Below are 57,140 nucleotides of genomic sequence, written 5' to 3'. Positions count from 1 at the left end.
TCTGAATAGGCGACAGCCGATGGGGGCACTCATTGATAAAGGCCCGGATACCGGCTTCGGTTCTCTGAACCAGGATCGGCACACCCGCCACCTTGCGAGTGAAGAACTGATTTCGCTCGCGCACCATCGACGTGAACCCGACGAAGGTCCACAACGCGCCAAACAAGTGGGCACGCTCGCGAGAAAGAGTTTCCTGGGAGGTGTAATGGCTTGCATCCAACGCATGACGCGACATAAAACGTATCCACAAAAAAGACCGAGCAGCGAGATGAATACCCAGCCTTCAATCCTGCTTGGTGAAAATGACTCGAGCAGGGTTGCCCACCACCGTCGCACCGGCAGGAACATCCTTGAAGACCACGGCTCCCATGCCGATCACCGCTCCATCACCCACAGTGACCCCGCGGGACAGCATGGCCCCGGAGTTGATCACCACACCGTTGCCCACCTTGACGTAGCCAGCCAACAAACAACGGGGAGCGATATGTACATAGTCGCCAATCACTACGTCGTGACCGATCATGCTGTCTTGATCGATAAAGCAGTAATTACCGATCTGACTATCAACGCCGCAACTTACGTCATAGCCGAAAAACGTTGGCCCCCAAGCGGTTCTAACACCAAGGAAACCAGGTCTTCCATAGTCAATGAACTTCGCGCCTTTGCCGAGCAGCAGTTTCACCTGTTTTTCTCTACTCGCAGGATCTCCGATCGCAACGATAAACAAGTCGTCGGACTGTGGTTGAAAATGCTCCGGATACCCTAACCAGGGACAATTAAGAATCTCCGCTACAACCTCAGGCCCGCGCTCATCCAGAAAACCGGCGATGATCCAATCAATTCCACAGGCTACATCAGCTTCCACTCGAGCCAGGACCTGACGCCCAAGTCCGCCAGCCCCCAATATGATCATTCGCCGCATATCGCCCCCATGGCTCGTTAAAGGGTTAACCCACCGTCCATGATAAGCGTCGAGCCAGTTATCCATCGGCTTGCATCGGAGAGCATGAAAATGCATGCATTGGCTACATCATCCGGCATACCAAAGCCCAGAAGTTGCCCTTGGCCCAGTGTATCCATGGAGATCATCTTTTCAGCATCGTCCACCAAAGGCGTATGTACCAATGCCGGCGAGAGACAATTAACCCGGATCCTATGTTTAGCCACTTCCGTTGCAAGACATCGCGCCATGGCAATCAATGCCGCCTTGGTACCGGAATAGCCGCCAACCCCTGCCACTCCAATATGCGCAGCAATGGATGCAATAAATAAAATAGCCCCATCAGCCGCAACAAGATTGCGCCTCAAAATACCTTGAGTCAGCAGAAAAGGGGCTTCGACATTGGTTCGGTGAAGCACTTGAAGATGGGACTCAGTCATCATCCGAGTTGGAGACAACCTGGAGATCCCCGCTGCATGCACCAAACCGTTTATCTTCGAATCGAGTGCTGCGATTACAGCATCTCGCTCAGCCGCAACGGTAAGATCCGCTACAACCATTTTATGATCCAGACTCGAAATGCTCTGCAACTCTTCAAACGTCTTGGTCAAGCGTTCCCGATCACGCCCAGTGGCAATAATCTCGGCGCCCATGCGAGCACAATTCAAAGCCGTTGTGAGTCCAATCCCCGAACTGGCCCCGGTCACCAAGACCCGCTTGCCCTTGAGACTGAATGGATTAAAGCTGTTATCAGCACTCACTATGCTGCCCTCCGAAGAAATTTGCGGCCAGTGGGAGGAGTGACCTCCCGGCCCTATCAGGACTCAATCAAATCAGGAAACTTCGCCCCTTGGATATCCACCAAGCAGGTTCCCCATGACAGGCCAATACCAAACCCTGACAGCACTAAACGCTTAGTTCCTTCTTCAAGCTGTTTATTAATTCGCGCAGTCATGGTGACTGGCAGCGAAGCACCGCTGGTGTTGCCAAAATCCCGCAAGGTCGAAGGAACTTTCTCGACTGGAAGTTCCAACTTTCTACGAATGGTTTCGTTGATCATGCGGTTGGCCTGGTGAAAGATGAAGTAATCGACTCCGTCTTTCGAGGCATTGGCATATTCAAGCAACTTTTCTACCGCCGGCGGAACCCGCTGAGTGGAAAAGCTCAGCACAGCAGTACCATCGAGTTGCAAGTCGATCGCTCGATGCCAGTGATCATTTTCATTCTCACGGAAAGGCACCAGATGCTGTATGCCTACCGGCTCACGATGCCCACCAACCGGGAGGATGATCGCTTTGTGGCCGCTACCATCGCTATTCAGGTCGAAGTACATGGGCGGGGCATCCGCACAGAACTCCATCGCCGTAGCGGTGCCGGCATCCGAAAAGATCGGGTCATTGAGCTGGGCACCGCTATCCCCAACCAGCACCAAGCCTTTCTTGATACCTCCGGCGCTGATCAGCGATCCAAGCAGATGCAGGCCGAACGGATAGCCGGAACACCCGAGGTTGACGTCGAACGCCAGGGTGGTATGGGGCAACCCCAGACGATCCTGAAGAATGATCGCAGTGGCAGGCGCCAGGTAGTCCGGGGACTGGGTAACCACGATCAGCGCGTCGATTTCCTCGAGCTTCCACTCCAGGCTTTCAATCAGCTTGGAGGCTGCATCGAAGGCCAGGTCGGAAAAACACTGCCACTCTTGCGTCAGCCTTCGCAGCTCGATACCGATATTGCGCACCAGCCTTTCGCGCTCTGGACGAATCTGCGGCTTGCAATCAGTCAGATTGGAAACAACTCGTTTAGGAACGCAAGTTGCCATACCGGCAAAGCGCACGGAATTCAACGTAACGAGTGGCATGAGGCTTATCCTACCAAGTTGTAAAGATCACCAACGGTAACAGACTTTTCAAGGTCGTCGCCCGTGATCACTTTCTTGTACTCAATATCAAACATGACAATCACACCCAATGCGGCGAGCGAATCCCACTCTGGCAAATTGCGCAACTCCGTCTCCATGGTGACTTCAACTGGCTCCTGAAAATCGGTGGCAGACAGAAAGTTTTCGATAAATGCTTCTTTGCTCATAACAGCCTCTTAATAATCAGAATCTGCGGTTTAAAATTCCGCAAAACACTCGCCTTCTTGGCGAAAGTCCCTCTCCAGTACGTTATATATTCGCCGAGTTTCCTGAGCGAATGACAGCAACGATCCGTTGCAGGTCCTCTGGCTCCAACCCTGGATAAATGGGCAGACAGATAACCTTTTCAGCCAATGCTTCGGCCACTGGCAAAGCATGGCGATGAAGTCCCTCCATACCTTCATACACCGACATCTGGGTAATCAGGGGATAGAAATAACGGCGCGCGAATATATTGTGCTCCTGCAACAACCCATAGAGTTGATCGCGGCTCAGCGCATATTCGGGCTCAATGGCAATCGGAAAGTAGGCATAGTTCGAGACAAGAGCGGCCGGTACCGGGTCCAGGTTAATACCTTTGATGGTTCGCAACTCAGAGCGATAGAAACAATCGATAGCTCTACGCTGTTCCAGGGCCGCGTCGATATGCTGCAGCTGCAAGAGCCCGAACGCAGCATTTACTTCACTCATCTTGCCGTTGATGCCACAGGTCACCACCGTGACCTCATCCACAAAACCAAAATTCCTCAATTGATCGATATGCAACTTTGTCTGTGCATCCGGGCTGATGATCGCACCGCCCTCGAAGGTATTGAAGACCTTGGTTGCATGCAGACTCAGGACACTGAGGTCGCCATGGCGCAGTACACTGCCACCGGCATCTTCCACGCCAAACGCGTGGGCGCCGTCAAAAATTACTTTCAATCCATGTTTATCGGCGATGGCCTGAATCGCCTCTACATCACAGGGATTGCCATAGCAGTGCACCGGCATGATGGCGGTCGTCTGTGGCGTAATGGCCTGTTCTATCTTTTTAGGGTCGATGTTGAAGGTCTGTGGATCGATATCGACAAACACCGGGGTCAAGCGATTCCACACCAAGGCATGGGCCGTAGCGACAAAAGAATAAGGCGTGGTAATCACTTCACCCTTCACATGCAGTGCTTGTAAAGCGGTAATCAGGGCCAATGTTCCATTGGCAAACAACGACAAATGCCCGACCCCCAAGTAACGAGCCAGTGCTTGCTCAAGTTCTTGATGGAAGGGACCGCAATTGGTCAGGCGCTTGTTTTTCCAGATCTGCTCCAGATAAGGAACAAATTCCTCTAACGGCGGCAGTAGCGGACTGGTAACTGTAATTATTTTTTCCATGACTTATCAGTTCTGAGCAGTTCGAACATCCCAAAGAACAAAGTCAATCCACCCGCTTTTTTCAGATTGATTCTGCCTAGTCAAAAAAGTAACCATTTCCATACACTGGCTACCCACAAGCAATAATCCAGCCAACAATCTGGCGGCGCTCGCCTCAGGAGTCGCGCTGCAGATCCGGCGGAATCGGCAGATCCTTGAGCGGATCCGGGCGCTTGCCCTTGCCCGCGCGGTGCTGGCGGATCTGATAGACGTAGGCCAGTACCTGGGCCACCGCCAGGTAAAGCCCGGCAGGAATCTCTTCCTCAAGCTCGGTGGAATAGAAGATCGAACGCGCCAGGGCCGGCGACTCCAGCAGCATGACCTCGTGAGCCACGGCGATCTCGCGAATCTGCAAGGCCAGGAAGTCGCTGCCCTTGGCCAGCAGCACCGGCGCCCCGCCCTTCTCGGCATCGTATTTGAGCGCCACGGCGTAGTGGGTCGGGTTGGTGATGACCACATCGGCCTCCGGGATCGCCGCCATCATCCGCCGCTGGGACATCTCGCGCTGCAACTGGCGAATCCGCTGCTTGACCTCAGGCCGCCCCTCCTGGTCCTTGTGCTCGTCGCGCACCTCCTGCTTGGTCATCAGCAACTTCTTGTGGGCCTGGTACAGCTGCACCGGCACATCCACTGCAGCAATCAGGATCAGCCCGCAGGCCATCCACAAGGTGCTCCAGCCCACCACCTGGATGCTGTGGATGATCGCCTTCTCCAGGGGCTCATGGGCGATACGCAAGAGGTCGTCGATATCTGCCGAGAGCACCGAGAGCGCCACGAACAGCACCAGGGCAAACTTGGCCAGGGCCTTGAGCAGTTCGATCAACGCCGTGGGGGAAAACATCCGCTTGAGGCCGTTGGCCGGGTTCATCCGGCTGAACTTGGGCGCCAGGCTCTTTCCGGCGAACAACCAGCCGCCCAGGGAAATGGGGCCGATGACCGCCGCCAGCAGCAGGGTCAGCAGTACCGGCTGCACCGCCAGGATGGCGATCTTGCCCGAATGCAGCAGGTACAGGCCCATGGCCCCTGGGCTGAGCAGCACTTCACGGGGCAGGGAGAAATTCAGGCGCATGATTTCCAGCAGGTCCAGGGCCAGGCCACCACCATAGACCAGCAGACCGCCCGCCCCCGCCAGCATGATGGCCAGGGTATTGAGCTCTTTGGAACGGGCAATCTCGCCCTTTTCCCGGGAGTCCTTTTTGCGTTTCTCCGTGGGCTCTTCTGTCTTGTCCTGACCGCTCTCGCTTTCTGCCATGGCTCAGCGCGCCTTTGCCTGTTCGCGTAAGAACTGCAAGGCCTCGGAGGCCAGCGGTTGATACTGGTTGAGAATGTCGGCCAGGCTGATCCAGACAATGCCCATGCCCAGCACCAGGGTCAGGGGAAAGCCGATGGAGAAGATGTTCAATTGCGGCGCCGCGCGAGTCATGACGCCAAAGGCGATGTTCACCACCAGCAGCGCGGTGATCGCCGGCAATACCAGCAGCAGCGCCGCTCCCAGCACCCAACCGAGCTTGCCCGCCAGCTCCCAGTAATGGTTGACCATCAGGCCGCCACCCACCGGCAGGGTGGTAAAGCTCTCGGTAAGCACCTCGAACACCACCAGATGGCCGTTCATGGCCAGGAACAACAGGGTCACCAGCATAGTAAAGAACTGCCCGATCACCGCCACCGACACACCGTTGGTGGGGTCGACCATGGAAGCGAACCCCATGCCCATCTGGATCGCCACGATCTGTCCGGCAACCACGAAAGCCTGGAAGAACAGTTGCAGGGAAAACCCCAGTACCGCGCCGATCAGGATCTGTTCGGCGACCAGCAACAGGCCACTGAGATCCAGGGCATGCACTTCGGGCATGGGCGGCAGCCCCGGCGCTATCACCACGGTGATCGCCAGGGCAAAGTACAAGCGTACCCGCCGCGGCACCAGGGTGGTCCCGAAGACCGGCATCACCATCAGCAGCGAGGTGACCCGGAACAGCGGCAACATGAAGCTCGCCACCCAGGTACTGATCTGGGTGTCGGTCAACGCCAGCAGGGACATGGGCTCAGCCGATCAACTGCGGAATACTGCCGTACAACTGACGGATGTATTCCATGAAGGTTTGCACCAGCCAGGGCCCGGCGACAATCAGGGTCACCAGCATCACCAGCAGGCGCGGCAGGAAGCTCAGGGTCTGTTCGTTGATCTGGGTGGCAGCCTGGAACATGGCCACCATCAGGCCCACCAACAAGCTGGGCACCACCAGCACCGCCACCATCATGGTGGTCAGCCAGAGCGCTTCGCGAAACAGGTCTACCGCGACTTCCGGAGTCATTGTCGATCACCCGCAAACAAGGTTTTAAACACCACCGAAACTGCCCGCCAGGGTACCGATGATCAACGCCCAACCGTCCACGAGGACGAACAGCATGATCTTGAACGGCAGGGAAATGATCAGGGGCGAGAGCATCATCATGCCCATGGCCATCAGCACACTGGCCACCACCAGGTCGATGATCAGGAACGGAATGAAGATCATGAAGCCGATCTGGAACGCAGTCTTGAGCTCGGAGGTGACGAAGGCCGGGACCAGGATGGTCAGCGGCGCCTGGTCAGGGCTGGCGATGTCGGTGCGCTTGGACAGGCGCATGAACAGCTCCAGGTCGCTGCTGCGGGTCTGCGCCAGCATGAAGTCCTTGATCGGCACCTGAGCCTTGGCCACGGCGTCCTGGGCGGTGAGTTTTTCCGCCAGGTAAGGCTGCAAGGCGTCCTGGTTCACCCGGTCGAACACCGGCGCCATGATGAACATGGTAAGAAACAGCGCCATGCCGGTGAGGATCTGGTTCGACGGGGTCTGCTGCAGGCCCAGGGCCTGACGCAGGATCGAGAAGACGATGATGATCCGGGTGAAGCTGGTCATCAGCATGACGAACGCTGGAATGAAGCTCAGCGCCGTCATGATCAGCAGGATCTGCAGACTGACCGAATACTCCTGCTGGCCGCTGGCATTGGTGCCAAGGGTGATCGCCGGGATCGACAACGGGTCCGCCGCCAACGCCAGCGGCGCCGCCAGCATCAGTGCCAACGTCAAGATGATGCGCAACGGCATTACTTCTTATCCTTCTGATCCTTGCCCAACAGCTCCATCAGGCGCTGGGCGAACTCGGGCGTCGCCTGCTCGGCACTGGGCACCTGCACCGGCTCCTTGAGTACATGCAACGGGGTGATGGTGCCCGGGGTCAGGCCCAGCAGGATCTGCTCGTTGCCAACCTGCACCAGCACCAGGCGATCGCGCGGGCCCAGAGCCCGGGAGCCGATCAGTTCGATCACCTGCCCCTTGCCGGCAGGACCGGCCTGCTGCACCCGGCGCAACAGCCAGGCCAGGAAGAAGATCACGCCGATCACCAGCAGCAGGCCCAGTACCAGCTGGGTCAACTGGCCGCTGACACTGCCGGTCACGGGCGCAGCCGCAGCCACCGCGGCGGTGGCCGCCGGCTCCGCGGCCAGGGCGCTCAGGGGCAGCGCAAATGCAATGCCAAGCAGCTTGTTCACTTAGCGCAGCTTCTTGATGCGTTCGCTGGGGCTGATCACGTCAGTCAGGCGAATGCCGAACTTTTCGTTGACCACAACCACCTCGCCATGGGCGATCAGGGTGCCGTTGACCAGCACGTCCAGCGGCTCGCCGGCCAGGCGATCGAGCTCGATCACCGAGCCCTGGTTGAGCTGCAGCAGGTTGCGAATGTTGATATCGGTGCTGCCCACTTCCATGGAGATCGATACCGGGATATCCAGAATCACGTCCAGGTTAGGGCCGTCCAGGGTGACCGGCTCATGGTTCTTCGGCACGCTGCCGAACTCTTCCATCTGCAAGCGCCCGGAACTTGACGCGGCGCCGGCATCCGCCGCCAGCAGGGCATCGATATCCGCCTGACCGGCATCACCGGTTTCTTCCAGCGCAGCAGCCCACTCGTCGGCCAGCGCCTGGTCGTCCTGGGAGTTAATTTCGTCAGCCATCTTGGGTCCTCGACGGGCAAAAATTCATTGAACAGCAAACAGGTTGGAGCGCCGCTCAACGGCGCTCGATCGGCTCGATCACTTGCAGCGCCAGGTTGCCCTTGTGGGAACCCAGCTTGACCTTGAACGACGGCACGCCATTGGCGCGCATGATCATGTCTTCGGGCAGTTCCACCGGGATTACATCGCCAGGCTGCATGTGCAGGATGTCCCGCAGGCGCAACTGACGACGGGCGACAGTGGCGCTCAGCGGCACGGCCACATCCAGCACGTCCTCGCGCAGAGCCTTGCTCCAGCGTTCGTCCTGGTCGTCCAGGTCGGACTGGAAGCCGGCGTCGAGCATTTCGCGGATCGGCTCGATCATCGAATACGGCATGGTCACGTGCAGGTCGCCGCCACCGCCATCGAGCTCGATGTGGAAGGTCGACACCACAATGGCTTCGCTGGGACCGACGATGTTGGCCATGGCCGGGTTCACTTCCGAGTTTATGTACTCGAAGTTGACCGGCATGATCGCCTGCCATGCTTCCTTGAGATCGACGAAGGCCTGTTCCAGCACCATGCGCACCACCCGCAGTTCGGTCGGGGTGAATTCGCGCCCTTCGATCTTCGCGTGGCGGCCATCGCCGCCGAAGAAGTTGTCCACCAGCTTGAATACCAGCTTGGCGTCAAGAATGAACAGCGCGGTGCCGCGCAGCGGCTTGATCTTCACCAGGTTCAGACTGGTGGGTACGTACAGCGAGTGCACATACTCGCCGAACTTCATTACCTGCACGCCACCCACTGCCACGTCAGCCGAACGGCGCAGCATGTTGAACATGCTGATACGGGTATAGCGAGCGAAACGCTCGTTGATCATTTCCAGGGTCGGCATGCGTCCACGGACGATGCGATCCTGGCTGGTCAGGTCGTAGCTTTTGACACTGCCGGGCTCGGCAGCGTGTTCGGTCTGTACCAGACCGTCGTCGACGCCATGCAACAGCGCATCGATCTCATCCTGGGACAGCAGGTCCTGCACGGCCATGTCGTGTTCCTACTGCAGTACGAAGTTAGTAAAGAGCAACTGCTCGACCACCACTTTGCCCACCTCTTTCTGCGCCACTTCCTGAACGCTGGCGGTGGCCTTCTGGCGGAGCATTTCCTGGCCGACCGGAGTGGCCAGGGTGTCGAAACTCTGCCCGGAGAAGAGCATGACCAGGTTGTTGCGGATCACCGGCATGTGCACTTTCAGCGCATCCAGGTCGGCCTGATTGCGCGCCAGCAGGGTAATGCTCACCTGCATGTAGCGCTGCCGGCCGTTCTGCGTGAAGTTGGCAACAAAGGCTGGGGCCATGGGCTCGTAGATCGCCGCAGGCTTGACGTTGCTGGCGGTCTCTGCAGCCGGGGCCGGCTTGCTCTGAGCACTGTGCATGAAGTACCAGGTGGCGCCGACCGACAGGCCGATGGCCAGCAACAACGCCAGGACAATCAAGAGGATAAGCTTGAGTTTGCTTTTCCCTGCGGTGGGTTTTTCTGCTGCTTCGCTCTTCGCCATGCCAATAATCCGTCACTAATCGGGGGTTCACAGTCGCACGGCAAGGCAAGAGCAAGTGTTATGCCAGATTTGTCAGAAAGGCAGGGATCAACAGCGAAGGGCAATGCTGCGAAGGGAAACCTGGGGTGCAAGCTGTTGCAGTTACACCGCGAGGATCAGTGCAGGGGCCGGTAGCGACCCCCGCCACAGGTCAGGCGTAGTAGTCGACGGCGCTGCTGCCGATCACGGTCTGTACCGGAGCCTGCACTTCTGCCACGGCCGGGGACGACTCATCATCGCCATTGTCCAGGCGCCCGCCGCTGGTGCTGGAACCGCTGCGGCGATTCTGCTCCTGCTGCGCCTGCTCCTGGCCCTGCCAGCCACGGGACTGATCGGAGACGTTGACGTCCACCTGCCCCAGGCCCTGCTGGTTGAACATGTCGCGCATGCGGTGCATCTGCCCTTCCAGGGCTTCGCGAACCCCAGCATGGGCACTCATGAAGGTGACCTGGGTCTGCTGGTCCGGAATCATGTGCACGCGAATGTCCAGGCGCCCCAGCTCGGCCGGCTGCAACTGGATGTCTGCCGACTTGAGGTTGGTGCTGGACAGGTACATCACCCGATTGACCACCTCTTCGGTCCAGCCATTCTGGTGCATGGCCAGCGGCTGGTTGACCGGCACCGCGTTGGCCGTCTTGGGCGTCGCGGCCTGGGTCAAGGCCGCCAGGCGATTGGCGAAATCATCCACCCGGGTATCACTGGAAGCCCCCTTGAGGTCCTTCAAGCCATCGGCGATCAACCCGCTAAAGGCCTTTTCGCCGCCCTGCTCGGTGCCGCTCTTGCCCGCCTGCTGCTCGAGCATGCCGGCCATGCCATTGGCGAAGTTCTGCACCGAGGCCAGCTGCCCTTCATTGCCGGCATTGCCTGGCGCGGCCTTCGGCTGGCTCTGGCTGGACGCCGACACATGGCCGCCCTGCTCCATGGCCAGGCGCACCGCAGGTAAGGCATCCAGAGGATCAGCCTCGGGGTCGAATTCAGGCTTGGCCGGCTCGACGGGTGGCGCCACCACTGCGGCAACGAGGGCCGGCGCAGGGGCGACGGGAGCCGCCTCGACCTGAGGCGGCGCAGGTGTCGCCGGGGCCGGTTCAGCCGGCACCACAGGCTGTGGCGGCGCGACCTGTACCAGGCTTGGATCCAGCATCGGATCGCTGGGGGGCGGGGTGTCGGTTTGTGCGGTATCAGCCGGCTTCGCAGCATCAGTGGGCGCTGTTTTGCTGTCGCTGCCGGCCGGCTTGTCGGCAGGCAAGGATTTGCCGCTATCGGCAACGGCTGGCTGCGGCGCGGCAGAAGAGTCCTTGCTGACATCCTTCTTCGGGCTACTGTCAGCCCCCTTGTCGCGCACCGGCTTGGGCGAGTTGTCGGCAAAGCTTGGAGGCTTGGCCTGCGGCTGGTTCTGGGATTCCTTGGCGTAGAGCTGCGCGAAGCTGGAAGCCTTGTCCCCAGGCTCGGCAATGCTCGCCAGGGGGCTGACAGGTGCCGCTTGAGTCTTGGACTTAGCGCTGGCCTGGGCAGTGGCCTGAAGAAGCGAATTAGGGGTAACAGCCATGGGACAGTCTCCGCTGCACGGGGATCATAGGTACAGTTGGAAGACTTGACTGCAAAGGCCGGGCCAGCTTTAACAATCCGCAGATAAAAAGCTGTTTCTCAACAATGAAAGCGCTGCAGCTCCTGCTCGCACAAGCGTCGAACGATAGCGAACTCGCCGTCGATCTCCCCCACCAATTGTCGAATGCCATCTGCGGCCGACTGCCCGGCCCGCAGTTCCAGCTGATGACAGAGTTCGGCCAGGCGGGTGGCGCCCATGTTGCTGCTGCTGCCCTTGAGGCTGTGGGCGGTGGCTACCAGCAAAATCGTATCCTCGGACTTATGCAGCAGCCGCACACGCTCCTCGGAATCGCAGACGAAGGTATCCAGCAGGACGGGATATTCATCCTCCATGACCTCTTGCAAAGCATTGAGCACCGTGTGGTCCAGATGAATCTCAGCCACTTGTTCACTCCTTGATCAAGAACCCGGGAATTATGCCAGAGCCTCCCAAGAAAACTCCACGCAGACACTGCGCCCATCATCCGCCCACACGGCCTGCCGGCTCATCTGCCGGATCAGACTGACGCCACGCCCCGACAGACGCTCCATATCATTGGGCCGCGCCAGGACCGCAGCCACATCGAAGCCCTCGCCACTGTCCTCGACGCGCACCACCAGGCGCCCTCCCGCTTCCAGGGGCTGCACTTGCAGATGCACCCGGACAAAACCCTCCTGCAACTGCGCAAGCCGGGTCGAGCGTTCGCGGTAATAGCGGGTGAACCCCTCGGCATCGCGCTTGAGCCGCGAATCGAGCTTGAGCACGCCATGTTCCAGGGCATTGGAGTAGAGCTCTGCCAAAACGCTGTACAGCGCCCCGCTCTGGGAGCGCAGGCCATGCACCTCAAGCAACAGTTGCAGCAGATAGGGCAAGGGATTGAAACGCTTGAGGGTGGCAGCCCGAAACTCGAAACTCACCGACCAGTCCAGCGGGCAGGACTGGCCACTGTCGGAGTACACCAGAGCCGGCGGCGCCAACCGGGGAAACTCCGGCAACCCCACCTCGACCATGCTCACATCATCCCGGGCACTGCCGCCAAAGCGCTCCAGGGCCTGCCGGATCTCTTCGAACAGCTGATCTTCCTGGCGATTGGCGGCAAACACCTGATGCAATCGCTCGACGCCAAACAGTTGCTCCTCGGTATTACAGGTATCGATCACCCCATCCGACAACAGGAAGACGCGGTCTCCCGGCGCCATGGAAAACACTTCGGTGCTGTCCTCGAAGGCCTCGGCGCTCAACACACCCAAGGGCAAGTGGCGAGCCACCAGCGGCGTGCGTACGCCGCTGGCGTGCCGATACAGATACCCTTCGGGCATGCCGCCGTTCCACACCTCCACCGCCCGCCGCTGGGAACTCAGGCACAGCAGGGTGGCACAGCAGAACATGTCCACGGGCAGGATGCGCTTGAGCTTGGCATTCATCTCCCGCAGGGTTTCCGGCAGGCCGTAGCCCTTGGCGGTCATGCCGTAGAACACCTCCGCCAGCGGCATGGCGCCTACCGCCGCAGGCAGCCCATGGCCGGTGAAATCCCCCAGCAGTACGTGCATGTCTCCGGCCGGGGTGTAGGCCGCCAACAACAGGTCGCCGTTGAACAGGGCATAGGGCGATTGCAGGTAACGGATATTCGGCGCATCCAGGCAGCCGGCATGGGCGACCTTGTCGAACACCGCCTTGGCCACCCGCTGCTCGTTGAGCAGGTAGTCGTGGTGGCGAGTGATCTGGTCACGCTGGTGCAGCACGGTCTCTTGCAGACGGCGCAGGCGGTCCATGGCGTTGATCTTGGCCCCCAGCACCACCGGGTTGTAAGGCTTGGCTAGAAAGTCGTCGCCACCCGCTTCCAGGCAGCGGGCCAGGGCCTCGCCGCCGCTCAAGGAGGTGAGAAAGATGATCGGCACCAGGGTCTCGCCAGCCAGGGCCTTGATCCGCCGGGCAGCCTCGAAACCGTCCATCACCGGCATCAATGCATCCATCAGCACAATGTGCGGGCGCTGTTGCTGAAACAGCTGCACCGCCTCGGCGCCGTTGCTTGCCGCCAGCACCTGATGCCCCTGGCGCCGGATGATGCTGGACAGCAGCATGCGGTCCGCTGCGCCATCTTCGGCGATCAGCACACACAGGGGCTCGAGCATCGACCGCATACCGGTCAACTGATGTCGAAAAGCTTGTCGAAGTTGGAGATGGCGAGGATCTTGCGCACATCCGAGTTGCTGTTGATTACCCGGACATCGGCGTTGTCGCCGCCGGCGTGGTCACGCAGCAACAGCAGCATGCCCAGGGCCGAACTGTCGAGATAGGTGGCTTCCTTGAGGTCCACCACGATGGACTCCGGTGTCCGGTTGAGTCGCTCGTAGGATTCGCGAAACTCCTGGTGGCGTCCGAAATCGAAACGGCCTCTGATGGAGATCGTGAGTTTTTGCCCGTCCGGGGATATTTCTGTAACGACCGACATGTGACTGCTTCCTTGTCATTGACGACGTCTAAAAGGTTTAGCACCCACTCGCCGGGGGGACAACCCGCACGGGGCAAATGAGCACCATCAGTATGGGCTCTGACGAGGCAAGCGTTGGGAAAGTTCATCCAGCAACTTCTGCTCACGCTTGTCCTCAAGCGCCCGCGCCTCGTCGATATAGCGCTGCACCAGCTTGCGCAGCCCCTCGACCCGGGCATAGGCCTGCTGCCAGGCTTCCCGGGCGCGATCGAGGTTGTTCTGGTGCCAGGCCAGGCTCTGTCGCTGCTGACCGACGGCGGTATCCAGCTGGCTGAGAAAGTACTGATAGTTCATCAGCCAGTGGCCACTGACCCCCAACTTGCCGCGCTCGACCCACTGTTCCTGGTAGTCGCCACGAAAACGCTCCAGGTCCCCCAGCTTGCTCTCGGCCACACGCACCTGGCCGTGAAAGTACTCCAGGCGCTGGGCGGCCGTGCGCTCGGCACTCTCTGCCATGTCCACCACCGGCGCCAGGCGCGCCGCACGGCTATCGGCCATGGCCGGTTACCCGCCCGCTGCCGGAGCGAAAAGCATTTCCAGGTGGGTCTGGCTATGGCCCAGGCTGATGTTGTCATTGAGCCCCTGGCGCAGGTACGCAACCATGGCCGGATGCAGGGAAATGGCCGTATCGGTATCCCGGTCGCCGCCGGCCACATAGGCACCGACGCTGATCAGGTCCCGGGCCTGCTGGTAACGCGACCACAGCTGTTTGAAGTACTGCGCCCGCGCCATGTTGTCAGGGCTGATCACCGCCGGCATGACCCGACTGATGGAAGCCTCGATGTCGATGGCCGGGTAGTGCCCCTCTTCCGCCAGGCGCCTGGACAGCACGATATGCCCGTCGAGCACGCCCCGCGCCGAGTCGGCGATCGGGTCCTGCTGGTCGTCGCCTTCGGACAAGACCGTGTAGAAGGCGGTGATCGAACCGCCGCCGGCCTCGGCATTGCCGGCACGCTCCACCAGTTTGGGCAGCTTGGCGAACACCGAAGGCGGATAACCCTTGGTGGCCGGCGGCTCGCCGATGGCCAGGGCGATTTCCCGCTGGGCCTGGGCGAAACGTGTCAGGGAATCCATCAGCAACAGGACGTTCTTGCCCTTGTCGCGAAAATATTCGGCGATCCGCGTGCAGTACATCGCCGCCCGCAGACGCATCAGCGGAGCATCATCCGCTGGCGAGGCCACCACCACCGAACGCTTGAGGCCTTCCTCACCCAGGATGTGCTCGATGAACTCCTTGACCTCACGTCCCCGCTCGCCGATCAGCCCGACCACAATGATGTCGGCCTCGGTGAAGCGGGTCATCATGCCCAGCAGCACACTCTTGCCCACGCCGGTACCGGCGAACAGGCCGAGACGCTGACCGCGACCTACCGTCAATAAACCGTTGATGCTGCGAATACCCACATCCAGCGGCTGGCTGATGGGGTCGCGCTTGAGCGGGTTGATGGTGGGGCCGTCCATCGGCACCCAGTCTTCGGCACGCATCGCACCCTTGCCATCCAGCGCCCTACCGGCGCCGTCCAGCACACGCCCGAGCATACTCATGCCCATGGGCAAACGGCCGGTGTCGGCCAGGGGCACCACGCGCGCGCCCGGAGCAATCCCGGCCACGCTGCCCACTGGCATCAGGAATACCTTGCTCCCGGAGAACCCCATGACCTCGGCTTCGACCTTGACCGGGTGGTAGCTGTCATCGTTGATCACCATGCACCGGGTGCCCATGGCCGCGCGCAAGCCTTCGGCTTCCAGTGTCAGGCCGACCATGCGCAGCAGGCGGCCCTCAAGGATCGGCTGGCCCGGCAGGCTGATAGCCTGGGCATAGCCCCCCAGGCGCTTGCCGAAGCTGGTGCGTTCAAGGCGCATTGCTAGGGTCCGCTGGCTCGTGCGCGGCGGCGTCAAGGTCAATAGCGGGGTCGGCGATGTCGCTCTGCGGCGCCGACGGCGTCAACGGCCCCAGGTCCAGGCCAAGGTCCGCCGCTGCCGGATGCAGCGATTGTTCGTGCAACTGGTCGGACAGCTGGTCCATGGCCTGGGCGATCCGGGTTTCCATGCTGGCGTCGATACGGCTGTACTCGGTCTCGACCCGGCAACCGCCGGGCAGCAGCGCTTCGTCCTCGACGATGCGCCAGCTTTCCTCATGGCGCTCGCGCAGGCTTTTGACCTGCTCGAAATCCTGCGGATTGACGTACAGGCGCACATTACCGACGCCCAGGGGCAGCAGCTTGAGCGCTTCGCGCATGACATGTTCGATCTGCGTGGAGTCCATCGCCAGCTCGCGCTGGATCACCTGGCGGGTGATATGCCGCACCAGCTCCACCAGGGTCTTTTCAATCTGGGTGTCCTGCTCGGCAATGGGCTCGAACAGGTTGGCCATCAGTTGCTCGAGCGCCTGCAACTTGGCGCTCAGTGCCACTTCGGCTTCCTGGCGCACTTTGAGGGTGGTGCTGTGAAAGCCCTCTTTCTCGCCAGTGGCGAACCCTTCGTTATAGGCTTCCTGGCGGATGCTCTCGAGCTCTTCAAGGGTCAGCGGCTGGACTTCCTCCAGCGGCACCTCCTCGATCTCCTCCTGCACCTCTTCCGGCTCGGGTTCAGGCTCGGGCGGCTCGGGATCGAAACTGGGCAGCGCCCAGACGTCAAAACCCTCGACGTCCCGGGCGCGAATCAGCTCGCTTTGGGACTCATCACTGCTGGACGACATAAAGCGACCTTAGATCATTTCTTCGCCGCCCTTCCCGCCGAGAACGATTTCTCCGGCTTCGGCCATACGGCGGGCAATGGTGAGGATTTCCTTCTGCGCGGTTTCCACATCGCTGACGCGAACCGGGCCCTTGGCTTCCAGGTCGTCGCGCAGCAGTTCCGCCGCACGCTTGGACATGTTCTTGAAGATCTTTTCCTTGACCCCTTCGTCCGAGCCCTTGAGAGCCAGCACCAGCACGTCGGAAGAGACTTCGCGCAGCAGCGCCTGGATGCCGCGATCGTCGACATCGGCGAGGTTGTTGAAGACGAACATCAGGTCTTCGATCTGGCCCGACAGGTCTTCGTCCACTTCGCGGATCGAATCCATCAGCTGGCCTTCGATCGAGCTGTCGAGGAAGTTCATGATGTCGGCTGCACGCTTGATACCACCCAGGGTGGTCCGCGATGCGTTGGAGTTGCCGGAGAACTGCTTCTCGAGAATCTGGTTGAGTTCCTTGAGCGCCGCGGGTTGCACGGTGTTGAGCGAGGAAACCCGCAGGATGATGTCCAGGCGCGCCTTGTGGTCGAAGTTGCCGAGCACTTCGCCGGCCTGGTCAGGATCGAGGTAGGCCACCACGATGGCCTGGATCTGCGGGTGCTCGTAGCGGATCACGTCGGCAACGGCCCGCGGCTCCATCCACTTCAGGCTGTCCAGGCCGCTGGTGTTGCCACCCAGCAGAATGCGGTCGATCAGGCCGTTGGCCTTGTCTTCGCCCAGGGCCTGGGTGAGCATCTTGCGCACGTAGTCATCGGAACCGACGCCCAGGCTGGTCTGGTCGCCGACAATATCGACGAACTCGCTCATCACCTGTTCGACCTGCTCGCGGTGCACGTTACCCATCTGCGCCATGGCCACGCCCACCCGCTGGACCTCTTTGGGGCCCATGTGGCGCAACACTTGCGCAGCATCGGTAGAACCCAGGGACAGCAGCAGGATCGCGGCTTTGTCGACCCGGGTCAGTTTGGCGGTAGCGGCTCGGTTATCACTCATCTGCGTTAATCCACTCTTTCACGACCTGAGCCACTCGACCCGGGTCTTCAGCCACCAGACTCTTGATTGCGTTCAACTGAGCGTCATAACCCTCGCTCGGGCTCGGCAGCAGAATGCTCTGCGGGCCGCCGAGGCTCACGCGGTCGTTGCCCAACTCACCGTCCAGGCCGCCCATGCCGCCCAGCTCGACGTCACTGCCCAGGCCTGCCAGTTCTTTGTTCTTGCCGCCGCCAGTGATGTTGTTGAGCACCGGACGCAACACGCCGAACACCAGCACCAGGATGAACAGCACGCCGAGCACTTGCTTGACGATGTCCCAGAACCAGGGCTGCGAGTAGAACGGAATATCGGCGATCACTTCCCCGCGTTCGGCGGAGAACGGCACATTGATCACGCTGACGCTGTCGCCACGGCTGGCATCGAAGCCCACGGCGTCCTGCACCAGACGGGTGAAGCGCGCCAATTCGTCGGCGCTCCACGGCGCTCGGCTGGTTTCGCCATTGGCCGGGTTGACCTTGACCTGGTCGTCCACCACTACCGCTACCGACAGACGATTCAGGCGACCCTGCTGCTGCTTGGTATGGCTGATGGAGCGATCGAGCTCGAAGTTCTTGGTGGATTGTTGACGCTTGTCCGACGGGTACGGCGCCAGCATCGGCTGGCCGGTGGCCGGGTCCATGATCTGTTGGCCGTTGGCGTCCAGCAGTGGCTGGCCCGGTTGCACCATGCCGGCGGCGGCAGTGGCGCCACCGGTGGTTTGTGGCGCAGAGGCCGGCGCTGGCGGCTGGTTGCTCAGAGCACCCGGCACGCCTTGCGGGCCGTTGCTGCTGGAGCGCTGCTCATTCACCGACTGCTCGCTGCGCAGGGCCGGCTGGTCGGGGTTGAACTGTTCGGAGGTGGATTCCACGGCACTGAAATCGACGTCCGCCGAGACTTCAGCCTTGTAGCGATCGTTGCCCAGCACCGGTTGCAGGATGTTGTGCACCCGCTGGGTCAGCATGCCTTCCAGGCGGCGGCTGTAGTCGAACTGCTTGCCAGCCATGGTCAGTGCGGAGTTTTCCGCCTGGTCGGACAACAGGTTGCCCTTCTGATCGACCACGGTGACCTGGGACTTGTTCAGCTCGGGAACACTGGTCGCCACCAGGTTGACGATGGCCATGACCTGGCCGGGCTCCAGGGAACGGCCGGAGTAGAGTTCTACCAGGACCGAGGCGCTGGGCTTGCGTTCATCACGCACGAACACCGAGCTTTTGGGAATCGCCAGGTGCACCCGGGCGCCCTTGACGTTGTTCAGGCTGGAGATGGTGCGAGCCAGCTCGCCCTCCAGGCCGCGACGGTAACGGGTCGCTTCCATGAACTGACTGGTACCCAGGCCCTGCTCTTTATCGAGGATCTCGAAACCGACGTTGCCGTCACCCGGCGCTACGCCAGCCGCGGCCAGCTTCAGGCGGGCTCGGGACAGGTCATCGGCCTTGACCAGCAAGGCGCCGGAATTGGGCTCTACGGTGTAAGGAATGTCGGCAGAGGCCAGGGTATCCATGACCTGCTTGGCGTCCATACCCGCCAGGCTGCCGTACAGCGGCCGGTAATCGGGTTGCTGGGACCACAGCACCACGGCAAAACCAATCGCCACGCTGGCGGCCAGGCCCACCAACAGGCCGACCTGACGCAGCATGGTCATCTGGGACAGGTTTTCCAGGAAGGACAAACCGAACAGCGGCGGTTTACCGTCGATCGGGGCGGCCTTGGCCGGTACGTTATCGGCGACTGCTTCTGCCATGACTCAATCTCGTCCTTAAACCGGCATCTGCATGATGTCTTGATACGCTTGAACCAGCTTGTTGCGAACCTGGGTCAAGGCTTGAAAAGACACGCTGGCCTTTTGCGAGGAAATCATCACGTCCGTCAGGTCGACACCGCTCTTGCCAATTTCAAAGGCACTGGACAGCTGATTGGACGCCTGCTGAGTGTCATTGACCTTGTTCACGGCCTGGCCAAGCATATCAGCAAAGCTGCTGCCGCTGACTTCTGCCACCGCGGCGGATTTAGGCTGCGACATTGCGTCCATCTGCATGGCACGCATATCCAGCATCAACCGATTAAATTCAACACCTTGGCTCATGGTCTACTCTCTCTGACGACCCGCAATTTTTTGACGCTCACTCAGCGGTTAGTGAGGTGTTAGCAACAAGGGTGCCAGCTCCATGGCCCTTATCGACAAAAGCCCATCCCGGGCTTGCCTCTCACAGATCAGGTCGCGAACAGATAGGCCTCGACGTCCATTCCAGCATCGCGCATCTGCGCCAACTTGTAGCGCAAGGTCCGCGGGCTGATACCCAGGCGTTCCGCGGCCTCCTTGCGTCGCCCGCGCTCGGAGCGCAGGGTATCGATGATCATCTGAAACTCCCGGCGCCGCAGGTCATCGCCCAGGCCGCCGGATTCTTGAGCCGGCATCTCCACCTCGGCAGCCGTGCCACGCGAAGCCACCTGCACCACGGACGCCAGCGCAGGCAGCGGAGCACAAGCCACAGGACCGGCAAGACAGAAATCTTCCGGCTGGATCAAGCCCCCCTGCTGCAGGATCAATGCGCGCTGCAATGCGTTGTCCAATTCTCTAACGTTGCCTGGCCATGGATAGGCCAGCAGGCACTCCTGGGCCTTGGCCGATAGCCTGGCCGCCGCGTGCTTCATTTTATTGACGTGCTTGGCCAGCAGGCGCTCGGCCAGCGGCAGGATATCGGCGGTACGCTCGCGCAACGGCTTCCAGGCCAGAGGAAATACCGACAAACGGTAATACAAGTCCTCGCGGAAACGACCGGCCGCTACCTCCCCCGCCAGATCGCGGTTGGTGGTGGCGACCACGCGGATATCCAGGGTGATCGGCTTGCGCGCACCCACCCGCTCCACTTCGCGCTCCTGCAAGACCCGCAGCAGCTTGGCCTGCAAGCCCAGAGGCATTTCGGAAATCTCGTCCAGCAGGATGGTGCCACCATCGGCCTGCTCGAACTTGCCGGGCTGGGCAGCGATGGCCCCTGTGAAAGAGCCCTTTTCGTGCCCGAACAAAGTGGCTTCGAGCATGTTGTCCGGGATGGCCGCGCAGTTGATGGCGATAAACGGCTGATTGACTCGATGGGAATGCTGATGGATATAGCGCGCCAGCACCTCCTTGCCAGTGCCGGATTCACCGGAAATCAGCACCGTGGAGTCACTGCGGGCCACCCGCGCCGCCAGCTCCAGCAACTGAGCGCTGGCTGGCTCGAAGGCCACAGGCCCCTCATCCTCGCCAACACCCAGGCTGCCCAAGGCATGGCGCGCCACCAGGTCCAGCAGGGCCCGCGGCTCGAAAGGCTTGACCAGATAATCGGCCGCCCCCTGGCGCATGGCGTCCACGGCACGCTCGACGGCGCCATGGGCAGTCATCAGCAACACCGGCAGTTGTGGCTGGCGGGCTCGCAGCAGGCCAAGCAATTGATGACCGTCCATGCCCGGCATGTTGACGTCGCTGACCACCAGGCTGAAGGGCTCGAAGGCCACCGCTTCCAATGCTTCCTCAGCACTGCCGACAGCCTTGTAGTCATGACCGGCCAGCAGCAGGGTATCCGCCAGGGCCTCGCGCAATGCGCGGTCGTCTTCAACCAGTAGAACCTTGATTGCCATTACCTTCACTCCACTCCATGCACGCTGGAGAACAGAGGCAGTGTCACCAGCGCACAAGTACCGCGCCCAGGACGCGAGCGCAGCGACAATTCTCCCTGATGAGCACGGGCTACCGCCTTGACCACCGTCAGGCCCAGCCCGGTTCCATTGGCCTTGGTGGTGAAGAACGGCTCTCCCAGGCGCTCCAGGACCGCGGCGTCGATACCACTGCCACTGTCACTGATGCACAGCCGCAAGGTGTCGCCGCGGCTGTACAGGTGCACCTTGAGTCGCGCCGCGCCGGCACTGGCCTGCACCGCGTTCTCGATCAGATTGAGCAAGGCGCCCACCAGAGTGTCGCGATTGCACAGCAACTCACCGTTGTGGCTATCGCACTGCCAGCGCACGGCAACGTCCTGCACATGGGTCAGGGCCGCGGCCTGCAACGACTGCAACAGCGACTTGGGCGTCAGGCGATCGGTCAGGGGCAATTCGCCACGGGCGAACACCAGCATGTCGCGCACTTGATGTTCCAGCTCGTGCAAACGCTCCTTGAGCCGCCCGGCAAAGCGCTGATGGGTAGCGACCGGCAGTTCCTGCTCAGTGAGATGGCTGGCGTACAGCAGGGCCGCCGACAGCGGCGTGCGGATCTGGTGAGCCAGGGAGGCAACCATCTTGCCCAGGGAGGACAGACGCTCATGACGGGCCAACTGGTCTTGCAGATGACGGGTTTCAGTCAAGTCATTGAGCAGCACCAACTGCCCGGGCTCGGCATCCAGCGAGCGCGTGGCAATCGACAGGCGGCGACCGTCGCGCAGGGAAATTTCATGGCCATCGTCTTCGCGAGGGGCAAAGCTGCGGGCGATGATGTTGCGCCACAACTGCCCTTCCAGCGGCAGCCCCAGCAGCTCGCAGGCTGCCGGGTTGGCCTCGGTGACGATGCCATGACCATCAATCACGATGACCCCGCCCGGCAACAGGTCCAGCAGGTTCTGCAGACGATTGGCCAGACGCTCCTTTTCCGCCAGCTCCTGCATGCGCTGGGCGCTGACCACCGCCAACTCGCCCTTGAGCTCGGTCACCCGGGCCTCAAGCATGCTGTAGGAGTCAGTAAGTTGGCTCGACATCTGGTTGAACAAGGCGAAGGCCTGCTCAAGACCTAGCCGGCTTGCCTGCTCTACGGACGACGATTGCCCCTGTGCATCAGGGGCAGGAGACATCTGGGCGGCTTGGGGCATCGTGCACTCTCGCGTGGCTGACCGTCAGTTAAACGGAACGTTGCAAGAGACTTAGCAATACCCGTGCCTAAAAAAAACCACCCAGTTTTCAAAGACTTGAAAAACCGGCGTCAATCATCCGCCTGTTCATCACCCTCACGACGGCTCATACCGTACTTGCGCATCTTCTCCACCAGGGTGGTGCGACGGATGCGCAAACGCTCTGCAGCCCGCGCCACGATGCCATTGGCGTCGTCCAGCGCCTGCTGGATCAGCCCTTGCTCCAGGCTGCCGAGGTAGTCCTTCAGGTCCAGGCCTTCCGGCGGCAGCATGGCCGTGGCGGCGAAGTCTGGCGCGTGACCGTTGATCGCTACGCGCTCTTCCAGATCGCTGCGCAGGCTGTCCACCAACTGCTCGTCTTCGTCATCCACATAGCGGAACTTCTTCGGCAACTCGACGACGCCAATCACACCATAGGGATGCATGATCGCCATGCGTTCCACCAGGTTGGCCAGCTCACGAACGTTACCCGGCCAGCCATGCCGGCACAGCGACATGATGGCGGCAGAGTTGAAGCGGATAGAACCGCGCTTCTCGTGCTCCATTCGCGAAATCAGCTCATTCATCAGCAGCGGAATGTCTTCCACTCGCTCACGCAGCGGCGCCATTTCAATGGGGAACACGTTGAGGCGGTAGTACAGATCCTCACGGAAGCTGCCTACCTCGATCATGCTTTCCAGATTCTTATGGGTGGCAGCGATGATTCGCACATCAACACCCTGGGTCTTGTTGCTGCCCACGCGCTCGAACGTGCGCTCCTGCAGCACCCGCAACAACTTGACCTGCATCGGCAGTGGCATATCGCCGATTTCGTCGAGGAACAGAGTGCCGCCATTAGCCAGCTCGAAACGTCCGGCACGACTGGTGATAGCACCGGTGAACGCGCCCTTTTCATGGCCAAACAGCTCACTTTCCAGCAGCTCTGCCGGAATGGCGCCGCAATTGACCGGTACGAAAGGCGCGTCGCGCCGCTTGGAGTGATAGTGCAGGTTGCGCGCTACCACTTCCTTGCCTGTTCCCGACTCGCCAAGGATCAGCACACTGGCGTCGGTATCCGCCACCTGCTGCATCATCTGCCGCACATGCTGGATGGCGCGACTGGTGCCTACCAGGCTGCGGAAAAGATTGGGTTCACGGTGACGACCGCGCTCACGGGCCTGATCGTACATTTCACGATAGACCTGGGCCCGGTGCAGGGAGTCCAGCAATTTGCTGTAGCTGGGAGGCATTTCCAGGGTGGAAAGCACACGACGACGCTGGTCTTCAGGCAGATCAATGGAAGAATTTTCGCCCATCAACAGCACTGGAAGGAACTCATCCCAGGTTGAGAGTGTCTTTAACAGGCCCAGAAGTGCACCAGGAGCATTTACGGTCCCGATGAGGACGCAAATTACTTCGCGACTTGACGACAAAGAGCCGACAGCCTGCTGCCAGTCATGGCTACCGCAGGGTAAATTTTCTTCGCCAAGAAAATTTAAAATCACCGCCAGGTCGCGGCGGCGCACGCTATCGTCATCGATCAGCAGAATTTTGGTTTCACGCCACATGCAATAGCAACTTCCCTAGTCAACTCAATGCCCAGATAAGGGGCAAGCTAGACGCGCTTGTAGGCATTTTCTGCCTTATAGACGCCTGAAATCTGAAAACAGCCACTAGTTAAGTCAAAAAAGCGTGCACAGTCAAATTTATGGCGCGCAGTGTTCGGGATTAACTCAACATCAACCGAACAAATGGTAAACCTTTGCCGCGTTCTGTGCTTGCTGGATCTGCGACATCTCGTCGACTATCGCCTGGCGCTCCCCTGTTGCCACCTCAAGCAGCTGCCGGTAGACCCCCAACAACTCCTCCAGATTGTCACGCAGTGCCGCCTCGTCGACCTCAGCCTCGCTGAGCACGTCCTCCATGCATGAACGGCACGCCAGGTCCAGCTCGCCAATGGCTTGCCAGTTGCGTTCGGCCAGGGCGCCGACCAGCGCCTCACGGGTTTCTTCAATGCGTTGCAGGACAGCACTCATGGTGTTCCTCCTTAAAACTGCGGACCCGGTGCGGCAATGGCATCCCAGCCATCCTTGACCGTACGCAGCAGACCGGCGACCTCATCGAGAATCTTCGGATCGGTCTTGATATTGGCTTCAGCCAGGCGCTTCATCATGTAGGTATACAGACTGTCCAGATCCCCCAGGGTATCCAGGGAGTTTTCCAGGTCCAGACCTTCACGCAGACCACCAATGATGCCGATGGCCTTGCTGATGAATATGCCTTTGTTGGCGATATCCTTGCGCTCGATCGCCCCCTTGGCCTGAGCGATACGATCCAGGCCGCCTTCCATCAGCATCTGCACCAGACGGTGGGGACTGGCTTCGGAGGTCTGCGCCTGCGCACCGATCTTCTGGTACTGCCGAAGGGCTAACATCGGATTCATGTAATACCTCTTCAAAACTCAAGGGTTCGTATAAGCAATATATCGACGCAACGTCAAAAAACTTTAGGCCAAATACAAAAGCCCGGAGCGCTGAAAAACACTGCCGGGCTTTTGGCGCTGAGTGAATATCAGCCTTTTTGCTGTGCGGTCAAGGCTTCAAACATCGACGTGATATTGCTGGCAGTTGCCTTCAGCTTGCCCACCAGGGTGTCCATGTCGTTGTACTTCTTGGTCAGTACCGCTGTCAGGGTAGCCACCCGCCGATCCAGCGCATCCTGTTGATCACTGAGCTTTTTCTTGGTGATATCCAGGGTCTTGGTACGAGTGGTCAGGATCCCTTCGGTCATGCTACCCACACCCTGGGTAAACGGCTTGATCGCGTTAGTCATGCGTTCCAGCAGACCCGGGTTGGTACCATCACCGGTAAACAGCTTCTGCACTTCACCACCGAGCTTCTTGTCGGTCATGGCAGCCGTGAATTTCTTGTCGTCGAAATCCAGTGCACCGGTCTTCTGGTTGGTGGTGATCCCCAACTGCGCCAGCACAGTCAACTTGTCGCCGGCGCCCGTTTCGGACAGTGGTGCACGAATAGCCGCCAGAATCGAACGAGGCAGCGAGTCACCAGTGAGCTGTGCCGGGATGGTCGGGTTGCCACTGTCATCCAGGGAAGGCTTGGTCAGCGTAGTAATGCCGTTGGCCACGGCGTTATAGGCGTCGACAAACTTCTGGATCGAGGTCTTAAGACCCTCAGTGTTTGTGGCAACTGTCACGGTGATCGGCGTGGTGGTTGGCGCAACCAGATTGAGCTTAAGACCGGAAATGGCCTGCGTGACTGTATTGGTCTTGCTGGTCAGTTGCATGCCGTCGACGCTGAAAACCGCGTCCTTGGCCAGCCCACCGATATTGCCGGATGAGGCGGCGGAAGCCGGATTGGTATCACTCGACATCGGCTGAGTGCCATCGATCTCCAAACCGGCAATACCGCTGACAGAAATGTCGGTGCCTGCACCGGTCTTTTCGGAGCCGATCACCAGTCGCGAACCGAACGAGTCGGTCACGATGTTCGCGCTGAGCCCGGCCATGTTCATCTTCGAGTCGGCGTTGATCGAGTCACGCACCGATTGCAGCGTCGCATTGGCGCCGACGGTCAACGGGTAGTTAATGCCATTTTGAGTGATGTTTAACGTACCACTCGGAATGGCACTGGTATTTCCTCCGCTAAAAGCCGCACTGGCCACTTTTGACGAAGTTGCAAGATTTTTGACGGTAACCGAGTATTTGCCGGCAACCGCATAGTTGTCTGCAGTGGCGTCTACGGTCTTGCTGTCGCTGGAGGTCGCAGCGAAACCGGCAAAGGCGGGATTCACAGAGCTTCCCAGCCCAGCAACCGACAGCGTGCTCTGGAAGGTCGACAACAACGACTGCAATGTCCCGATACCAGAAATGCTGGCGCTATTGGTGGTGGTCGCGCGATCGATCTGACCTTGCTTGGCCGCCTTGTCAGCAGCTACCAACGCCTTGACGATAGCACCGGTGTCGAGGCCGGAACCCAAGCCGGTACCCGGTAGAATTGGACTTGCCATGTGTCTCTCCCTTCAGTGTGCCGCCAGTCTTTTGACCACAACAGCGCTCAAACGTAACCAGCAACAATTTTCATGCCAGCTGTCAGGCCTTGGCACTGAACAACAGACTACTCGCATCATTCAAGCTATTGGCCAGTTTCAGCACTTCTTCATTGGGGATCTGGCGAACCACTTCACCCGAATCACTGGCAATGACTTTGACCACGACCTTTCCGGAAGGCTCGTCGATCGAGAATTCTAGATTGCGCTTGACCGACTGGACGAACTTTTCAATTTCCTGAACGGCCATTTTCAACTTTTCCTGCTCGGTCCGAGCTTCTTTCTTACTGTCCTGAGCTGCGGTTTTGGCAACTGCAGGAACGACCTCTCGAGGCTTCTCCACGGGCTTGTCAGCGACAGGCGTCACCGGCTTGGCCGCTGGATAAGACAAGTTCAGCTTCACGCTCATATCCATGTCCATCACCTCTTAAAGTAAAAAAGCGAGAGAGCACGACCAGCGCACTCCCCCGCCAAAGCTTAGCCAGCTATTACTGAAGCAGCTTCAGTACAGCGGATGGCAGTTGGTTGGCCTGGGCCAGAACTGCGGTCGAAGCTTGTTGCAGAGTCTGCTGCTTGGTCAGCTGGGCAGTTTCAGCAGCGAAGTCGGTATCTTGTACGCGACCCAGTGCAGCACTGGCGTTTTCGTTGATGTTCTGCAGGTTGGAGATGGTGCTGGTCAGACGGTTCTGGGCAGCACCGAGGTCCGCACGGCTGGAGTTGATGGTAGCCAGAGCCTTGTCGATAGCGTCCATCGCGGCCTTGGTGTTGGTCTCGGCAGTGGTGCTGTCGTTACCGGTGATGTTGATGGTGCCGGAGTCAACGCCCAGGGTGGCAGCGTCGAAGCCGCTGTCCAGGGTGATGGTGATCTGGTTGGTGGAACCGGTGTTGGAACCAACCTGGAAGGTCATGGTGCCAGCGGAACCGTCGATCAGGTTCTTGCCGTTCAGGTTGGTCGACTTGGCGATACGAGTCAGCTCGTCCGACATCTGAGCAAATTCTTTGTTCAGAGCAACGCGGTCTTGGGTACCGTTGGAGTCGTTTCGCGACTGAACAGCCAGTTCACGCATACGCTGCAGGATGTTGGTGGATTCTTGCATCGCGCCTTCAGCGGTCTGGGCGATGGAGATACCGTCGTTGGCGTTTTTGATCGCCATGGTCTGACCACGGATCTGCGAAGTCATGCGGGTAGCGATCTGCAGGCCGGCGGCGTCGTCTTTTGCGCTGTTGATCTTCAGGCCGGAAGACAGGCGAGTCATCGAAGTCGACAGAGCGTCGGAAGCGCGGTTCAGGTTTTTCTGAACGTTCAACGACGTGACGTTAGTGTTTACTGTTAAAGCCATGACGAATTCCTCGTTGGTTGGGTACTGCGGCTTCCGGCCCTGGCAACCGCCGGGTAATGGCCTAGAGAACCTTCGTAATAGTTATCGTCGGTAATGCAAGTTGCTTTAGGGCTTTTTCAAAAATATTTGCCATCACCCGGCCATCCCTTGGAAAACAAGGGGTTAAGCCGACACCGAACGAAAAACTGACGCCAGAAAATACCCACCAAAAACACTCGCCCAGCCTGCCGCACCGCTCATCCACCAAACTCGGCCTGCAACCAGTCCAGCAGCTCGTATTCCAGATAGTCGGCCAACCCCAACCAGTTCTGCCCTTCCTGGCACGCCAGCATCAGGGTCAGCAATTTCGCCCAATCCTGCTGGACAGGCAGCGCAGCTCCATCCACCAACGACTGGATGGGATCGAACAGCTCAACCATGACACCCACCGCCTCGACATCACGCCCCAGACGAAACAGATCGGCGACTTCTCTGGCTCGGGAAAACACAGGCTCTAGCTGATTCATTGAGCAAAATCCGGGTGAAAGGTGGTACCGAGGATCATCGCGCCATCACGGCTGGTATTGAAAAACGCCACCTCAGGCTGACTGCTGATATAGCGCTCCAGTTCGCACAGGTAGCTGCGGAAATTAAGCTGGGTCTTGACTCGCTGCCCATGCCCATCCAGCACCCAGTGTCGGGCCGCGCCGAGTTGCGGGCCAAGATCGCCGTCATGCCAACCGGCATGGGTACGGTTCATGGGGAACGCGAAGTCCGCACCAAACAGGGTGATCCGTCGCCCTCCCATCTTCACCGCCAGATCCACGGCCGGATGAATCACGCTGCCACCGGCATGCAGCTGTGCCCGGGGTATGCGCTGGCGCAATGCCTGGAACACCGGGCTGGCGGAATAGGCCACATACCGCGGCCCGAGCCAGCCCTCGAGTACCTGCGGGTCCGCCAGCGGCATATACACCAGAGCGGTGCCGTCACTGCCTTGAGCAGGCAGGTGCCGGGTGGAAATTCGCTGGTCGACACTCACCACCAGGTCCACCCGGATGCCCTCTTTGAGCAGCGGCTGGTATGCCGTGTCGACACAGATCAGCAGCGGCCGCTGCGCCTGGCCGGACACGGCGCGCAATGCCGCGTAGTGATGCTCCAGGCTCGGCCCCGTAGCGATAACAAAGACTTCACTCCCGGGATGGCGATCAAACAGCTCGGCAATATCGCGATCCATCCCAACCCAAGGCTCAATGGCAGCCAGGCGCTCGGCGATATCCGCTGTATCTGCGGCAAACAAACGATTATTGAAGGACAGATGAGTCTCGCTGATCAACCGATCGCGGATCTTCGCGTTGTAGTCATCGGCCAGCACCAGCTCGGCCGGCAGGGCGAAAAACGGCAATGCAATCTCCGGCAGGTCGCCGGCATACAACAACTCGACCCGTGGATCAGCCAGCCAGGCCTGCTGTTCCAGCACTTGCAGCACCAGCTTGAACAGTGCGCCATTGAGAATGTGCACATACAGACGCTCCAGCCCCGGCCGCTGCAGCAACGCCATTTGCAGGTCACCCAAGCCACAGCCGTAAAGATGCAATACCGCCGCCTCAGGCAGGCTGGCGGCCTGGACCTGAGCCTCGCGACTGCGATCATGGCGACTGGTCAGCTGGACCCCGCCAATGCTCAGTGTCGAGCCAAGGCCTTCCACCAGATCCGCCTGCAGCACAGCAGCATCCTCAGCCTGCACCCGTGCCAGCAGCGCCGGCCAGCGCTCGCCAATCACCCGGGCGTTGTGTTCAAAGCTGTCGCTCATGCCGCCTCGCTTATCACTCGTGCAAAAAAATAGCGCTCAAGATTACACCTTGAGCGCTATCTGTGCCGCTGCGAGCTGAAACTCAGGAGCGGTAGATGATGGCCGATCCCCAGGACAGACCAACGCCGAAGCCACTGAGGGCAACGCGCTTCCAACTGGAATCGAACATGTGCTTTTCCAGCAGTAGCGGAATGCTGGAGGACACGGTATTGCCGGTCTCCACCATGTCCTTGATGAACTTGTCGGGGTTGCCTTCGAAACGCCGGGCCACCGCATCGACGATCGCCGCGCTGCCCTGGTGAATGCAGAAGGCATCGATATCGTCAGACTTCAGCCCCGACTCATCCAGCAACTCGTGCAGGTGTGCCGGCACTTTCAGCAGAGCGAAGTTGAACACCTGGCGGCCGTTCATGAAGAACACACCATCGGTGACCTTCAGGTGCGGAGCCCCCGAGCCATCGGTACCGAACTTGGCCTTGCCCAGCTGCCAGGTGGCGTCTTCGCCCAGCCAGGTGGCCGTGGCGGCGTCACCGAACAGCATGGTGGTATTGCGATCTTCGGGATCGACAATCTTCGAGTAAGGGTCAGCGGTGACCAGCAGGCCATTCTTCAGGCCAGCAGCTTCCATGAACCCCTTGATGGCATAGATGCCGTAGACGTACCCGGAGCAACCCAGGGAAATATCAAAGGCCGCGACGGTGGTGGGCAGGCCCAGCTTGTCCTGTACGATCGCCGCAGTGTGAGGCAAACCTTCTTCGTCACCGTTCTGGGTAACCACGATCAACACATCGATGGCTTCGCGCTTGAGTTCCGGGTTAGCGGCAAACAATGCATTGACTGCTTCGACACACAGATCGGAGGTTTCTTGCCCGGCGTCTTTGCGCGGCAGGAAGGCCGAACCGATCTTGCCCAGGATGAACTCTTCATCCTTGGCGAATTTTGCACCTTGTGCGTAATTGTCCACGCCGGCTACAGGCACGTAGCTCGCAATGCTTTTTATGCCAATCATTACGGCTTCCCAATAATAAACAGCTCAATACCCCCGCGCGATGACCGAGCAGGGGCTGCCGAAAAAACACAGATACTTGCGCCGAAACACGGCGGTATCGAGAAGAACCAAGGGCTATCACTGGACCTGTCACACAGGGCTGGCGCCATCTTCCCGGGCGATACAATACAGTGAAGATGCACGTTATGACTCACAGGTCACGCTATTTTGCCGAAACTGCCATACAAAGGGCTACTCGACGAATGCCCAGTCCAGCGCGGTGCCGCGCTTGAGGGCCTGGCGCGCGCGACGGCCAAGCAGGGCGTCATAGTGCTTGGGAGCGAGCCCCAGCCCGGGACGGATGGCCCGCACGTTGTCGGCGCTGAACAGCTCTCCGGCCTGCATGTCTTGGGTGACATACAGCGACCGGCGGTAAACCAGTGATTTGCTCTCGGCCTGGGTGGCGCCATAGCTGACCTGCCCCATGGCCTGCCAGGCCCGCTCGGTTTCCAGCACCAGGCTGGCCATCTCTGCAGGCTCCAGGGAGAAGCTGGCGTCGACCCCACCGGCAGCTCGATCCAGGGTGAAATGTTTCTCGATCATTGTGGCACCTAGCGCCACCGCCGCCACGGACACACCGACACCCATGCTGTGATCGGACAAGCCCACCTCACAGCCGAACAACTCCCGCAGATGAGGAATGGTCAGCAGATTGCTGTTGGTCGGTGATGCAGGATAGGTGCTGGTGCACTTGAGCAGCACCAGATCGCGGCAACCCGCCTGTCGTGCAGCCCGGACACTTTCGTCCAGCTCGGCAATGCTGGCCATGCCAGTGGAGATGATCAGCGGCTTGCCGGTAGCGGCCACCCGGCGAATCAACGGCAGGTCGGTGTTTTCAAAACTGGCGATCTTGTAGGCCGGAACGTCGAGGCTTTCCAGGAAATCCACGGCGCTCTCATCGAATGGCGTGGAGAAGGCCAGCATGCCCAGGGCCTTGGCCCGGGCAAAGATCGGCTGATGCCATTCCCAGGGTGTGTGGGCCTGTTGGTAAAGCTGGTAGAGCGATGATCCGGCCCAGAGGCTGTCCGGGTCCTTGATGAAGAACTCGCCCTGAGCGAGGTCCAGCGTCATGGTGTCGGCGGTATAGGTCTGCAACTTCAGTGCATGGGCACCGGCCCTGGCCGCTGCCTCGACAATCTGCAAGGCCACATCCAGCGACTGGTTATGGTTGCCGCTCATCTCCGCAATGATCAACGGCCCATGGCCGGCGCCCACGAAGCGCGAGCCAATCTTGAAACTAGTCATCCAGATGTTCCTTCAACATACGGGTGAATTCGCAGGCGCCTTGGCGATAGCCAGCCCGGCGAAACAAACTCAGCGACACTTGGTTATTCGACAGGACCTGTGCCCGCAGGCGCTGCACATCGGGCCAATGGCGCAGCAGGCAGGCCTCCCCCTGCTCCAGTAGAACCTGCCCCCAGCCTAGGCCGAAGCGTCCGGCAAACAGGTAGATCGACACCTCGGCCTGCCCTCCCTCCCGGTCATAACGCAGCATTCCCAGAGGGCCATCTGGCAACTCGGCGATCAGCAGCAAACACTGTGGGTCGCTCAGACAGGCCTCCAGCCACTGCACATGGTTCCACCAGTCGATGGCCTCGGGCTGCTGCGACCAGCGCCTGACCAGATCACTATTGCGCCCGTCAAATAGCAGCCGGGCATCGTCAAGGGTCGCCGGTCGCAGACGAACTGCCGCCGCGAACAGCGCCGCGGCCACCCGCTGCGAGCCCAGGCCATCGACCAGTTTCCGGGCACGAGCAGCCAGGCTATGGCGCAGCCCAGGGTTGCCCAGCATGAGCTTCACGGCATCGCGCAGTTGTCCGACTTCCACCTGCTCACAAGGCCCCAGGTACAAGTGGGCACCCGCTTCAGCCAACAGCCGGGCATTGGCCTGCTGATTGCCGGCCACGGTGATGCACAACGTAGGCACGCCCAGCACCGCACGCTCCCAACTGGTACCGCCCCCGGCCCCCAGGCACAGGTCTGCTTCGGCCAGCAACCCGGCGAAGTCGTTCACATAACTGTGCAAGTGCCAGTTCGGCCGGTCTGCTGCCAGCATCTGCATGGCCTGCCAATCCGGGTTGCCACTGCCAGCAACAAAATCCACCTGCAGTTCATGCAGGTCCGCCAGCTCCAGCATGGCCTTGTGGGTCTGGCCGGCAGCATCAAAACCTCCAAAGTTCACCAGCAGCCGCTGGGCCTGCGGCCGAATCAGGATCGGAGGGCGCCGGAACTCCTCACGCAGCAAGGCAAAGTGCGGCCCGAACAAGGTCCGGCACTGTGTGCCGTACAACCCGGCATACGCCTCGGCCGAACCACTGAAGTTCTGGTCCAGCAACAGATCTGCGGCATGCCGGCGGTTGGCCAGATCATCGATCGCGGCGATCCGCGGCGCCCATCGGCGAGCGGCGCTTTGCCACTGATGATCAAGGCCGTAGTGATCCACCAGCACCCAGTCGAAGGCCGGCTGATCTACCAGGGCTTCCTGCAGTGCCGCGATATCGGCCTGCCAGGGCAAGGGCGCTTCGATACCCAACCGAGGGTTCTCATCGGTATAGAACTCAGGCAGTGCAACGGTCGGAAAACCTTCAGCTTGCAAGGCCGCCAAGCGATTGCCGGGCAGGCGACGGCAGGCGAATGCAACTTCGGCCCCCTGCTGGCGCAACACCTGAGCCAGGGTCAGGCAGCGGGCCACGTGGCCGCTGCCGATCGCCGGCGAGGCGTCAGCCCGGATCAGCACCCTCACTCCAGCTCTCCTGCGGCCTTGAGCGCGGCGTACAGGTATTGCGCCCGCCGCCAATCCTCTTCGGTGTCGATATCCTGAACCAGGTGACGCGGCAGGATCACCGGCAAGCTGCGAGAAGAGAACAACGCCTCCCCCTCCAGCCAGGCCTGGCTTCTACCCCAGTAGAACTGCGCCGCATCCTGATAGGCCACGGGCAAATCCTGGGAGCGGGCCTGACTGAACTCCGGATACAGCGCGCCCAGAGCGCCCTGCTCGTCGAGCGTCAGCGCCCGTTGCACCGGAAAACCAAAACTGCACACCGAAAAGGCAAACGACCTGTCCTGATGCTGCTCCAGCAACGCCAGCCCCTGGCGCAAAAAACGCAGTTGCAACAGGGGGGCGGTGGCATAGATGCAACAGGCATATTCGAATTGCTGCCCCAGCTCCCGCAACGCTTGCAAGGCATGCACGATCACCGCCGCAGTGCCGGTGAAGTCATCCGCCAGAGCCTGCGGTCGGACAAAAGGCACCTCTGCGCCACAGGCAATGGCCAGCTCGGCGATCTCGGGATCGTCGGTGCTGACCACCACGCGCTGGAACAACCCCGAACCCAGCGCCTTATCGATAGAACGGGCGAGCATCGGCACGCCATCGAAGGGCTTGAGGTTCTTCCTCGCAATTCGCTTGCTGCCACCTCGGGCGGGGATAATCGCGATCGAGCTCATGGCGCTACAGCTCCTGAATCCAATGTCGCAATTGCTGTACAACGTAGTCCTGCTGGTCATCCGTCAGCCCGGGATACATCGGCAAACTGACGGCCTGGGCGTAATAACGCTCCGCCTCGGGGAAATCACCCTCAGCAAAACCCAGATCCCGGTAGTAGGGTTGCAGGTGCACTGGGATGTAATGCAGGTTGACTCCGATCCCAGCCTTGCGCAGCCCCTCGAAGACCTCACGGTGCGAGTGTTTGATGTGCTGGAGTTGCAAGCGCACGACATACAGGTGCCAGGCCGAGTGAGCATCAGGTTGAGCCTGGGGCAGGCTCAACGGCAGGCCCTGCAACAGATGCTGATAACGCTCTGCAAGATAACGCCGGCGTTGTAAAAAGCCCGGTAGCTTATTCAACTGCGAACGCCCGAGCGCCGCCTGAAGATCGGTCATGCGGTAGTTGAAGCCCAGTTCGACCTGCTGGTAATACCATGGGCCATGGCTCTGGCCCACCATCTGCGCCGGGTCGCGGGTCATGCCATGGCTACGCAGACGACGCAGATGATCCGCCAGCTCCGGGCTATTGGTCATGACCATTCCACCTTCGGCACTGGTGATGATCTTCACCGGATGAAAGCTGAACACCGTCATCGCAGCGAATTCTCCACAGCCAACCGGACGCCCCGCATAGCTGGCGCCCACCGCGTGGGAGGCATCCTCGATCAAGGTGAAGGCATAACACTCGGCCAGTTCCGCCAGGCGTCGCATATCACAGCTCTGCCCCGAGAACGCCACCGCGATCACCACCTTGGGTAATGCCCCGCTGGCCTCGGCCGCTTGCAGCTTGAGGGCCAATGCCTCGGCGTCGAGGTTCCAGGTCCGCGGATCGATATCGACAAAGTCCACATCCGCACCACAGTAACGACCACAGTTGGCCGACGCGAGGAACGTGTTAGGAGTGGTCCATAACCTATCGCCCGGCCCCAGGCCCGCCGCCAGGCAAGCAATATGCAAGGCGGCAGTGGCGTTGCACACCGCTACGCCATAGGCTGCCTTGCAGACGGTCGCCATTGCCTGCTCGAAAGACTCGATTGTTGGCCCCTGGGTCAACCAGTCGGAGTGCAAGACCCCCAGCACGGCATCGATATCCTCCTGGTCAAGGCTTTGGCGACCATAAGGAATCATGGTGCGATCCCGGTGTGCAGTTCGGCTATCTGCCCGACCGACAGAAACTCCGGATTGGTATCGGAGCGATACTCGAAATCCTCGGCCACAGAAACGCCCCGCTCGCCCTTGCCGTCCACGGCAAAATCAACGTTGACGCTGGTAAAGCGGATGGAGGGCTGGATCGTGTAGTGATCGTCGAACTCCAGGGTCATGCGCGCATCATCCAGAGGCACCATCAACTCATGGAGCTTCTCCCCCGGACGAATCCCCACCTCTTTGTGTGGCAAGTGCGCGGCCATCCCCAAGGCCAGATCGACGATGCGGATCGACGGAATCTTCGGCACGAAAATCTCCCCGCCGTGCATCCGCGCGAAGCTGTCCAGAACAAATTGCACCCCGTGGTCCAGGGTGATCCAGAAGCGGGTCATGCGCTCATCGGTAATGGGCAGCTCCGTTGCACCCTTGGCAATCAGCTGGCTGAAGAACGGCACCACTGAACCTCGGGAACCTGCAACGTTGCCATAGCGCACCACGGCAAATCGAGTGGCCTGCTCACCCGCGATGTTGTTCGCCGCCACGAACAGCTTGTCCGACAGCAGCTTGGTGGCGCCATACAGGTTGATCGGGCTCGCAGCCTTGTCGGTGGACAAGGCAACGACCTTCTGTACCCCGTTGTCGATGGCCGCAGCAATGATGTTTTCAGCGCCATTGACGTTGGTGCGAATGCACTCCGTGGGGTTGTATTCGGCCGCCGGCACCTGTTTCAGCGCCGCGGCATGCACCACATAGTCGATACCCCGCATCGCCTGGCGCAAGCGCTCGGCATCGCGAACATCGCCGAGGAAGTAACGCATGCAGGGCGCATTGAAGGTCTGCTGCATCTCGTACTGCTTGAGCTCATCGCGAGAGAACACCACGACCCGCTTGGGCTGATACTGCTCCAGCAGGCGTCGAATGAAGTTGCGCCCGAAGGAGCCGGTGCCACCGGAAATGAAAATGGATTTGCCGTTGAACATCATTGATTCCTTATCCCAGCAACTGGTTCCAGTTCACCGCGCTCGCGGCCCCCAGCGCAAAGCCCTTGCCAGTCAACGCCAGGTTCTGGTTGTAGGCCGTATCCTGCGCAAAGCGCGCCGCCCATTTGTCTTTCAGGGCTGCCAAGGCCTGTGGATCTTGCGCCAGGGTGCCGGGATGCATGACCTGCGCTTGCGGAGTCAGGACGGTGAGATAACCGGCATCGGCCACCTTCAGGCACAGGTCGACATCGGCGAAGGCCTGGTCGAAATGCTCCTCGTCCAAACCACCTACGGCCTCGAACAACGCCTTGGCGATCATCAGGCAGACGCCGGATACCGCCGAGTAGTTCTTCTCCACCCAGAGGCTGTTCATGTAGCCCGGAGCATCCTTGGCCTCTCCGGCGAAGGCTGCGCCCAGCTGGCCATTGAGGCCGAGGATCAGGCCCGCCTGGGTGGTCATGCCGCGCTCATTCACCAGCCTGGCGCCGACAATCCCGATCTCCGGACGCTGTACCTGGTTGAGCAGGCTGTCGATCCAGTTGGCATTGACCACTTCGGCATCGGCCGAAAGCAGCAACAGGTACTCCCCCTTGGCTTCAGCGCAGGCTGCATTGTGCAGTGCCGAAGTGCTCACCCGCTGGCCGCTGCGCAACACCCGGATCCGCTCCCCCTGGCGTTCCAGGCTGGCCAGCCAGCTATCGAGTTCGGCGTTCTGGCTGTGGTTCTCGGCAATCAGCACCTCGTAACGCTGGTAGCGGGTGCGTTGCAGCACACTCACCAGACAGCGTTGCAGCTCGGCGAAGTTGTCCTGGCTCGGCAGAATGATCGAAACCAGCGGCCGCTCGGCATGTTGATAGTCGATCTGGTAGGTCCCTGGCTGGGCAGAACTGACCTGGGCCCGATAACCACGATTGGCCAGGTGACGGCTCAGTACCTGGCGCTCCTCGGCATTTTCCCCGGCTGGCGCAGCCTGGCAGATCAGCAGCGGCTCGGCGAGATGAGCCAGGCCGGCCAGACCACCGTCCTCGATCAGGCGCAGAACCAGATCCAGCTCGACGGCCCGAGCAAACTCGCGATTGAACCCACCTGCCTGCACCAGCACTTCACGGTGCAGCAGCCAATGGCGCGCCATCAGATTGGGGGCGCTTTGCAGCAGGTCCAGATTGACTCCGGGACGGAACACGTGACGCAAGGTGCCATCGGCTTGCCGCTGCACCTCATCCATCGCCACGGCCCTGATGCCTTCGGCGCCCAGCAACTCCAGGCTTGCCCGCAGCAGCCCGCTTGCGGTGAGCTGGTCACCCGCCTCCATCAGGAGTACCCAGTGCGCTGTGGACTGCGCCACCAGCTGATTCAGGCGCTCGATATAGTTGCCCTGGCTGACCTTGACGAAGTGCACAGTGTCCTGTGCCGTGGTCATCGCCGGCAGATCGCCGGTGGTCAGCACCACCAGCTTGAATGCCTTGCAGTGGTTGGCCATCAGGGAATCGAAAGTGGCTTGCAACTTGATCATGTCGGCGTCGAGGTCGAGCAGCAGAATCTGAAACTGCGGCCCACCGGCGCGCCTTCCCAGCAGATGGGCGATCGACTTGAACTGACCCGGTTTCGGGCCACGGCCTTCCAGCCAGCTGAACAACTGCCCGGACTGGGTATTGGCAAACAACGCGCTGCTATCGGTGGCCGGCAGCGCCTTGAGGCGGGCTGCCCACTCCTGCAGTTCGCGGAACACCTCCACTTCGTCGGTATCGCGCATCGACTCGGCAAGGCGCTTGACCACGGTGAAGTTGAACAGGTTCAGCGCCATGGCTTCCCACAGCCGGCTGCGAAGGGTTCGCGCCGTGTCATTCGAGTGCACCCGCAGCAATTCCTCCTGCTTGAGCAGCACCCCTTCCAGCTCATTGAGCTGCAGGCGCCCCGCAGGCATCGCATGCACAAGAAACTCGATCTGCGTCAACAGATCGAACATCGGCTGGTTGTAGAACGGCATTTCGACAAACTGCTCCGAGCCGAAAGCACGCACCGGGTCCTTGCCGACCTCGCTCCAGGTGGAGCGAAAGATCATCACACCCTTGAGCGAACGGCCACTTTCAAGGCACTCGGCCAAGGCGGCAAAGCTGTCCAGCGCCAGCTGCTTCATCTGCTGCGCATCCGGGCCTTCGCAGTTGTGCGGCAGGGTCGCAAGAAACTCGGCAAATTGCTGATGCTGGGCCAACGAGCCGGCATCCTTGCTGCTCAGCAACGCCTGAATGCGGGCGGTGCGCTCCAGGGCCTCCCTATTGGCCTCACGAACAATGAACGGAACCGGCAGGATCCGCGCCTTGGCAGTGGCCAACAGGAAGAAGGCGTAACCGATATCCAGCCACTCGGTGCTCACCGCAGGTGGCAACTGGCTGTACCACTGGCGCAGCACATCGGTGCGGGTCACGGCATTGAAGGGGCTCAGGTAATGCCCCATGAAACTCATGATCCGCTCACGCCCGTTCGCGGCGGCGAAGTCTTCGGGCCCCTTGCGATCGCGCAGGTAATAGCTGGTTTCCAGGACCCGCGCCGAATACATCAGGCCATAGCCATGGCAGACCGCGTAATCGGGGTGGGCATCAAGGAAAGCTAGCGCGGCGCTAATCCCATCGGCGATCAAAAAGTCGGTGTCGCTGGCAATCGCCAGGTAGAGCGTGTCGACCAGGCCCACACCGTAAGTCAGCTTGCCCTGCTGGTCCTGCCGGGAAAACTGTGGCACGTGGCGGTAATCCACCTTCGGGAATTGGCGAGCCAGAGACTCGTCCGCCTTTTCCGAGGAATCCAGAACCAGGATGGAACAGGCAAAGCTGCTGTAGTAGCGCAGCGCTCGCTGTGCCAGCGCCTTGGCCTCGTGGGTCAATAGCACCAGAGTGAAACGCTCACTCATTGGGGCTGCATCCTCGTTTGCTTTTGTTTGAACCCACATCTGTCCATTCCCTCATCCGGCTGATCGCCTGGAACCTCAAATCATTAATGTTGTACGAACCCGACCCGGCATGTCCCTCTCGGCTCATCCATCCCGCGAGCGCAACTGCGCCCCTGGATGCGCCAAAGAATTGGCTTGAGAACTGCTCAACACCTGGCCAACGCTACGCCTGACTCCAGGCACCGGCCACAACAGGCGAGCCGGAAGCTACCCGCACGCGTGCGCTACACCCATGAGCGCCGGAAGACACACCCGATCATCGACAGCGTTCGTTTTATGACAATTGCCAGCAAGGCTGCAGGAAACGCGCCAGTTCCATCGGTGCGTAGAGCGCAGCCCCCGCCACTGCGAGAGGCCACGCAAGAAACAAAAAAGCCACGCTTGGCAGGCGTGGCTTTTTTTGCAGCGGTTTCTTCAGTCTGCCAACCAGCCCCACATCCAGTGCTGCAGGTTGTCGGGGCCCAGCATGAAGTCGCGCCGCACCGCCTCGCGCAATTCATCTCCCATGCGGTAGCTGGCAACAGGGTCGCTGAGGTGCATGCGGATCGCCTGCAGCCACTCTTCGGTCGTGTTGCTGCGAACCCTGGTGCAAGGCAGGAAGCCACGATAGGCCTCAGTGTCGGTGCAAATGACCGGGTAGCCGCAGGCTCCGTACTCCAGCAACCGCAAGTTGCTCTTGCAGTCATTGAAAATATGGAACTCCAGAGGTGCCAGAGCCAGGTCGAGGTTCAGGCTGGCGAGCTTGAGGGGGTAAGCCTGCAAGCCGATCGCCGGATGGAACTCGTGCACATAAGGGCGCAAGGCGTCGGGGCACATGCCGAAGAACACCCATTCCACCTCAGAGGCCAGTTCACGCACGACATCGGCAATGACCTCCAGGTCCCCGGTGTGACTGGTGCCCCCACCCCAGCCAACCCGCGGCTTGCTGGAAGTACCGCGACGGCTGCTCAGCCCCGCCCAGGGCTCAGGGGCGAGCATATTGGGTACTACCCTGATATCGCTGTGCATGTCCGACAGGACATCCGCCAGCGGCTGAGTGGTGACCACCAGCCGATCGCACAGGGCAATGCCGTCGCGCAGCATCTGCTCGATGTTCGCCGGCTTGTTGCGAGCATGGCTGTTTTTCTTTGGCGCGCTGACCACGTAATCATCGAGTTCGAAGACCCGCAACGCACTGGAGTACTTCTTCATTCGCAGAATGTCGCTGGCCGCGCCGTCGCTGTAGCGCCCCTGGAGCACGATGGTATCGGGCGACAAACGCTCGATTTCCACGGTGGTCGGAGATTCGTATGCCACCCGAGCGATGACCCTGCCTGCAGCTTCCAGCTCACGCAGTGGCCCGGTGACCCGGTAATGCCCGACCGCGCTGCTGTTGACCGGCAAGCCGAGCACCAGCGGCAAGGCTCGTGAGCAGAACGGGTTCCAGTTGTTGCGCAGGCTGGGTTCCAGGCTGAAACTGGAGAACCCCAGGCTCAGGGCCGGATTGTAGGCTGGATCGCGAGCGATCTTCGGCAGCCACTGACGGTAGAAGCGCTCCTGTTCAGCCTCCTGCATCTGCTGCTGCTCAGGCGCCTGCGGTGGCGCCAACGCCGGGGCCAGCATCAGGGTGGCGTGGGGGGTCCAGACCACCAGGTAGCCATCGCGATCGACGCGCAGGCACAGGTCGGCTTCACCCAGGTCAGCGCCGAAACTCTGTTCATCCAGCCCGCCCAGACTGTCGAACACGTCCTTGCGGATCATCAGGCAGTCGCGGCTGACCGCACTCCAGTTCTGCACCACCTGCAGACGCTGCATATAACCACGGGCACCCAGTGCTTCGCCGATGAACGGCGAGCCCACGGGCCCAGACATGCCCAGTACCTGCCCGGCATGCAGGATGGAGCCATCGGTAGCAAGGATGCGCGCCCCCACGACAGCCACCTCCGGACGCTGGGCCTGGTTGAGCAGCTCGTCCAGCCAGTCGCTGGTGCAGATCCGTGTGTCGTGGCTGAGCAACAGCAGGTAGTCGCCGCGAGCCTGGGCCGCAATGCTGTTGGTCAAGGCCGCCTGGTTGGCGGGGCCGGCATAAGGCAAGACCCGCAGCATGTTGCCCCCCAACTGCCCCATGGCCGCCAGCCAGTCAGCCATGTCCGGGTCGCGACTGCCGGCAGCCACCAGCAGGATCTCGTAATGGTTGTAGGCGGTCTGCTCGATCAGGCCTTCGACGCAACGCTGCAAGGCCGGCAGCGAATCCCCGCAGGTGATGATGATCGACACCAGCGGCCGCGCACCGTGCTGATAGTCGATGCGATTGAGCAAGGGCAAATCATCATGGCGGATCCGGTACTGCACGCCGATGCGCTGCAAGTGCGCAGCGACCAGCCCCTCACTGGCTTCGATGACCTGGGGCCGGGACAACCACTTTGCGAACGGGAACTCGGACTCGATCTGGATATCGGCAATATGCTCGATGGTTTGCGGGCCCACATTTTCCACCAGCCGCCACAACAGATCCTGGGGCGCCAGCTCGCCACGTGCGCAATCGAAGCCTCCCTCGCTCAGGAAACGCTCGCGGGAAAAGGCCAGCGAGCGCCCGACATAAGGGTAGGCACGCATCAAATCGAGGTTGAAGTCGGGCTTGAACACCGGTTCGGTTGACTGACCATCAAGCAATGCGCCTTCGTCACTGTAGGCGCAGAGCATGGCCGGGGTGTTGGCGATCCGCTCGGCCAGCACCAGCAATGCCGTGTCACGCAGTTGGTCACCCGACTGCAACAGATAGAACCAGTCACAGGTATCCAGGCGAGGGATCAGTTCGTTGAGTTGCCCGGCCCAGTCGGCCCGCAAGGGTTGACGCAGCACAGCCTCCCCGGCTGTACCGGCAGCGGTGGACAACACCACGATCGTTTCGGCTGGGTACAACTGGCCGGCCAGGCTGCCCAGGGTCCGCTCGAGAGCGGCGCCATCACCTGCCAGGTCCATGACGATCGGCACGATCCGCACCCGCCGCGGCCAGCTTTCGATGCGCTGCGGCAGCAACCGCTGTTCCGCCGCCGACAGGCAACGTGCCGCCAGCCATTGCTGGTAGAACTCCTCGTAGCTTTGACTCTCGCCCCCTACCCGACCGTTGACCACGGCGCTGCGATTGCCCAGCACATGGAGCACCCCCAGCTCACGCCATGGCCGTGGCTGCTCGGCGGCTCGCGCCAGTTCAACGTAACGCACCCAGCCCGCAGCGGGCGCCGACTCGCCAGAACGCTCGGAGAGCATCCGCAATAGCCATTCCCATTCGGTGGCAACGGCCTTGAGCACTTGCGGCGTGCGGCTGAAACGCCCCTGATACAGGCGCTCGCAACTCAACACGGTGGACAGGGCCGCCAGATTGCCGCGGCGCATCAGGCAGATGAACAGCGCCAGGTCCAGCAAGGCGACAAAACCGGCGCCCTTGTGGATCAGGGCTGGCAGTACCTCCAGCACGTCGGCTCGACGCATCAGTGCCGCACTGAAGTTGCCGAGGAAGTTTTTCCGCGTGCCCTCGAAGATCGCCAGCATGTCATCGCCTTTGAGCAGCACGTCGAGCGGCGCAAAGCGGCAGTTTTCAATCCGCGGCGGAAGAATGGAGTTGCCTTCGTCGTTGAACACCCGTAGTGCGAACACCAGATTGACCTCAGGGTGCTCGATCAGCACTTGCGCCTGCAGGGCGATGCTCGGCGCAAACAGCCGGTCATCGTCGCAAAGCACCTTGATCAGCTCGCCCCGGGCCTCTTTCACGCAGCGCAACAGGTTTTTCTGCAACCCCAAAGGTTGCGGGTTGCGCAAGTAACGCACCGGGTGCGCGGGTTCGCTCAGCCCTTGTACAACCTGCTGGATTTCATCGCCGGGACTGTCGTCGCAAACAACGATCTCCAGTGGCTGATAGGTCTGCGCCAAGGCACTTTCCAGAGCCTGGCTGAAGAAGCGTGGGTTGAAGGCGGGAATGACGATGCTGACTAGAGGGGCTTGGCTCACGGCGGGAAACTCTCGAGCGGCGAGCCCTGGCCAGTGATGCCAGGGCTGCAAGACCGCTTAAAAAAGACGGCTGTCTGCTCGAAGATCGCGGCGTCCGGGCGCCAGCCCGAACGCCACGCACTCAGACCTTGTTGAACAGACCCAGTTGGGCAATCTTGCTGAAGGCCAGCTGCGAGGCTTGCAGCATGGTCTGTTGCAGGGTCAGGCGGGTCATCACTTCGGCCGGATCGGAGTCGCTGATGGCCGAGCGGGTCTTGGTGTTGGCAGCTGCCAGGCTTTCGTTGATTTCGGTCTGGGTGTCCAGGGCCGAACCACGACCACCCACCGAACTGATACCGATGGACAGCTGGTCGATGCCACTGGCCAGGTTGGCCATCCCCGAGGCGAGGTCGGCCAGTTGCTTCTGGGTCGCCAGGGTGTTACCGGCGGTTGGCGTGTTCAAGGCGTTTTTCAGCTGGCTCACGGTATCCAGTATGTTCTGGGTCTCGTGGGTGTTGACCGACACACTGAACTGATCGTTGGCCGCCGGAGAAGGCGCGCCGGTCAGGGTGAAGCTCACGCCCGCCGCGGTGGCGACGTTGCCCGGCCCGACCACGCCCGAGGACACCGGCTTGCTATCAGCGGTCAGTGGCGCAGCGTACAGATCGAAATTGGTAGCGCTGGTGAACTTGAGGATCGCCGAACCACTGGGGAAGGTGGAGTTGTAGGCCACCGGATCGGTAATGCTGGTGTTCGAGACCTGAGTCATGCTCGGGTTGCCCGGAGAGCGCGCCACATTGAAGGTGTCCGGCTTGGAGCCCAGGGTGAAGGTATGCCCCGGCAGCACGGCGTTGGCGTCGTCACCGGACTTGAGGTTGACGTTCAGGCTCAGGTCGACCCCACGGAAGCTCACGGTCTGGTTCGGCGCAGTGCCGAAAACACCGCCTTTGCTGGCCTCGGCCGTCACATCGTTGCCACTGCCGTCGACGATCTTCAGCTGGGTGCCGGACACGAAGGACACGGTGTAAGGCTCGCCGCTGCGGAATTGGCTGTTGTAGGCACCGTTGTTGGCCACCTGGCCGTTGGACAGGGAAATCCGCCCGTCATCCACGGCTGGCGCGGTCATGGTGACCTGGCTGCGGCTGGTGTTCAGTGCCTGCTGGAACACGTCCCAACCGGTGCTGTTGGCGGCCATCATCATGGTGTCGCCGACCGGCAGTTGCAGGCTGCTCTGGTCACCGTTGTAGCTGTAGGTGCCATCGGAGTTGCGGCTGAACGGCGGAACGTCATCCTTGGAGCCACCGAAGATGTACTTGCCGTTTTCGTCCTGGGAGTTCATCAGGCTCAGCAACTGCTCTTCGATCTGCCCCAGTTCCGAAGCATTGGCCTGGCGGTCGGCGTCGGTGTAACCGGCGTTGCCGGCACCGGAGGCCAGTTCCTTGGCGCGGGCCAGCACGTTGTTGATGCTGGTCATCACCGATTCGGTCTGGCCTAGGGAGGCCTTGATCGAGTTGGTGTTGGTCTTGTACTGGTCCAGCAACGAAGCCTGTTGGCCCAGTTGCAGCAGGCGCGCGGCACCTACCGGATCGTCGGCAGCGGTCTTGACGCGAACCAGGCTGCTGGCCTCTTCGCTGCTCTGGACCACTTTGGAAAAGTTCTTCTGGTAGTTGGTAGCCGAGGACTCGTAAAACTGGGAGGTGGAAATGCGCATGGGCTACGACTCCTTAAAGGCTGTTGATCAGCGTGCTGAAGGTTTCCTGCGCAGCCTTGATGATCTGCGACGACGCTGTGTAGTACTGCTGGAACTTGACCAGGTTGCCGGTCTCATCATCCAGGTTGACCCCGGACAGCGAGTCCCGGGCGCCCTTGGCGTTAGCCAGGATGGTGCCGGTAGCGGCGCTGTCGAGGCTGCCCTGACTGGCCTTGGCGCCGACGTTCTCGATCAGCTTGCCGTAGGCATCCACCAGGGTGATGCCTTTGCTGGCAGAACCTGTATCGACTGTCTGCTTGCTCTGCAAACCGGCCAGCGCCAGGCCGTTGCGGTTGTCCGAAGAACCGGCGCCGTTCACCGAGATGTTCATGCTGTCGCCGGCAGCGGGAGCGCCGGCCACGGTCATCTGTACGCCGAACGTCTTGGTCACCGGTGGCGTGCCGCCGTCGGTGATCGGCGCACCGCTGGCATCCAGCATGTTGATCTGCAGGTTGAGGGTGTTGGTCTGCCCGGGAACGATGGAGCCGCTGCCCATCTTGTTGCCCTTGGCATCGAAATAGTCGTAGCTCTGGCTGCCGCCTGCCGGCGCATTGAACACCACTTTGACCGGACCCGAATTCTTGATTGCGGTCTGCATCTCAAGCTTGGCTGCGGCGTCGTAGTTGTCGATCGGCACGCTCAAGGAAGGCTGCGCGGAAATGCTCAGGGAGCTCTTGAGCCCGGCAGCCAGCTCGGCCTTCAGCGGAGCCGCGAGGGCCAGGCGCTTGGGGTCGGTCATTTCAGTCTGGATGGTGGTAGCGGCATTGCGGGTCGGGGTGATCTTGAAGCTGTCACCGGCACCGACCGTACCATTGAGTTTCAGCGAGAAGCCATCGATCACCGGTGCCGGGCTGGTGGTGGTGCTGAAGCTGCCCATGTCGGTGCCATCGGAGCGCTTGACGCTGTAGTCGGTGGCACTGCTGAAGGTCACGGTGTAGTCGCTGGTGCTCAGCTTGCCGGTGTCCTTGATGGTGACATCGAAGTTGCCCGAGCCTGCGCTGTTGGTGGCACTGCCAATGCTGCGCTGGCTGATCATCCGGGCACTGTTGATGTCGTTGAACAGGTTGCCGCCGAAATCACCGTTCTTGTCGATGCCCTGAGCCATCAGGCTGTTCATCTGGTCGGCGACCACGAGGGCTACGCGGCCCAGCTCGTTCATCGCCGGATCCAGCACTTCGCTGCGGTAGCGCAGCAGGCCGCCGATCTCGCCACCGGTGGTGAGGTTGGTGATGTCGATGCTGCTCGAGCCCCGGTTCAACTGCAGCGCGGAGCGGCTCGGGTCGTTCTTGCCCTGCACCACTTCCAGGGTATTGGCCGAGTTACCCATGACCAGCGGCTGGCCGCTGCCCAGGTACAGGTCGACGCTGGAGCCACGCTCCGAGACCTGCACGCCGATGAAGGTCGAAAGCTGGCGCACGGTTTCATTACGCGCATCGAGCAGATCGTTGGGCATGCCGTTGCCGTTGGTCGACAGCTCGGAAATCTTCTGGTTGAGCTGGGCCACGGTGTTGGCCAGCTTGTTGACCTGGTCCGCCATGTTCGCCAGGTTGCCGTTGATATTGGTGTTCTGCTGGTTGAGCTGGCTGGATACCGAGTTGAAACGGTTGCTCAGGGCCTGGGTGTCGCTGAGCAGCAACTGCCGGGAAGCCTCGTCGGTAGGCTTGGCGTTGAGGTTCTGCACCGAGGCGAAGAACTTGGTCAGGGCGCCGGTCATGCCGGTGCCGCTGTCCGAGAGCAATTGGTCGATCGGGCTGATCTGCCCCTGGAACGCCGCGGCATCGCTGTTGAGCGAGGTGGCGGTGCGCAACTGGGCATCGAGGAAGCTGTTATAGACCCGGCGCACGTCCGCCAGGGTGGTGCCGGTGCCGATGAAGACGTTGCCATTCTGGCTGGAGGCCTTGGTGCCCTGCACGGTCTGCTGACGCGAGTACCCGGCGGTGTCGGCGTTGGCAATGTTGTTACCCGTGGTCATCAACGACGTTTGGCTGGCGGCCAGCCCCGACATCCCGATATTGAGCAAACTCATGATTCAGACCTTATAAATTCGTGGAAACGCCAGCTGCAGCGTAGTTCTGGTAATTCTTCATCTGCTTGGCTATCTGCGAAATCTTGCTTGCGTAATCCGGGTCCGTTGCATACCCGGCTTTTTGCAACTCGCGAACAAACTGTTCTGGTTTATCGGCCACCTTCAGCACTTCTTGATAGCGATTGTTGCTCTGCAACAAGGTCACCAGATCGTGGAAGCTGTCCTGATAGGAATCGTAGGAACGGAACGCCGCCGTCTCCTTGACCATCTGCCCGTTGCGGAACTCGCTAGTGATCGCCCGGGCCTGTGCACCCTGCCAACTGCTGCCGGCCTTGATGCCGAACAGGTTGTGGCTGCTGCTGCCATCCTGCTGGCGCATCACCGATTTGCCCCAGCCGGTTTCCAGGGCGGCCTGGGCCACCAGGTAGCGCGGATCGATCCCGATACGCTGGGCCGCCTGCTGCGCCATCGGCAGCATGGTGGCGACGAAGTCGTCGGCGGAACTGAAGGCACGCTTGGCCGGTGCCAGCGGCGGCTGGGCCATGGCCCGGCCATAGACCCGCATCTTGCCCTGGGACGCGGCGTAGCCCTGATTGACCCGCCACTCGCCCCGCAGCACAGCATCGGCGGCCGGGCTGTTGCGGGTCGGCGCGGCGTTCTGTGCGCCGCCCTCGACGGCAACGGCCGACGGCACGATGCCGGTCAACAGGCGATCGGTGAGCTTGCTGGGCAGGGACAGACGCCGCTGGTTGAGCAGCACCATGTCGTTATGCGCCACGCTCGTGCGCAAAGGATCGTGGGCCCGCGAAGCCCACATCGGGCGCTGGCCGTTGACCCGGCTCAACGGACCATCCTGGGCCGTGGTACCGGCAGCGATCGGCGTCGGAGTCGCCACCGGCGCCGCGGCCGGCAAAGTCGTGGTGGCCGCATTCGGATGAGCCGGCTTGTTCTTCATCATCTGGCGCATCAGCACATTGGCCAGGCCGATACCGCCACCCTCGCGAGACAGGGACACCGCCAACTGCTGGTCATACATGTCCTGGTACTGCTTGGCGGCCGGGGTATTGAGCGGGTTGTCCTGGCCTATGACGTCAGTGGCCTTGCGCATGGACTTGAGCATTTCATTGAGAAACAGCGACTCGAACTCCTGCGCCACTTTGCGCACGTTGGCTTCGCCGTCCTTGTCGCCGACCTTCAGTTGCTGCAGGCGGTTGAGGTCGGAGTAAGACCCGGAGTCGCCGCTGCCAATCAGTCCGCTCTTACGAATATCCATGGCGCTCACCTCAAATCACGATCAGGTCGGCCTGCAAGGCGCCGGCCTGTTTCAAGGCTTCGAGGATGGCCATCAAGTCGCCTGGCGCCGCGCCCACCTGGTTCACCGCCCGGACGATCTCATCCAGAGTGGTGCCCGGGCCGAACTTGAACATCGGCTTGGCTTCCTGCTGAGCATTGACCCGCGAGCGGGGCACCACCGCGGTCTGGCCATTGGACAGAGGGCCGGGCTGGCTGACGATCGGGTCTTCGGTAATGGTCACGGTCAGGCTGCCGTGGGTCACCGCCGCCGGCGAGACCTTGACGTTCTGGCCAATGACAATGGTGCCGGTACGGGAGTTGATGATGACCTTGGCCACCGCCTGCCCCGGATCGATCTCCAGGTTCTCCAGGATCGACAGGTAGTCCACACGCTGGCTTGGGTCCAGGGGCGCGGTCACCCGGATCGAGCCACCGTCGATGGCTTGGGCCACGCCTGGGCCGAGCATGTCGTTGATCTTGTCGACGATGCGCTTGGCGGTGGTGAAATCCGAACGGTTGAGGTTCAGGGTCAGGCTGTTGCCCTGGTTGAAACCACTGGGCACGGCACGCTCGACCGAGGCACCACCAGGAATCCGCCCGGCCGACGGTACGTTGACGGTGATCTTCGAACCGTCGCGTCCTTCGGCATCGAAACCACCCACCACCAGGTTGCCCTGGGCGATGGCGTAGACGTTGCCGTCGATGCCCTTGAGCGGCGTCAGCAGCAAGGTGCCGCCGCGCAGGCTCTTGGAGTTACCAATGGAGGACACGGTGATATCCACCTGCTGGCCCGGCTTGGCGAACGCCGGCAGATCGGCACTCACCGACACCGCCGCGACGTTCTTCAACTGCACGTTGCCGGAGCCGGCCGGCACCTTGATGCCGAACTGCGACAGCATGTTGTTGAAGGTCTGCAAGGTGAAAGGCGTCTGGGTAGTCTGGTCGCCGGTACCGTTAAGCCCGACCACCAGGCCATAGCCGATCAATTGGTTGGAACGCACGCCGGAAATGCTGGCGATGTCCTTCAACCGCTCGGCCTGGACGCCAAGGGAAGTGGACAGCAACAACGCCGCCGCCATCAGGTGCTTGAAATTGAGCATGAGTCTTTTCATCACCTAGAAAGGGAACAGCGGGCTGAGGAAGAAACGGTCGAACCAGCCAGGCTGGTTGGCATCGGCAAACGAGCCGGTGCCCGAATAGGTAATGCGTGCATCCGCGACCCGGGTCGAGGACACGGTGTTGTCGGTGGCGATGTCGTCCGCCCGTACCAGGCCTGCAATCCGCACCAGCTCATCGCCGGTGTTGAGGGTCATCCACTTCTCGCCACGCACCGCGATGATGCCGTTGGGCAGTACGTCGGCCACGGTCACGGTGATCGAACCGGTCAGGCTATTGCTCTGGGCCGCCTTGCTGTCGCCCTTGGTGGCGCGATTGCCGCTGTAGCCGGCATTCAGGGTCAGGTCGCCGTCGCCCAGCGGGTTGTTGGTGTTGGGCACGGCACCGAACAGCGAGGTCAGGCCAATGCTGTTGGAACTGGTCTTGGTCAGCGCCGAGTTGGCACCCTTGCTGGCGTTGGTCCGCTCGTTCAGGGTGATGGTGATGATGTCACCGACCCGGAACGCCTTGCGGTCGCTGTACAGGTTCTGCTCGAAGCCGGCCTGGTAGATCGAACCGTTGTTGGACGCGGAAGGCAGCGGCGTACGCGGCAGCACCGGCGCGTAGTAAGGGTCATTGGGCTTGGGCGGCGGGGCGACACAGCCCGCGAGCACGGCACTCCCACTCAGCGCTAGAACACAAATAAACCGATTCATGACCCTTCCTCACGATGTTGCCGGTGCACCACTTCAGACCCGTGGCGACCTCAAGACTTGATTACAGCTTCTGCGTAATGAACGAGAGCATCTGGTCCGCGGTGGAGATCACCTTGGAGTTCATCTCGTAAGCGCGCTGAGTGGTGATCATGTTGACCATCTCCTCAACGGTGCTGACGTTGGAGGCTTCCAGGGTGTTCTGCAGCGTGGTGCCGAAACCGTTGAGGCCCGGGGTACCGATCTGCGGCGCGCCACTGGCGGCGGTTTCCAGGAACAGGTTGTTGCCCTGGGCCTGCAGGCCCGCCGGGTTGATGAAGTCGGCGGTTTGCAGGTTGCCGATCACCTGGGACGCCGGGTTGCCGGCAATGGTGATGGACACGGTGCCGTCCTGGCCTACGGTGAAGGTCTGCGCATCGTTGGGCACGACAACCGCAGGCTCCAGGGCAAAACCGCTGGCGGTGACGATCTGGCCGTCGGAGTTCAGGTGGAAAGTACCGTCACGGGTGTAGGCCGTGGTGCCATCGGGCTGCAGGATCTGGAAGAAACCGCGTCCGTTGATGGCCAGGTCCAGAGGTTGCTCGGTGGTCTGCAGGCTGCCGGCGGTGAAGTTCTTCTGGGTGCCGACAATGCGCACACCGGTACCGACCTGCAGGCCGGTTGGCAGCTCGCTGTCCTGGGTGGACTGGGCCCCCGGCTGACGCTTGATCTGGTACAGCAGGTCCTGGAACTCGGCGCGATCACGTTTGAAGCCCGTGGTCGAGACGTTCGCCAGGTTGTTGGAAATGACGGTCAGGTTGGTGTCCTGGGCGGACAGACCGGTTTTGGCAACCCATAGAGCCGGAAGCATTGATTTCTCCTCTCGCGCCTGTTTTACGGCGCTAGATACTGGTAATTAGCTGATCTGCAAGACCCGAGCCATGGCCTGGTCGTCTTCTTTGGCGCTGTTCATCATCTTCACGTGCAATTCGAACTGCCGGGACAGGGCCAGCACCGCGGTCATCTCTTCAACGGCGTTGACGTTGCTCGACTCCAGGAAGCCCGAGACCACCTGGACATTGGCATCGGCGGGTGCCGGCTGGCCGTCCTTGGTCTTGATCGAGCCGTCCAGGCCTTTGGTGAGGTTCTTGATGTCCGGGTTGACCAGCTTGATGCGGTCGACCTCGGCCATGACTCGCGGGCCCTCGCCCATGGCACGGATACTGATGGTGCCGTCCTGGCCAACTTCGATCTTCTGCTCGGGTGGCACGGCGATCGGGCCGCCATTGCCCATCACCGGCATGCCGTTGCCGGCGCGCAGCACACCCAGGGCGTCGACATTCAAACTGCCGGTACGCACATAGCTTTCGCTGCCGTCGGGGCTCTGCACGGCGATCCAGCCGTTGCCGCTGACGGCCACGTCCAGGTCACGACCGGTCTCCACCATCGAGCCGGCACTGAAATCCGTTGCCGGGCGCTCGCTCATGGCAAAGGCGCGCGCCGGAAAGCTGTCACCAAATACCGGCATCGCACGGGCCTGCTCCAGGTCGCGCTGAAAACCATTGGTAGAGATGTTCGCCAGATTGTTGGCATGAGCCTTTTGCGCCAGTGCATTCTGGCTGGCGCCGGTCATTGCCACATAAAGGTACTTGTCCACAGTCTTTCCTCTGTCTGCCGGACGTTTGCCGCCCACCGCTGTACTGCGAAGCCATAAGCAATAAGCGCACCAACTTTTTCACGCAGTGGTGATCCCCAGGCGGGGCAAGGCTTTGCCTGATTACAGAGGAAAAAACAGCGCTGGCAGAAGACGGAAAAACGGCGGTCTTATGCCGCTACCGGCAAGTAACGGCCCGGATACAAGCCTAGGGATTGTCGCCGGCATTCCTGCCGACCTCGTATTCGCGCAGTTTGTTGGCGATGGTGGTGTGGGAAACCCCCAGCCGCTTGCCCAGCTGACGGCTACTGGGGTGCTCGGCGTACAGACTCTCGAGCACGGCCTTTTCAAAGCGCCCGACAATCTGTTCCAGGCCACCCTCCAGGGAGAAATCGCCAAGCGGCTGGCGCGCACCATAGTCCGGCAGCCGGATGTGCTCGGTCTTGACCGTACCGCCATCGCACAGGGAAACCGCCTGAAACAGCACGTTCTCCAGTTGCCGCACATTGCCCGGCCAGTGGTAGTGACTGAGGCGTTCCATGGCCGCCGGCGCCAGACGCGGCAACGGGCAACCGATCTGCCGGCTGGCCTGGTCGAGAAAGTGCTCCACCAGGGGGGTCAGGCCGTCGAGGCATTCGCGCAATGGCGGAATGTGCAGGGACAGCACATTCAACCGGTGATAGAGGTCCTGACGGAACTCGCCCCTGGCGCACAACTCGGAAAGATCCACCTGGGTCGCGCAGATCACCCGCACATCCAGGTACACCTCTTCATCGCTGCCGACCCGGCGGAAGCAGCCATCCTGCAGGAAGCGCAGCAGCTTGACCTGCAAGCGCGGGCTCATCTCCCCTACCCCGTCGAGAAACAGGGTGCCACCGGCGGTCAGCTCCAGCAGCCCCAGCTTGCCCTCTGCCCGAGCCCCCTCGAAGGCGCCGGGGCCGTAGCCGAACAGCTCGGTCTCGGCCATGGACTCCGGCAACCCGGCGCAGTTCAGGGCCATCAGCGGCGACTGCCCGCGCGGGCTGGCCAGGTGACAGGCACGGGCCAGCAGCTCCTTGCCGGTCCCGGTCTCGCCCTCGATCAGCAGCGGCGCATCCAGCGGCGCCATGCGCCGAGCCTCACGCACCACCGCCGCCATGACCTTCGAACTCTGGAAGATGCTGTCGAAGCCCCGCAGCTCCTGCTTGCGCACGTTGTAGATGCGCTCGCCAACGCGATCCGCCCGGTGCAAGGTCAATACCGCGCCGGCCATGGCTTCGCTGTCGTCATGTTCCGATTGCAGCGGCGCGATGTCCGCCAGGAACACATCGCCCCTGACCTTGACTCGCAACCCGTTGATCCGCGACTGGTTGGCCCGCACCAGTTCCGGCAGGTCGAAGTCTTCGGCGTAGCGCGACAGGGGAATGCCCGGCACCTCGTCCACCCGCACCCCGAGCAACTGCGCTGCGGCCCGGTTCGCCGCCACGATGGAGCCGCCCATGTCGATGGACAGCACCGGGAACTCCAGAGCCCCCAACAGCGCATTGAGCTCCATGTGCCGGCGCTCGCTGGGCATCAACCCGACTCGCTTGACGCCAAACACCCCGGCGATGGACTCGAACTTGGGGCGCAGCGCCTGGAATTGCAGGTTGATCAGGTTCGGGCAGTGCAGATAGATGGCATTGCCATGCTCGCCCCCCACCTCGCCACGGGCCACGTTGATCCCGTATTCCACCAGCAGGTTGAGAATGTCGCGCAGGATGCCGATGCGATTCTGGCAGTGAACTTTGATACGCATAGAAGGAAGGCCCTGGGACTGACAGTGAAAGGCATAAGCGCCGAAAACCGACGCTTATGGCATCGGGCTTTACAAACTTTCTGCAGGATGGCGCAGATAGTCGTCAAGATTATGTGACAGCAAACCGCTTTTTCAAACCTGAAAACCCACCACAGGGTGGAGACTCCGCCAGATTCGTAACGTTTACTTTACAAATTGATGCGCAACAGCCCTCCAACCGCACCGGCCACCTGCTGCAAAGCGTCGCACCCTCGGGTATCACTGGGGTCACACATAACAAGAACGCATCCCCTGGCAGGAGAGCAGCATGAAGCAGACGCAGTACGTGGCCCGCGAGCCCGACGCGCAAGGTTTTATCGACTATCCACCCGAAGAGCACGCGGTGTGGAACACCCTGATCACACGCCAGTTGAAAGTGATCGAGGGTCGTGCGTGCCAGGAATACCTGGACGGCATCGACAAGCTCGGCTTGCCCCACGACCGTATTCCGCAACTGGGCGAAATCAACAAGGTCCTGGGTGAAACCACCGGCTGGCAAGTGGCCCGGGTACCAGCGCTGATCCCCTTCCAGACTTTCTTCGAACTGCTGGCCAGCAAGCGCTTTCCCGTGGCGACCTTCATTCGCACCCGCGAAGAACTCGACTACCTGCAAGAGCCGGACATCTTCCACGAGATCTTTGGCCACTGCCCGCTGCTGACCAACCCCTGGTTCGCCGAATTCACCCACACCTACGGCAAGCTCGGCCTGCAAGCCACCAAGGAAGAGCGGGTGTACCTTGCGCGCCTGTACTGGATGACCATCGAGTTCGGCCTGGTGGACACCCCGGCCGGGCGGCGCATCTATGGCGGCGGCATCCTGTCCTCGCCCAAGGAGACCGTGTACAGCTTGTCCGAAGAGCCGGAACACCAGGCCTTCGACCCGCTGGAAGCCATGCGCACGCCGTATCGCATCGACATCCTGCAGCCGATCTATTTCACCCTGCCCAACCTCAAGCGCCTGTTCGACCTAGCCCACGAAGACATCATGGCCCTGGTCCACCAAGGCATGCAGCTGGGCCTGCACGCCCCCAAGTTTCCGCCAAAACCCAAGGCGGCCTGAGCGGCCCGCACTCGCGAGCCGCTGCGAAAGATAGTAACTTCCAACAAGAATTGAATCCTGGGAACCCACCATGACCGCTCTGAACCAAGCCCATTGCGAAGCCTGCCGTGCCGATGCTCCTCAAGTCAGCGACGAAGAACTGCCGGTACTGATCAAGCAGATCCCTGACTGGAACATCGAAGTTCGCGATGGCGTGATGCAGCTGGAAAAAGTCTTCCTGTTCAAGAACTTCAAATTTGCCCTGGCCTTCACCAACGCCATGGGCGAGATCTCCGAGGCCGAAGGCCACCACCCGGGCCTGCTCACCGAGTGGGGCAAGGTCACCGTGACCTGGTGGAGCCACTCGATCAAGGGCCTGCACCGCAACGACTTCATCATGGCAGCCCGCACCGATGAAGTGGCCAAGACCGCAGAAGGACGCAAGTAATGCACTTCGACGCCATCGGCCGGGTTCCCGGCGACCCGATTCTCGGCCTGATGGGGGCCTACGCCAACGATCCCAACCCGCGCAAGTTCGACCTCGGCGTGGGGGTCTACAAGGACTCCCAGGGCCTGACGCCGATCCCGCGCTCGGTGAAGCTGGCCGAACAGCGCCTGGTGGACAGCCAGGACACCAAGATCTACATCGGCGGCCATGGCGACGCGGCCTTCGGCAAGGTGATCAATGAACTGGTACTGGGCAGCGATTCGAAACTGATCGCCACCCAGCGTGCCGGCGCCACGCAGACCCCGGGCGGCACTGGCGCCCTGCGCCTGAGTGCCGACTTCATCGCCCACTGCCTGCCGGGCCGTGGCGTGTGGCTGAGCAACCCGACCTGGCCGATCCACGAGACCATCTTTGCCGCGGCCGGGGTCAAGGTCAGTCACTACCCCTATGTGGGCAGCGACAACCGCCTGGACGTCGAGGCCATGCTGGCGACCCTGAACCAGGTGCCCGAGGGCGACGTGGTGTTGCTGCACGCCTGCTGCCACAACCCCACCGGCTTCGACCTCGGCCACCCCGACTGGCAACGCGTGCTGGACGTGGTACGCAGCCGCAAGCTGCTGCCGCTGATCGACTTCGCCTACCAGGGCTTCGGCGATGGCCTGGAGCAGGATGCCTGGGCAGTGCGGCTGTTCGCCGCCGAACTGCCGGAAGTGCTGATCACCAGTTCCTGCTCGAAGAACTTCGGCCTGTACCGCGACCGGACCGGCGCTTTGATCGTCTGCACCCAGGACACCGAGAAACTGCTCGATGTGCGCAGCCAACTGGCCCATATCGCCCGTAACCTGTGGTCCACGCCACCGGATCACGGCGCGGCGGTGGTCGCCACCATCCTCGGCGACCCGGAGCTGAAAAGCCTCTGGGCCGACGAAGTGGAAACCATGCGCCTGCGGATCGCGCAACTGCGCGCCGGCCTGCTGGAGGCCTTGCAGCCTTACGGCCTGGCCGAACGTTTCGCGCATATCGGCGTGCAACGGGGAATGTTCTCCTACACCGGCCTGAGCCCTGCCCAGGTCCAGGAACTGCGTGACCACCACAGCGTGTACATGGTCAGCTCCGGCCGCGCCAACGTGGCCGGGATCGACGCCAGCCGCCTGGACTTGCTGGCTGAAGCCATCGCCCGGGTCGTATAGCAACTTGCGCACCGTCACAGGCAGCCCTCTGGCTGCCTGTGACGGCAAGCCGCACCACTCGATGAAATCCCTTTCATCCCAAAAAGCGCGATAAAAATCTTTTTGTCATTTCCAGTGCTGTATCCTGCCCAAGCTTTTTAAAAGCGCGGATCTACCCAGCGATTTAAAAAACAGACTTTGCGAGGAGCAACGACATGCATGAGATCCCGAATCTCCCCTTCCCAAGCCTGCACGAAACTGAGCAGACAACTCCGCCACAAGCCAGTGCCGACAAGCCTGTAGTGCAAGAAGCCGCCGACAGCCGCAAGGCCGACAGCGAAGACTGAAAGCTGTAACCAGACCGTGTGGAAAGCGCTACTCAAGCGCTTTCCACACCGCCTGAAACCCTCCTCCCGAGCCCCGCCGCACCATGACCGAATCCTTCAGCGAAACCCAAGCCAGCGTGCTGATCGGCACTGCCGAACAGATGATCGACGTGTGGAATCGCCTCAGCGAAGAAAAACAGGCCGCTCTGCTGGCCCGCTTCGGCACCCAGGAAAACGCCCTGGCCGCCCTGGTCACCACCCGGTTGCTGGGCAACAATGACGCCTGAACCGACTCCGGCCAGGTAAAAACCTGAACAACACGTCGATTTCCCCCACAACCCCTCCCTGCACATCGGTATCATAAGCAGCCTATCTATTGAGCTGTCGCAGTGGTCCCCTTCCCATGCCAGATACCCAGCGCCCCTTGACGGTCACGCTGCACGTCGTCTCCATCGTCCTGTTCACCTTTATCGGCTACCTGAATATCGGCATTCCGCTGGCAGTATTGCCGGGCTACGTGCACAGCGAGCTGGGCTT

General features: G+C 61.0%; 56 protein-coding genes (2 of these 56 running past the window's edge). 6 read left to right on the top strand and 50 right to left on the bottom strand.

What is annotated here, in order from left to right; translation table 11 throughout:
• From PFLCHA0_RS08470 to PFLCHA0_RS08225, 50 genes are all read right to left on the bottom strand, one after another.
• Nucleotides 1-235 carry the 5' end (the start) of an aromatic ring-hydroxylating oxygenase subunit alpha gene (locus tag PFLCHA0_RS08470; RefSeq protein WP_015634642.1) on the bottom strand. The gene continues 899 nt to the left of window position 1, outside the view, so 235 of the gene's 1,134 nt are visible here — the first part of the coding sequence; it begins with the start codon at nt 233-235; its stop codon lies off the left edge, out of view.
• Between the two features lie 48 nt (nt 236-283).
• Nucleotides 284-913, bottom strand: a complete 630-nt coding sequence (locus PFLCHA0_RS08465; protein ID WP_237615551.1) for an acetyltransferase — start codon at nt 911-913, stop codon at nt 284-286.
• 26 nt (nt 914-939) lie between these two features.
• Entirely contained in the window at nt 940-1,701 is a 762-nt protein-coding gene (locus PFLCHA0_RS08460) for an SDR family NAD(P)-dependent oxidoreductase (protein WP_041752019.1), read from the bottom strand.
• A gap of 56 nt (nt 1,702-1,757) precedes the next feature.
• On the bottom strand, nt 1,758-2,798 hold the full coding sequence (locus PFLCHA0_RS08455; protein ID WP_015634640.1) for a ketoacyl-ACP synthase III: 1,041 nt from the start codon (nt 2,796-2,798) through the stop codon (nt 1,758-1,760).
• A 5-nt stretch (nt 2,799-2,803) separates the two neighbouring features.
• On the bottom strand, nt 2,804-3,025 hold the full coding sequence (locus tag PFLCHA0_RS08450; protein ID WP_015634639.1) for an acyl carrier protein: 222 nt from the start codon (nt 3,023-3,025) through the stop codon (nt 2,804-2,806).
• Between the two features lie 82 nt (nt 3,026-3,107).
• Nucleotides 3,108-4,229, bottom strand: a complete 1,122-nt coding sequence (locus tag PFLCHA0_RS08445) for a DegT/DnrJ/EryC1/StrS family aminotransferase (protein WP_011059991.1) — start codon at nt 4,227-4,229, stop codon at nt 3,108-3,110.
• Nucleotides 4,230-4,383: 154 nt separating this feature from the next.
• The gene (gene flhB / locus PFLCHA0_RS08440; protein ID WP_015634638.1) at nt 4,384-5,520 is read right to left on the bottom strand and encodes a flagellar biosynthesis protein FlhB; all 1,137 of its coding nucleotides are present in this window, start codon (nt 5,518-5,520) and stop codon (nt 4,384-4,386) included.
• A 3-nt stretch (nt 5,521-5,523) separates the two neighbouring features.
• Complete coding sequence (fliR, locus tag PFLCHA0_RS08435) at nt 5,524-6,306, bottom strand: flagellar biosynthetic protein FliR (RefSeq protein ID WP_015634637.1); 783 nt, start codon at nt 6,304-6,306, stop codon at nt 5,524-5,526.
• Nucleotides 6,307-6,310: 4 nt separating this feature from the next.
• Nucleotides 6,311-6,580, bottom strand: a complete 270-nt coding sequence (gene fliQ, locus PFLCHA0_RS08430) for a flagellar biosynthesis protein FliQ (RefSeq protein ID WP_011059988.1) — start codon at nt 6,578-6,580, stop codon at nt 6,311-6,313.
• Nucleotides 6,581-6,604: 24 nt separating this feature from the next.
• Nucleotides 6,605-7,354, bottom strand: coding sequence for a flagellar type III secretion system pore protein FliP (gene fliP / locus PFLCHA0_RS08425; RefSeq protein WP_011059987.1), 750 nt, complete (start codon nt 7,352-7,354; stop codon nt 6,605-6,607).
• Nucleotides 7,354-7,797, bottom strand: coding sequence for a flagellar biosynthetic protein FliO (gene fliO / locus PFLCHA0_RS08420; RefSeq protein ID WP_011059986.1), 444 nt, complete (start codon nt 7,795-7,797; stop codon nt 7,354-7,356). The genes fliP and fliO overlap by 1 nt, the downstream gene beginning before the upstream one ends.
• The gene (gene fliN, locus PFLCHA0_RS08415) at nt 7,798-8,259 is read right to left on the bottom strand and encodes a flagellar motor switch protein FliN (RefSeq protein WP_011059985.1); all 462 of its coding nucleotides are present in this window, start codon (nt 8,257-8,259) and stop codon (nt 7,798-7,800) included.
• Between the two features lie 55 nt (nt 8,260-8,314).
• Nucleotides 8,315-9,283 carry a flagellar motor switch protein FliM gene (gene fliM / locus PFLCHA0_RS08410; RefSeq protein ID WP_011059984.1) on the bottom strand — a complete coding sequence of 323 codons (969 nt, stop codon included), beginning with the start codon at nt 9,281-9,283 and terminating at the stop codon, nt 8,315-8,317.
• A 9-nt stretch (nt 9,284-9,292) separates the two neighbouring features.
• A complete protein-coding gene (gene fliL / locus PFLCHA0_RS08405) occupies nt 9,293-9,793 on the bottom strand; it encodes a flagellar basal body-associated protein FliL (RefSeq protein ID WP_011059983.1) in 501 nt (166 codons plus the stop codon).
• A 190-nt stretch (nt 9,794-9,983) separates the two neighbouring features.
• Nucleotides 9,984-11,378, bottom strand: coding sequence for a flagellar hook-length control protein FliK (locus PFLCHA0_RS08400; protein ID WP_015634635.1), 1,395 nt, complete (start codon nt 11,376-11,378; stop codon nt 9,984-9,986).
• Between the two features lie 98 nt (nt 11,379-11,476).
• Complete coding sequence (locus PFLCHA0_RS08395; protein ID WP_011059981.1) at nt 11,477-11,821, bottom strand: Hpt domain-containing protein; 345 nt, start codon at nt 11,819-11,821, stop codon at nt 11,477-11,479.
• A gap of 30 nt (nt 11,822-11,851) precedes the next feature.
• The gene (locus tag PFLCHA0_RS08390; RefSeq protein ID WP_015634634.1) at nt 11,852-13,558 is read right to left on the bottom strand and encodes a fused response regulator/phosphatase; all 1,707 of its coding nucleotides are present in this window, start codon (nt 13,556-13,558) and stop codon (nt 11,852-11,854) included.
• A 5-nt stretch (nt 13,559-13,563) separates the two neighbouring features.
• Nucleotides 13,564-13,869, bottom strand: a complete 306-nt coding sequence (locus tag PFLCHA0_RS08385) for an STAS domain-containing protein (protein ID WP_011059979.1) — start codon at nt 13,867-13,869, stop codon at nt 13,564-13,566.
• 87 nt (nt 13,870-13,956) lie between these two features.
• Nucleotides 13,957-14,406 carry a flagellar export protein FliJ gene (fliJ, locus tag PFLCHA0_RS08380; RefSeq protein WP_011059978.1) on the bottom strand — a complete coding sequence of 150 codons (450 nt, stop codon included), beginning with the start codon at nt 14,404-14,406 and terminating at the stop codon, nt 13,957-13,959.
• Between the two features lie 6 nt (nt 14,407-14,412).
• Nucleotides 14,413-15,771 (bottom strand): flagellar protein export ATPase FliI, encoded by a 1,359-nt coding sequence (gene fliI, locus PFLCHA0_RS08375; RefSeq protein WP_015634633.1) that lies wholly within the window; start codon nt 15,769-15,771, stop codon nt 14,413-14,415.
• On the bottom strand, nt 15,761-16,606 hold the full coding sequence (gene fliH / locus PFLCHA0_RS08370) for a flagellar assembly protein FliH (protein ID WP_015634632.1): 846 nt from the start codon (nt 16,604-16,606) through the stop codon (nt 15,761-15,763). Before fliH ends, fliI begins: the two co-directional genes overlap by 11 nt.
• Before the next feature lie 9 nt (nt 16,607-16,615).
• Nucleotides 16,616-17,635 (bottom strand): flagellar motor switch protein FliG, encoded by a 1,020-nt coding sequence (fliG, locus tag PFLCHA0_RS08365; protein WP_011059975.1) that lies wholly within the window; start codon nt 17,633-17,635, stop codon nt 16,616-16,618.
• A complete protein-coding gene (gene fliF / locus PFLCHA0_RS08360; RefSeq protein ID WP_011059974.1) occupies nt 17,628-19,415 on the bottom strand; it encodes a flagellar basal-body MS-ring/collar protein FliF in 1,788 nt (595 codons plus the stop codon). The genes fliG and fliF overlap by 8 nt, the downstream gene beginning before the upstream one ends.
• A 15-nt stretch (nt 19,416-19,430) precedes the next feature.
• On the bottom strand, nt 19,431-19,757 hold the full coding sequence (gene fliE / locus PFLCHA0_RS08355) for a flagellar hook-basal body complex protein FliE (RefSeq protein WP_011059973.1): 327 nt from the start codon (nt 19,755-19,757) through the stop codon (nt 19,431-19,433).
• Between the two features lie 128 nt (nt 19,758-19,885).
• Nucleotides 19,886-21,292 (bottom strand): sigma-54-dependent transcriptional regulator, encoded by a 1,407-nt coding sequence (locus PFLCHA0_RS08350; protein ID WP_015634631.1) that lies wholly within the window; start codon nt 21,290-21,292, stop codon nt 19,886-19,888.
• A gap of 5 nt (nt 21,293-21,297) precedes the next feature.
• Nucleotides 21,298-22,491, bottom strand: coding sequence for a sensor histidine kinase (locus PFLCHA0_RS08345; RefSeq protein ID WP_172621759.1), 1,194 nt, complete (start codon nt 22,489-22,491; stop codon nt 21,298-21,300).
• A gap of 128 nt (nt 22,492-22,619) precedes the next feature.
• The gene (locus PFLCHA0_RS08340; protein WP_011059970.1) at nt 22,620-24,095 is read right to left on the bottom strand and encodes a sigma-54 dependent transcriptional regulator; all 1,476 of its coding nucleotides are present in this window, start codon (nt 24,093-24,095) and stop codon (nt 22,620-22,622) included.
• 171 nt (nt 24,096-24,266) lie between these two features.
• A complete protein-coding gene (locus tag PFLCHA0_RS08335; protein WP_011059969.1) occupies nt 24,267-24,563 on the bottom strand; it encodes a hypothetical protein in 297 nt (98 codons plus the stop codon).
• An 11-nt stretch (nt 24,564-24,574) separates the two neighbouring features.
• A complete protein-coding gene (gene fliS, locus PFLCHA0_RS08330) occupies nt 24,575-24,970 on the bottom strand; it encodes a flagellar export chaperone FliS (RefSeq protein WP_015634629.1) in 396 nt (131 codons plus the stop codon).
• 128 nt (nt 24,971-25,098) lie between these two features.
• Complete coding sequence (fliD, locus tag PFLCHA0_RS08325) at nt 25,099-26,553, bottom strand: flagellar filament capping protein FliD (RefSeq protein ID WP_011059967.1); 1,455 nt, start codon at nt 26,551-26,553, stop codon at nt 25,099-25,101.
• Nucleotides 26,554-26,635: 82 nt separating this feature from the next.
• A complete protein-coding gene (locus PFLCHA0_RS08320) occupies nt 26,636-27,007 on the bottom strand; it encodes a flagellar protein FlaG (protein ID WP_015634628.1) in 372 nt (123 codons plus the stop codon).
• Between the two features lie 73 nt (nt 27,008-27,080).
• Nucleotides 27,081-27,932 (bottom strand): flagellin domain-containing protein, encoded by an 852-nt coding sequence (locus PFLCHA0_RS08315; protein WP_011059965.1) that lies wholly within the window; start codon nt 27,930-27,932, stop codon nt 27,081-27,083.
• A 236-nt stretch (nt 27,933-28,168) separates the two neighbouring features.
• Entirely contained in the window at nt 28,169-28,438 is a 270-nt protein-coding gene (locus PFLCHA0_RS08310) for a hypothetical protein (protein WP_015634627.1), read from the bottom strand.
• The gene (locus PFLCHA0_RS08305) at nt 28,435-29,724 is read right to left on the bottom strand and encodes a motility associated factor glycosyltransferase family protein (RefSeq protein ID WP_015634626.1); all 1,290 of its coding nucleotides are present in this window, start codon (nt 29,722-29,724) and stop codon (nt 28,435-28,437) included. Before PFLCHA0_RS08305 ends, PFLCHA0_RS08310 begins: the two co-directional genes overlap by 4 nt.
• An 82-nt stretch (nt 29,725-29,806) precedes the next feature.
• Complete coding sequence (locus PFLCHA0_RS08300) at nt 29,807-30,733, bottom strand: ketoacyl-ACP synthase III (protein WP_011059962.1); 927 nt, start codon at nt 30,731-30,733, stop codon at nt 29,807-29,809.
• A 231-nt stretch (nt 30,734-30,964) separates the two neighbouring features.
• The gene (gene pseI, locus PFLCHA0_RS08295) at nt 30,965-32,017 is read right to left on the bottom strand and encodes a pseudaminic acid synthase (RefSeq protein ID WP_015634625.1); all 1,053 of its coding nucleotides are present in this window, start codon (nt 32,015-32,017) and stop codon (nt 30,965-30,967) included.
• A complete protein-coding gene (pseG, locus tag PFLCHA0_RS08290; RefSeq protein WP_015634624.1) occupies nt 32,010-33,515 on the bottom strand; it encodes a UDP-2,4-diacetamido-2,4,6-trideoxy-beta-L-altropyranose hydrolase in 1,506 nt (501 codons plus the stop codon). Before pseG ends, pseI begins: the two co-directional genes overlap by 8 nt.
• Nucleotides 33,512-34,219: a pseudaminic acid cytidylyltransferase gene (gene pseF, locus PFLCHA0_RS08285; RefSeq protein ID WP_015634623.1), complete on the bottom strand. Its 708-nt coding sequence runs from the start codon at nt 34,217-34,219 to the stop codon at nt 33,512-33,514. Before pseF ends, pseG begins: the two co-directional genes overlap by 4 nt.
• A gap of 4 nt (nt 34,220-34,223) precedes the next feature.
• Nucleotides 34,224-35,387: a UDP-4-amino-4,6-dideoxy-N-acetyl-beta-L-altrosamine transaminase gene (gene pseC, locus PFLCHA0_RS08280; RefSeq protein ID WP_015634622.1), complete on the bottom strand. Its 1,164-nt coding sequence runs from the start codon at nt 35,385-35,387 to the stop codon at nt 34,224-34,226.
• Entirely contained in the window at nt 35,384-36,385 is a 1,002-nt protein-coding gene (gene pseB / locus PFLCHA0_RS08275; protein WP_041752017.1) for a UDP-N-acetylglucosamine 4,6-dehydratase (inverting), read from the bottom strand. Before pseB ends, pseC begins: the two co-directional genes overlap by 4 nt.
• 10 nt (nt 36,386-36,395) lie before the next feature.
• Nucleotides 36,396-39,329 (bottom strand): TIGR00180 family glycosyltransferase, encoded by a 2,934-nt coding sequence (locus PFLCHA0_RS08270; protein WP_015634620.1) that lies wholly within the window; start codon nt 39,327-39,329, stop codon nt 36,396-36,398.
• 414 nt (nt 39,330-39,743) lie between these two features.
• Nucleotides 39,744-43,316 carry a glycosyltransferase gene (locus PFLCHA0_RS08265; RefSeq protein ID WP_015634619.1) on the bottom strand — a complete coding sequence of 1,191 codons (3,573 nt, stop codon included), beginning with the start codon at nt 43,314-43,316 and terminating at the stop codon, nt 39,744-39,746.
• Nucleotides 43,317-43,437: 121 nt separating this feature from the next.
• The gene (locus PFLCHA0_RS08260; RefSeq protein WP_011059955.1) at nt 43,438-45,006 is read right to left on the bottom strand and encodes a flagellar hook-associated protein 3; all 1,569 of its coding nucleotides are present in this window, start codon (nt 45,004-45,006) and stop codon (nt 43,438-43,440) included.
• 13 nt (nt 45,007-45,019) lie between these two features.
• Entirely contained in the window at nt 45,020-47,071 is a 2,052-nt protein-coding gene (gene flgK, locus PFLCHA0_RS08255; RefSeq protein ID WP_011059954.1) for a flagellar hook-associated protein FlgK, read from the bottom strand.
• Between the two features lie 10 nt (nt 47,072-47,081).
• On the bottom strand, nt 47,082-48,344 hold the full coding sequence (gene flgJ / locus PFLCHA0_RS08250; RefSeq protein WP_015634618.1) for a flagellar assembly peptidoglycan hydrolase FlgJ: 1,263 nt from the start codon (nt 48,342-48,344) through the stop codon (nt 47,082-47,084).
• A gap of 10 nt (nt 48,345-48,354) precedes the next feature.
• Nucleotides 48,355-49,464, bottom strand: a complete 1,110-nt coding sequence (locus tag PFLCHA0_RS08245) for a flagellar basal body P-ring protein FlgI (protein WP_011059952.1) — start codon at nt 49,462-49,464, stop codon at nt 48,355-48,357.
• 15 nt (nt 49,465-49,479) lie between these two features.
• Nucleotides 49,480-50,175 (bottom strand): flagellar basal body L-ring protein FlgH, encoded by a 696-nt coding sequence (gene flgH, locus PFLCHA0_RS08240; RefSeq protein WP_011059951.1) that lies wholly within the window; start codon nt 50,173-50,175, stop codon nt 49,480-49,482.
• Nucleotides 50,176-50,236: 61 nt separating this feature from the next.
• Nucleotides 50,237-51,022 carry a flagellar basal-body rod protein FlgG gene (gene flgG, locus PFLCHA0_RS08235; protein WP_011059950.1) on the bottom strand — a complete coding sequence of 262 codons (786 nt, stop codon included), beginning with the start codon at nt 51,020-51,022 and terminating at the stop codon, nt 50,237-50,239.
• A 45-nt stretch (nt 51,023-51,067) separates the two neighbouring features.
• Complete coding sequence (flgF, locus tag PFLCHA0_RS08230; protein WP_015634616.1) at nt 51,068-51,808, bottom strand: flagellar basal-body rod protein FlgF; 741 nt, start codon at nt 51,806-51,808, stop codon at nt 51,068-51,070.
• A gap of 205 nt (nt 51,809-52,013) precedes the next feature.
• A complete protein-coding gene (locus PFLCHA0_RS08225; protein WP_015634615.1) occupies nt 52,014-53,582 on the bottom strand; it encodes a sigma-54-dependent phenylalanine hydroxylase transcriptional regulator PhhR in 1,569 nt (522 codons plus the stop codon).
• Between the two features lie 307 nt (nt 53,583-53,889).
• Between PFLCHA0_RS08225 and phhA the strand changes: the two genes are divergently transcribed.
• From phhA to PFLCHA0_RS08200, 6 genes are all read left to right on the top strand, one after another.
• Complete coding sequence (gene phhA, locus PFLCHA0_RS08220; protein WP_011059947.1) at nt 53,890-54,681, top strand: phenylalanine 4-monooxygenase; 792 nt, start codon at nt 53,890-53,892, stop codon at nt 54,679-54,681.
• 70 nt (nt 54,682-54,751) lie between these two features.
• Nucleotides 54,752-55,108 (top strand): 4a-hydroxytetrahydrobiopterin dehydratase, encoded by a 357-nt coding sequence (locus tag PFLCHA0_RS08215; RefSeq protein ID WP_007930096.1) that lies wholly within the window; start codon nt 54,752-54,754, stop codon nt 55,106-55,108.
• Nucleotides 55,108-56,298, top strand: a complete 1,191-nt coding sequence (locus tag PFLCHA0_RS08210) for an amino acid aminotransferase (RefSeq protein ID WP_015634614.1) — start codon at nt 55,108-55,110, stop codon at nt 56,296-56,298. Before PFLCHA0_RS08215 ends, PFLCHA0_RS08210 begins: the two co-directional genes overlap by 1 nt.
• Nucleotides 56,299-56,492: 194 nt before the next feature.
• The gene (locus PFLCHA0_RS32060) at nt 56,493-56,624 is read left to right on the top strand and encodes a hypothetical protein (protein WP_015634613.1); all 132 of its coding nucleotides are present in this window, start codon (nt 56,493-56,495) and stop codon (nt 56,622-56,624) included.
• An 83-nt stretch (nt 56,625-56,707) separates the two neighbouring features.
• Entirely contained in the window at nt 56,708-56,890 is a 183-nt protein-coding gene (locus PFLCHA0_RS08205) for a hypothetical protein (RefSeq protein ID WP_011059945.1), read from the top strand.
• Between the two features lie 116 nt (nt 56,891-57,006).
• A protein-coding gene (locus tag PFLCHA0_RS08200) for an MFS transporter (protein ID WP_011059944.1) crosses the window boundary here: on the top strand, nt 57,007-57,140 show its start. 1,066 nt of this gene lie beyond the right edge of the window; 134 of the gene's 1,200 nt are visible here — the first part of the coding sequence; it begins with the start codon at nt 57,007-57,009; its stop codon lies off the right edge, out of view.

This window comes from Pseudomonas protegens CHA0 (assembly GCF_000397205.1).
GTDB lineage: Bacteria > Pseudomonadota > Gammaproteobacteria > Pseudomonadales > Pseudomonadaceae > Aquipseudomonas > Aquipseudomonas protegens.
This window is presented reverse-complemented; position numbering and strand designations above follow the sequence as displayed.

Excerpts from the sequence above, each read along its gene's own strand:
- pseI (WP_015634625.1), bottom strand. The coding sequence starts at position 32,017 with ATGACTAGTTTCAAGATTGGCTCGCGCTTCGTGGGCGCCGGCCATGGG.
- PFLCHA0_RS08390 (WP_015634634.1), bottom strand. The coding sequence starts at position 13,558 with ATGCGGTCGATGCTCGAGCCCCTGTGTGTGCTGATCGCCGAAGATGGC.
- PFLCHA0_RS08215 (WP_007930096.1), top strand. The coding sequence starts at position 54,752 with ATGACCGCTCTGAACCAAGCCCATTGCGAAGCCTGCCGTGCCGATGCT.
- PFLCHA0_RS08315 (WP_011059965.1), bottom strand. The coding sequence starts at position 27,932 with ATGGCTTTAACAGTAAACACTAACGTCACGTCGTTGAACGTTCAGAAA.
- PFLCHA0_RS32060 (WP_015634613.1), top strand. The coding sequence starts at position 56,493 with ATGCATGAGATCCCGAATCTCCCCTTCCCAAGCCTGCACGAAACTGAG.
- PFLCHA0_RS08450 (WP_015634639.1), bottom strand. The coding sequence starts at position 3,025 with ATGAGCAAAGAAGCATTTATCGAAAACTTTCTGTCTGCCACCGATTTT.
- flgH (WP_011059951.1), bottom strand. The coding sequence starts at position 50,175 with ATGAATCGGTTTATTTGTGTTCTAGCGCTGAGTGGGAGTGCCGTGCTC.
- PFLCHA0_RS08350 (WP_015634631.1), bottom strand. The coding sequence starts at position 21,292 with ATGGCAATCAAGGTTCTACTGGTTGAAGACGACCGCGCATTGCGCGAG.
- fliN (WP_011059985.1), bottom strand. The coding sequence starts at position 8,259 with ATGGCTGACGAAATTAACTCCCAGGACGACCAGGCGCTGGCCGACGAG.
- PFLCHA0_RS08320 (WP_015634628.1), bottom strand. The coding sequence starts at position 27,007 with ATGGATATGAGCGTGAAGCTGAACTTGTCTTATCCAGCGGCCAAGCCG.
- PFLCHA0_RS08210 (WP_015634614.1), top strand. The coding sequence starts at position 55,108 with ATGCACTTCGACGCCATCGGCCGGGTTCCCGGCGACCCGATTCTCGGC.
- fliG (WP_011059975.1), bottom strand. The coding sequence starts at position 17,635 with ATGAGTGATAACCGAGCCGCTACCGCCAAACTGACCCGGGTCGACAAA.
- PFLCHA0_RS08270 (WP_015634620.1), bottom strand. The coding sequence starts at position 39,329 with ATGTGGGTTCAAACAAAAGCAAACGAGGATGCAGCCCCAATGAGTGAG.
- fliH (WP_015634632.1), bottom strand. The coding sequence starts at position 16,606 with ATGTCGTCCAGCAGTGATGAGTCCCAAAGCGAGCTGATTCGCGCCCGG.
- PFLCHA0_RS08455 (WP_015634640.1), bottom strand. The coding sequence starts at position 2,798 with ATGCCACTCGTTACGTTGAATTCCGTGCGCTTTGCCGGTATGGCAACT.
- pseC (WP_015634622.1), bottom strand. The coding sequence starts at position 35,387 with ATGATTCCTTATGGTCGCCAAAGCCTTGACCAGGAGGATATCGATGCC.
- PFLCHA0_RS08340 (WP_011059970.1), bottom strand. The coding sequence starts at position 24,095 with ATGTGGCGTGAAACCAAAATTCTGCTGATCGATGACGATAGCGTGCGC.
- PFLCHA0_RS08385 (WP_011059979.1), bottom strand. The coding sequence starts at position 13,869 with ATGTCGGTCGTTACAGAAATATCCCCGGACGGGCAAAAACTCACGATC.
- PFLCHA0_RS08345 (WP_172621759.1), bottom strand. The coding sequence starts at position 22,491 with ATGTCTCCTGCCCCTGATGCACAGGGGCAATCGTCGTCCGTAGAGCAG.
- fliJ (WP_011059978.1), bottom strand. The coding sequence starts at position 14,406 with ATGGCCGATAGCCGTGCGGCGCGCCTGGCGCCGGTGGTGGACATGGCA.
- PFLCHA0_RS08300 (WP_011059962.1), bottom strand. The coding sequence starts at position 30,733 with ATGATTGGCATAAAAAGCATTGCGAGCTACGTGCCTGTAGCCGGCGTG.
- PFLCHA0_RS08465 (WP_237615551.1), bottom strand. The coding sequence starts at position 913 with ATGATCATATTGGGGGCTGGCGGACTTGGGCGTCAGGTCCTGGCTCGA.
- PFLCHA0_RS08335 (WP_011059969.1), bottom strand. The coding sequence starts at position 24,563 with ATGAGTGCTGTCCTGCAACGCATTGAAGAAACCCGTGAGGCGCTGGTC.
- fliD (WP_011059967.1), bottom strand. The coding sequence starts at position 26,553 with ATGGCAAGTCCAATTCTACCGGGTACCGGCTTGGGTTCCGGCCTCGAC.
- flgJ (WP_015634618.1), bottom strand. The coding sequence starts at position 48,344 with ATGGATATTCGTAAGAGCGGACTGATTGGCAGCGGCGACTCCGGGTCT.
- fliL (WP_011059983.1), bottom strand. The coding sequence starts at position 9,793 with ATGGCGAAGAGCGAAGCAGCAGAAAAACCCACCGCAGGGAAAAGCAAA.
- flgK (WP_011059954.1), bottom strand. The coding sequence starts at position 47,071 with ATGAGTTTGCTCAATATCGGGATGTCGGGGCTGGCCGCCAGCCAAACG.
- PFLCHA0_RS08310 (WP_015634627.1), bottom strand. The coding sequence starts at position 28,438 with ATGAATCAGCTAGAGCCTGTGTTTTCCCGAGCCAGAGAAGTCGCCGAT.
- flgG (WP_011059950.1), bottom strand. The coding sequence starts at position 51,022 with ATGCTTCCGGCTCTATGGGTTGCCAAAACCGGTCTGTCCGCCCAGGAC.
- PFLCHA0_RS08225 (WP_015634615.1), bottom strand. The coding sequence starts at position 53,582 with ATGCGTATCAAAGTTCACTGCCAGAATCGCATCGGCATCCTGCGCGAC.
- fliS (WP_015634629.1), bottom strand. The coding sequence starts at position 24,970 with ATGAATCCGATGTTAGCCCTTCGGCAGTACCAGAAGATCGGTGCGCAG.
- PFLCHA0_RS08445 (WP_011059991.1), bottom strand. The coding sequence starts at position 4,229 with ATGGAAAAAATAATTACAGTTACCAGTCCGCTACTGCCGCCGTTAGAG.
- fliF (WP_011059974.1), bottom strand. The coding sequence starts at position 19,415 with ATGGCAGAAGCAGTCGCCGATAACGTACCGGCCAAGGCCGCCCCGATC.
- flhB (WP_015634638.1), bottom strand. The coding sequence starts at position 5,520 with ATGGCAGAAAGCGAGAGCGGTCAGGACAAGACAGAAGAGCCCACGGAG.
- fliP (WP_011059987.1), bottom strand. The coding sequence starts at position 7,354 with ATGCCGTTGCGCATCATCTTGACGTTGGCACTGATGCTGGCGGCGCCG.
- fliQ (WP_011059988.1), bottom strand. The coding sequence starts at position 6,580 with ATGACTCCGGAAGTCGCGGTAGACCTGTTTCGCGAAGCGCTCTGGCTG.
- fliM (WP_011059984.1), bottom strand. The coding sequence starts at position 9,283 with ATGGCCGTGCAGGACCTGCTGTCCCAGGATGAGATCGATGCGCTGTTG.
- pseF (WP_015634623.1), bottom strand. The coding sequence starts at position 34,219 with ATGAGCTCGATCGCGATTATCCCCGCCCGAGGTGGCAGCAAGCGAATT.
- PFLCHA0_RS08305 (WP_015634626.1), bottom strand. The coding sequence starts at position 29,724 with ATGAGCGACAGCTTTGAACACAACGCCCGGGTGATTGGCGAGCGCTGG.
- fliR (WP_015634637.1), bottom strand. The coding sequence starts at position 6,306 with ATGTCCCTGCTGGCGTTGACCGACACCCAGATCAGTACCTGGGTGGCG.
- PFLCHA0_RS08400 (WP_015634635.1), bottom strand. The coding sequence starts at position 11,378 with ATGGCTGTTACCCCTAATTCGCTTCTTCAGGCCACTGCCCAGGCCAGC.
- PFLCHA0_RS08205 (WP_011059945.1), top strand. The coding sequence starts at position 56,708 with ATGACCGAATCCTTCAGCGAAACCCAAGCCAGCGTGCTGATCGGCACT.
- fliI (WP_015634633.1), bottom strand. The coding sequence starts at position 15,771 with ATGCGCCTTGAACGCACCAGCTTCGGCAAGCGCCTGGGGGGCTATGCC.
- PFLCHA0_RS08245 (WP_011059952.1), bottom strand. The coding sequence starts at position 49,464 with ATGCTCAATTTCAAGCACCTGATGGCGGCGGCGTTGTTGCTGTCCACT.
- fliE (WP_011059973.1), bottom strand. The coding sequence starts at position 19,757 with ATGAGCCAAGGTGTTGAATTTAATCGGTTGATGCTGGATATGCGTGCC.
- PFLCHA0_RS08260 (WP_011059955.1), bottom strand. The coding sequence starts at position 45,006 with ATGCGCATTTCCACCTCCCAGTTTTACGAGTCCTCGGCTACCAACTAC.
- phhA (WP_011059947.1), top strand. The coding sequence starts at position 53,890 with ATGAAGCAGACGCAGTACGTGGCCCGCGAGCCCGACGCGCAAGGTTTT.
- pseB (WP_041752017.1), bottom strand. The coding sequence starts at position 36,385 with ATGTTCAACGGCAAATCCATTTTCATTTCCGGTGGCACCGGCTCCTTC.